Source organism: Massilia sp. BGA-UO-ETr-WB1 (genome assembly GCF_059567845.1).
Genome location: NZ_JCAQOT010000026.1, coordinates 954,504 through 1,007,917, shown reverse-complemented (window position 1 = coordinate 1,007,917; position 53,414 = coordinate 954,504). Strand labels below are relative to the sequence as shown.

The window sequence follows — 53,414 nt, the reverse complement described above, 5'->3', positions numbered from 1 at the left end:
CGCACGCGCTGCTGCACGGCGACGAGATTGCCGCGCTTGGCGACGCGGGCTACCAAGGCGTTGAAAAGCGCGAAGAGAATCAGGGCAAGTCGGTGACTTGGTTTGTCGCCATGAAGCGCGCCGCGCGCAAGGCACTTCCGAACAACAAGCTGGGGCGTCAGCGCGAAAAGCTGGAAGTGCTCAAGGCCAGCGTGCGGGCGAAAGTCGAGCATCCGTTTCATGTGTTGAAGAACCTCTTCCGTCATCGCAAGACGCGCTATCGGGGCTTGGCGAAGAACACCGCTCAGCTGTTCTCGCTGTTCGCCTTCGCCAACTTGGTACTCGCTGGCCGACGCTTCAAATTACCCAACGCCAGAACTCCGTCTTTAGCGTAGTAATGGGCAGGCACTGGGGCGAATTCGCCACTTTTTATACCCTTCTGTGAGTTTTCGAGCCCAGCATTGGAACGCTGAACACATCCAGGGCCGGCGAAAAGCTCAATTGATCAGCGTCTCCCTAGGTCAGAGGTAGGCGAATCATCCTCGAATTCACAATATGGCCGATCCTCGAGGCAGAGATTGGGCCCATGTTTCGATACCTTCAGCGACCATATGCTATTACCGATGCGAATCCTATAGATCGTTTGCATCAATCCTGGACAAGTCAGTATTTGGGCCGCATCGATAGCGGAGGTGACGGCCTCGGACTTTACAAGACTTTGGAGCCTGTGAAGGTTTTCGAAATTGTTTTGACGTACCAAGCTCTCCAACGCCCTCATGTAGCTTACTTGGGTAGTATTAGCGAGGGCCATCGCTTGTTTCTTGAGGCGAGCAAGCAACTCAGAGTGGGGACTGTTTTCCACGTGACTTCTCCAAAACGTGCGCTTCCCGGCGTCCACCTTAACGAGAGCTACGTTGGAAAAGGTAAGTGAGAGAATTCACTGTGTGTTTGCCGTAGGTGGACTGGCGGGCCCATACAAGCCGACCAAAATAATATCACAGTTCTTTAATTACTCGCTCGCTGCACAAAGAAGCAAAAACGTCGGCACTTCGCCAGAGATCCTCTGAAAAGTCTATTTGCATGAACGATGAGATTCTTTGCCGAACGCTGTGGCCACGCATGGGTTTGCCCCATCGAGACAACAAAAAAGGCGACCCGATTTGATGTTCCATACCGGCAGATGACCTGATGATTTCCTCATGAATCCCAGCCGCAAGAGCGCGTGCTTCCTCGATTACGGCAACCTCGCTGCTTGTAGCTAAAATGGTTTTGATATCGGCGTGAGTCGCCTCACATAGGCGTTCAACTCTCTGACCAGATAGCATTGAAAGCAGGAAGATAAAGCAGTCGCGCTGCAATGCAGATCGATGTGATCGACGATTCGTGGCATGTCTACAGGCCTGTTCGATGATGAAGAGAAGCCTTCGAGCTTCTTCAGCGGTAGCTTGCCTACGTTGGCCGATCACGCTGTTTAAAAGTGAGCTTTCTGAGATGTTGAGTGCTCGTCGAATTGCAGACTTTGTTATCGTGCGTCCTTCGGCAGCGATCTTGTCAATGGCCTTATTGATGGACTCATGCGATACCTTATTGCGATCTCGTTTTACAAGACGGCATCGTATCACCTCCTGCACGCAGTCCGGGGCCAAGTGCAAAGTGCCGCTGAAAGCACCTAAAGAAATCTGGCAGGCTGCAGCCGCGGAGAGGAAGTTCGCCGGCCAGTCGTGGAGCAACCAAGCGCTGGCAGTGATGATCGCCTGACGTTGGCCCAGTGGAAGATGCTCTATCGTGCAGGAAGTGACAATCTCGCCATGATCTACATGAGTTCTTTCAAAGATGTATTGCTGAAGACGTCGCGAGCGAGAGCGTAGAAGCAGCTGTGCAAAGTACCAGACACTATCAAGTGATTTTCCTTCGACCTCTATGCTTGAACTGGTGTCTCCTCTTTCTGGTGTAACGCTAAGCGTTGAATGGAAGCCTTGGGCAAGCGACGAACGGCATATGCGACAAGTTGTAAGCGGCAACCACGCGGTCGGTGCATTGACTTGGATAGATGCAGGCCAAATTGGCGAGCCGCATGTTGGACATTTTTCTTGCAGCACACATCGATGTCGCTCGCAGTGCGTGGTAAACCCAAAACGCCAGTTAAGGCGGAAGTATGGAATTGCGTCTTCCAGTAGGCAGAGTGGGCAATACATTGAACGGCCACTACTTCCGACCTGTGATGGATTGAGACGCAGCACCCAGCGCAGCTTTGTGGTCTCCTGAAATGTAATTCCTAACGAGCGCAGCTTGTGATCTAGAGTGAGCGATCTAAGCTCGTCCTCAGCGATACAGAATTCGTTACACAGCCAATGAACCTCTTGATCGTCGCGTAGTCGATCCGGCTCCATGTACCGGGCCGCCCCAGGTGCAGGCGGGTAGCGCCAAAAGCCGTTCATTTCACCCGCACGTTGACGCCATGACGACAACGATTCACCTGGAAGTGGTGGCGGGCGAAGTAGGAACATGATCAGATTTCGCTATACTGAATTGCAAAGTACTCGTTGAATAATCGTATTGACCGGCGTCGGAATGCGCGTCCAAGCGATTAACTCGTCTAGATGTTTGGGATGCTTATTCCGAAACTCATCGGCGATCTGTTCAATTAAGTAGTCTGGCATGTACGCCGTCTGCGCCAACCATGAATGGTGCCGAATCCCCAAGTACGGATACTTGTACCTTGTGCGATCTTTCTCAGGGGCGTGGTCCCATAACAGCAGCCTTGTAATTGCTAAATCGCTGTGGCTCTTTACGCGGCAAAAGCCGAGCTCTTGGCTTGGCGAAAAGCGGCGCCGGAACTCCTTTGCCCATTCCGTCGCTGGCTTAGGTTCGCTTTCACGAAAGTCGCGCCGGCATCTGCCGCATCTCACGCGATGCATTCTTGTGTATAAAATTGGCGCTTCACATCCTTCACATACATCAAGAAGAGCGGTGTCATGAATTGGGCAAATGAGCGACAGCGAATAGTTGAAGTAATGCGGAACAACTATGCCATTCTTCATGCAGACTAAGCAGATCCTTCCTGGCATGCCGAGGCCGAAAGCTTTGAGGTAGGCAACCGACCCCATTCTTCGGCGTCTTAACTCCAGCTTCCCCTCCAAGAACAGTTGGAGTTCATCTTCACTAAGAGCCATAAGGGCCGCAAAGGAAACATTGCAATTTCGAAGAAGATTACGCAGATTGACGAAAGCATTCATCTCGGCTATCTGCATAAGATGATCTTGGCGGCATTGGTAACTTGTTCGCGCAGGGCGTACCAGCAGCCTTGCTGCGTTTGCTCGTTGTCCAACGGGTTCGAGACGAAGCTTACTTCGGACATCAGTCGGAATCACGTCAGTCCTTCCGCTCAGGGTTGTCCCACGTGTCGCACCAGTCGTGATAAGGCTCTCCTTCTTGATCAAGTGGTCGAAACGGCCCGTTGGCCAAGAAGGGGTTTAGCGAGCGTCTGACCGAGTCTCCCATCATCATCTGAAATCCTTTAGCCAGGTCCTCTTGGTTCCATTGGTCCCGTCCTGCGGCCACAGCTATGCCAACGACCCGGCTGAATAAAGAGAACACGTAGTCGAATATCCCGTTGGTTGCGAAGTGAATTCGCTTGGCAATGTCTGATGTCACCTCGGTGGCGCAAGCAAGCGGAAGCTCGGCGTCGAGCCTCTTCAGAAACTCCTGAAAATCAAGAGATGATTTTGGTGTACTGATTTTGAAGTAGTCCATCCTTACCTGCCGAGCAGCTCTCCGTCTCAACTGGGGATTACGTTGAATGATCTCCAAAGCGGAAGGCGCACCCAAGAGCACAACCAGAATCTTGGAGCTATCGATAAGGTCCCTGATCCAGTCTCCAATTTCTTTAATACCTCCAGCCTTACGTCTTGCCGTAATATCGTGCGCGTTATCGATCAGGACGACTCTAGTGCCGATATGGCCAAGCAAGGTCGAAATTCGACTTTCCAAGGACTCATCCTTTTGTCCAAAACCTACCACCGGTTGAATCGACCGTAGTAGTTCCAAAGCGATGCTTCGTTTCGTCATTACCGATGGTAGACTGAAACTCACAACCGGAACTTTTGATTTCCATCCTTCGTGGTCATCCGGCCAAAGCCGCTTCAAGTATCGTGACAAGTGGCTTTTTCCGGAACCAGATGGCGCTAACAGCAACAATCCGGATCCTTTGTTTAATTGTTCGCAGATGCGTACCTGGTCTTTGATTTCCAGCAACGCACGTATGAAGGTAGGATGGTGTACATGCATCTCTTCGGTCATATACTGCAGACGCTCTTCAAGCGGAGCACCATGCCAACGAGACTTAAGCTTTTCAATTTTTTCCATTTTAAAAGTCCTCCGGAATATCCCAATGTTCATCGATCACTTCCAATACAGCCTCGTCGATTTGACTAACCTGATACTCAACATCACTGATCGACTCAACCGTGATCGTGTCAGTTGTAAGGACTGCTGAGAGCTCGTTGTCGCCGAAGGATGCTTTATTTGCCAAGGAACGCTCACGGCGTTTGGCGGATGATCGAGTCTGTCTGATCAGTTGCTGCAGCTCGGCCCGAGCTTTCAACAGGTCGGGCAAAGATGGGTTTTTGATCATGCGATCTCGAGTCATCTTCCTGATGAGCCGATGCTGATATATCGTGATCCGCTCGGTGTACTCTCGCTGGACGCTAGGCACCATGAAATAACGTTTTTCAAAAGGATCGCGAACGAAGATGCGGTCCAAGGTTTCTTCAGAGGGATATTTGAAAAATATTTTCGCGGAGCTTCCCAGCCGGCGCCTCAAATGGATCAACTGATCACTCTGGTAGATGAGCCCAAGAAATCGCACGCCTTCCGGCCTCAGTTGGACCTCGTGAGATAGAGAAAAATAGGCATCAAACTGATCGAGGTTTATCGGAAGGCGGCTTCGGGTATGCCGCATACTGGCATCCCATGCCTGTGTCGGCGTAAGTCCGTTCTCGCGCGGCTTGTTCGCGTGGGTGTTGTATGCCCATTGCATAACGATGGCTTTGAAGGCATTGACGCCCATCGCCGCGGAAGCCAAGCCTTCGCTAAGTTGAGATTTATCTTCTTTTGCCCCACCAAAGCCAGGCAGGTCACTAAGCAGGTATTCCACAAGCTCGCCATTGAAATTCTCCACGACAGATTTCTCTGTCGGCGTGCGGGGCTTTGCCCAAGCACACATGCTGCTACATGCCTCGAGGATTGCAGTCTCCAAAGCAGCTGCGTGAAAGTAGAGTGCGTTGTCGAAGATCGCGATTCCTGGACTACCAAAAGCGTCGGAGACGCTGAGCTGAAGACCCTGTTGACGCATTGCCGGACCTTTGGGCAACATGGCAGATCGGAACGCACCTAGTGCAGAGGCTGTACTACGATGACGGTGGCTGATCGAAAGTCCTAACGGGCGCGTACTAAGTTGGTCCACCGCTGCGGTGATGAAAGCCCGGCCCATTGGTAGATCAGTGAACTCATCGATCAAAAAGGTGCGAGTATCCTTGTCATCGAATTCCACAACCTCTAGGGGGCGCTGTGCTTTGTCTCGTGGATAGTGAGAGCGAAACTGTTTCTTGGCATTCGCTAGCCCTTTATTGCGCAAGCAGATTTCGTAAGCCGAAAATTCGCTTTTGATCATGCGATTGACCGTTGCCCAACTAGGTTGAACGAGGCTGACTTGGTCTGCTGGAAGCGCCTTCTGAAGTTCCGCTCTAACATCGAACAAAACATCGAACGTACGAATTTTTCTTTTCGTATCCGCGGCGATGTCCTGAAACACTTTTCGCGTCGCTTCGGTCACGGCCGGCTCCAACCGTTTTCCGACACCACTTCCACCGCGGTCAGCGAAATTCGGTACAAGTGCGCGATAGTCTCCCTGCAACTTGTCATACTTGAGGGACCACTCATACACGGTACGCAACGACAAATCGATCAGCTCCTTGTTCTCGGATCGCATCCGGGCCTTGCAACGCGCGAAGTCCAGTTCCAGCAGCGGCGTCGACCTTAAGCATCGATAGCCAAGCTGACGTAATTCAGTGATGTATTTGAACAGGCTATATGCGTGCCGCTTGGCAGCTTCGCTTAGATCTGCGCCAAAGATTGCAAAAGAAGTGCGTTCATAAGGGAGTAGTGAGATATCCGCAACTTGTTCTGTCGTGGAGACTGGTACCAGACGTCGCGCGGTGTATTCGTCATAAACTGATGCAGCAGTAGTGAAGCGCTCTTCCATCGTTTCGAGATTGCGCAGGATGATTTGTGCACCTACGACTCGTACAACTTCAAATTTGGTCAGACCATGTTGTAGCTTCTGTCCGGATTCCAACGTAAACATCGTCGGCGTGGGTTCGCGCAGAGGCAGGCCTACGCCTGCTATAGATTTATAGTTGGTCATGGCATCAAACTCGCGGTAGCTGTTCCCACCAGCCGTGGCCGTCGGTAGTTGACCCAAACGCGATCGCCGGAAGATCGATAAGAGGGTGCGATGAGACGGGAGAGTCTGGACCAAATGCCTGATTAGGTGCGAAAAACGCCTCTCCTCGCCAGGCAGCAGCATAGATACAGCCTAGGTCGAAGCCGGCGTCCACGAGCGATGAGAATTTCTTTGCACCGCTAGCCACGACATACGACTTGAGCTCTGATGATTCTTCTGTAGGCACGCACTGTGCAGTGCGGCGCATCTCAATCAAATTATGCCGTAGATGAAGCGAGAGCGGATAGCGATCAGTCCAGCACAAATACTTAATGCCGTATTCCTCGAAACGAGCCTTGTTCCGATCCAAGTTAGCTTGAACGATCGCCGTGATGTAGCGGGAATGCTTTACCTCGATAACGTATATTGTGTTGTCTGCACCTACAGCAAGATAGTCAGGCACGATCTCACAACCAAATTCATCTTCGCTGGTTCTGAATGGCTGTTCTTTGAAATGAGTAATCTGACCGAGCGAGGCAAGGTACTCAAGCAGAATGAGTGCGACGGCCTCGTTGCGCCCTTGGGCGCCCACGAAGCGATTAACGTGGTTTGACCAGAGCTCATGGTATTGCGTTGATTTAGTGCGGCCCTTGAGTTTGCGGACTGGTGGGGCAGAGAGGACGTGGTTGAGCCATTCCCTGGATCCCATGAGGACCGGTATTTCGTTTGACATGATCTCTCCCAATGCTGCTATGGTGCAGCATGAAGTAAATAGGGGATTGACCTTCCAGGCGCAGGTAAGTATCTTTGAGTTTGTGAACTGTTAGGGATACTTAATTCTTGACCTGGAGGGGGCGGATCTACAAGTTGTGGGTTCGTCGCTTTTCGACGATCATTTGTTTCATCTACATAAGATTATTCCTCCTTAATAGAGCCATGATCTCGTTTTGTTCCTTTTTAGGAACATCAATTGCTAAGCCATTCCACAGCACATAGAGCCCTCTGGGCCCGCGCTGAACTTGCTCTGGGTCTCCTGCTGACGCATTCATCCGTTCAATAGCAGCGACTCCCCATAGCAGGCGAAGGTCATCTGGAGACAACGCCATCGACTCAGCAATTCGTCGAACTTTTCCCAGTGGTGGCGGTGGGCGTTTCGAGTTCTCGAGCTGAGAGTAATAGCCGCGCGTTATTCCTGCTGCGTCGGCTACTTGCGCTTGAGTCAGGCCGGCTCTATTTCTCAGTCTGTGTAGCTCCGAGCCAAACGACAATTCATCTTTGAGTGTGGCGCTCATAGGTTTCCGCCGAACCAGACTTCGTCTAGAAGATAGCATGCTAGGGGCGCGGTTTGCAAGATTAAATTCCTTTAAAATCAATGTGTTACGTTGTATGTGCATAAAACGTAACTCGGTGGAAGGAGATGACTCGTGAGGGGATGAGGACGGGCCAAAATCGTCAAAGTTTCGCGCAAACTCTGATGAAATTTCCGTACAACTAAGGTGATGTGCACTGGTAACGCAGGATGACGTCGGGCGGACAGCGGCATTTGCCGCTGGCGTGGCCGTGGTAACCGCAAGGGCAGCCGTTCATGGCGGCCAGCAGCTGGAAGCGGGCCGGAAAATCCGCGCGGTGCGCGGCCCGGGAAATGGTGACCTTGCCGGACTCCATCGGCTCGCGCAGCACTTCCAGCACGCGCCGGTCGAACTCCGGCAGCTCGTCCAGGAACAGCACGCCCTGGTGCGCCATGGAGATTTCGCCCGGATGGGGCACGCTGCCGCCGCCCACCAATGCGACGCCGGAAGAAGTGTGGTGAGGCGAGCGGAACGGCCGCGCCTTCCAGGCGGCGGCATTGAACTGCCCGCTGAGCGACTGCACGGCCGCCGCTTCCAGCGCTTCCTCGTCCGTCATGGCGGGCAGCAGGCCGGGGAAGCGGGCCGCCAGCATGCTCTTGCCGGTGCCGGGCGGCCCCACCAGCAGTACGCTATGGCAGCCGGCGGCCGCCACTTCGAGCGCGCGTTTGACGGATGCCTGTCCTTTGACGTCCGAGAAATCCGGGTAATCGGGTGCCAGGCCGGGCGCCGCCGGCTGATGGCGCTGCAGCGTGTCCGCTGCGGCGCCATCGCCCCGGCAGGCGAAGTGGGCGCACACCTGCGTCAGCGTGGTGGCGGGGTAGATCAGCGCGTCGCGCACCAGCGCGGCTTCGTCGGCATTGGCCAGCGGCAGGATGAAGGCGCGCCTGGTCTTGCCGGCCTTGAGGGCGGCGCGATGCATGGCGTAAGTCATGGCCAGCGCGCCGCGGATCGGCCGCAGTTCGCCGGACAGCGACAGCTCGCCGGCGAATTCATAGTCGCGCAAGGGGGAGGTGGGGATCTGGCCGGAGGCGGCCAGGATGCCGAGTGCGATCGGCAGGTCATCGGCCGGATTCCTTGGGCAGGTCGGCCGGGGCCAGGTTGACGGTGATGCGCTGGGCCGGCATCTCGTAGCCGGCATTCTGGATCGCCGCGCGCACCCGGTCGCGCGCTTCCTTCACTTCGGTTTCCGGCAGGCCCACCATGGCGAAGGCGGGCAGGCCATTGGCCAGGTGCACTTCAACGCTGACTTCGGGCGCTTCCATGCCGGCCAGCGCGCGGCTTCTCAGAACGGCAAGGCTCATGGCGTCCCCTCTGCGGCAAAGCGCGATTGTCCATCTTAGCGCGCGGGCCGCAGGGTGTTTTGACGCCGCTCAAGCCGGCAGTGCTGACGCCAGCCTGCAGAGAGTCCTATTTTGGTGCAGCGGCTTTCGCTTCCAGTTCCGCCAAGCGCGCCTCCAGGGCCTCGAGCTTGGCGCGCGTCTTGGCCAGCACCTGCGCCTGAATGTCGAATTCCTCGCGGGTGACCAGGTCCAGCTTGGCGAAACCCTGGGTCATCATCGATTTCACGTTTTTCTCGATGTCTTTGGCTGGCGAATTCTCGATCGCCTGGTTGATCTTGCCTTGCAAGTCGTTGAAGAAGTTGTTCATGTCCATGGTATTTCCTAGGTTTTTGGCAAGCTCGCACCATTGCGGTGCAATGCCTGCATATTAAGCATTAATATGGTGCGGTATCGCTGCCGCGCCACGCTGCCAAGCTGGCAATTGCCACTAACTATCTTACAAGTTTGCACGAAGTCAGCTGGCACGCATTCTGCTAAAGAGGTATTGAACGCTTAGGCTTAGCCTGGATTTTAAACCGCAACCGCTACAAAAGTTCAAACTAAAGGATATCGCCATGAAATACATGACCAAGCACCTGACTCTTGCAGCTGCAATCACATTCGCGATGGCTAGCCTGGGAGCCGGTGCGGCCCGCGCGGAAGACGCGCCAGCGGCGAAACCGGATAATGAAGTGTCCTTCAACGCGGCGCTGACCACCGACTACCGTTATCGCGGCATTTCGCAGACCCGCCTCAAGCCGGCAGTGCAGGGCGGCGCCGACTGGGTGCACAATCCGAGCGGTTTCTACGCCGGCACCTGGCTGTCGAGCATCAAGTGGATTGAAGACGCGGGCGGCGACGCCAAGGTGGAGTGGGACGTGTACGGCGGCAAGCGCGGGGATCTGGGCAGCGGCTTCAGCTACGACGTGGGCGGCCTGTACTACTTCTACCCGTCCAACGACCTGAACCCGAGCGCCAACACCTTCGAACTGTACGGCGCGGTCAGCTACGGCCCGGCCACGCTGAAATACTCGCACTCGACCACCAACCTGTTCGGCTTTGCCGACAGCAAGAACAGCGGCTACTTCGACGCGTCGGTGAACCAGGAAATCCAGGACGGCTACATTCTGAACTTGCACATCGGCCGTCAGAACGTGAAGAACAATAGCGCTGCCAGCTACACCGACTGGAAGGTGGGCGTGACCAAGGACTACGGCGTGGCTACCGTGTCGCTGGCGGCAGTCAAAGCCAGCACCTCGGCCTACACCTCGCCGCGCAACGGCAAGGACCTGGCCAAGTTGGGCGCCGTGCTGACCGTTTCCAAAATTTTCTAAGCGAGGTTCCCGATGAAACTGATTACCGCCATTATCAAGCCCTTCAAGCTGGATGAGGTCCGCGAGGCCTTATCGGCAATCAATGTGCAAGGCATCACCGTGACCGAGGTGAAGGGCTTCGGCCGCCAGAAGGGCCATACCGAGCTGTACCGTGGCGCCGAGTACGTGGTCGACTTCCTGCCCAAGACCAAGATCGAAGCGGCGGTGGACGATGCCGTGGTCGAGCAGGCCATCGAAGCGATCGAGGGCGCTGCCCGCACCGGCAAGATCGGCGACGGCAAGATTTTTGTCTACAACCTGGAACAGGTTGTCCGTATCCGTACCGGCGAAACCGGCAACGACGCTCTCTAAGCGCTCTCTAAGTCTAAGGGGAACTTTCAAAATGAAGAAAACTATAACAAAACTGCTGGCCGGGGCCGCTGTCCTGTTTGCCTTTAGCGCGGCCCTGCCGGGCTACGCGCAAGACGCCAAGCCTGCCGAAGCGCCGGCCGCCAGCGCGCCGGCCGCCGCCACTGCAGCCCCTGCAGCCGAAGCCGCCGCCCCGGCGGCTGCCCCGGCCGCCGCTGCCGCAGCAGCGCCGGCCGCGCCTGCCGAAGCGCCTGCCGCGCCTGCGCCGGTGGCGAACAAGGGCGACACCGCCTGGATGTTCGTTGCCACGCTGCTGGTGATCCTGATGACCATTCCCGGCCTGGCCCTGTTCTACGGCGGCCTGGTGCGTTCGAAAAACATGCTGTCCGTGCTGCTGCAGGTGTTCATGGTGTTTGCCCTGGTCATCGTGCTGTGGTGCCTCTACGGCTACTCGCTGGCGTTCACCGAAGGCGGTTCCTTCTACGGCAAGTTCGATCGCCTGTTCCTGAACGGCATCTGGGACCCGGTCAAGGGCGCCTTCAGCGTCGCCGCCACCTTCAGCAAGGGCGTGGTGATTCCCGAGTTCATCTTCGTGGCCTTCCAGGGCACCTTCGCGGCCATCACCTGCGGCCTGATCGTCGGCGCCTTCGCCGAACGCGTCAAGTTCAGCGCCGTGCTGGCCTTCATCGTGCTGTGGTTCACCTTCGCCTACGTGCCGGTGGCCCACATGGTCTGGTTCTGGACCGGTCCGGACGCCATCAAGGACGCCGCCACCGCCGCCGTTGAAGGCGCGAAAGCCGGCTTCATCTTCCAGAAAGGCGCGCTGGACTTCGCCGGCGGCACCGTGGTGCACATCAACGCCGCCGTGGCCGGCCTGGTTGGCGCCATCATGATCGGCAAGCGCGTCGGCTACGGCCGCGAATCCATGGCGCCGCACTCGCTGACCATGACCATGATCGGCGCTTCGCTGCTGTGGGTGGGCTGGTTCGGTTTCAACGCCGGTTCGGCCCTGGAAGCGGGCGACATCGCCGCGCTGGCCTTCGTCAACACCCTGCTGGCAACCGCCTGCGCCACCGTGTCGTGGGTCTTCGGCGAGTGGATCGCCAAGGGCAAGCCTTCCATGCTGGGCGCAGCGTCCGGCGCGGTGGCCGGCCTGGTGGCCATCACCCCGGCAGCCGGCTTCGTCGGCCCGATGGGCGCACTGGTGATCGGCCTGCTGGCCGGCATCGTCTGCCTGTGGGGCGTGAACGGCCTGAAACGCCTGATCGGCGCCGACGACTCGCTGGACGTGTTCGGCGTGCACGGCGTGGGCGGCATCCTGGGCGCGGTCCTGACCGGCGTGTTCGCTGCGCCGTCGCTGGGCGGCCAGGGCATCTTCGACTACGTGGCCAACAAAGCCTCGGCCGACTACTCGATCAGCGGCCAGGTGATCACCCAGCTGACCGCGGTCGGCATCACCATCGCCTGGTCGGCCATCGTGTCCGTGATCGCCTACAAGCTGGTCGACATCGCCATCGGCCTGCGCGTGCCGGAAGAGGAAGAGCGCGAAGGCCTGGACATCACCAGCCACGGCGAATCGGCGTATCACGCTTAAACTGCAGCCGATTCTTCGTAAAAAAGCAGCAAAAGGCGCCCTTCGGGGCGCCTTTTTGCGTTTTTATCGGATCATTGGCCTTTAAATTGGCGGTTTTGCCCCGATTTGGTGATCTCGCACGGTAAGATTAGACAGTTTCCCCAGTTGTTAAGGATGTAGCCATGGTTCCCCACCTCGTCACGGCCCTGACCGGACCGCTGCTCGACCTCGAAGAAAAAATCCTGGCCGCCACGCCGGCCATTGAGCGCTGGTTCCGCCTCGAGTGGCAGGAGCATACGCCGCCGTTCTATTGCTCGGTGGACCTGCGCAACGCCGGCTACAAGCTGGCCCCGGTCGACACCAACCTGTTCCCGGGCGGCTTCAACCACCTGGCCAGCGAAATGCTGCCGCTGTCGGTGCAGGCCGCCATGGCCGCGATCGACAAGTACTGTCCGGACGCGCGCAACCTGCTGCTGATTCCGGAAGTGCACGACCGCCACCCGACCTACCTGGAAAACGTGGCGCGCCTGATGCAGATCTTCCGCCAGACCGGCTTGCACGTGCGCCTGGGCTCGCTGTCCCCGGAGATCACCCAGCCGACCCCGTTGGCGCTGCCTGACGGCAACATGCTGGTGATCGAGCCGCTGGTGCGCTCGGCCAACGGGCGCCGCCTGGGGCTGAAGGATTTCGACCCCTGCACCATCCTGGTGAACAACGACCTGTCGGCCGGCATCCCGGACATCCTGCAGAACATCCATGAGCAGAGCCTGCTGCCGCCGCTGCACGCCGGCTGGGCGCTGCGCCGCAAGAGCAACCATTTCACCGCCTACGACGAGGTGGTCAAGAAGTTCGGCAAGCTGATCGGCGTCGACCCGTGGATGCTCAATCCCTTCCACGCCAAGTGCGGCGAGGTGGACTTCCACAGCGGCGAGGGGCTGGACTGCCTGGCCACCAACGTGGACGCGGTGCTGGCCAAGATCCGCAAGAAGTACAAGGAATACGGCATCAAGGACCAGAAGCCGTTCGTCATCATCAAGCCGGACGCGGGCACCTACGGCAAGGGCATCATCTCGATCCGCGACGCGGCCGAGCTGAAGGACCTGTCGGCGGCGCAGCGCGACAAGATGTCCGTCATCAAGGACGGGCGCGTTGTGTCGGACCTGAACATCCAGGAGGGCGTGCCGACCTTCGAGAGCATCAAGGACGCGGTGGCCGAGCCGGTGGTCTACATGATAGACCGCTATGTGGTGGGCGGTTATTACCGCGTGCACGCCGAGCGCGGCGTGGACCAGAACCTGAACGCACCCGGCTCGCAGTATGTGCCGCTGGCGTTCGCGCAGCAGCACGCGGTGCCGGACCTGAGGGCCAAGCCGGGCACGGCGGCGCCGAACCGCTTCTACGTGTACGGCGTGGTGGCGCGCCTGGCGCTGCTGGCCGCGTCGCTGGAGATGGAGCGCACCGATCCGAATCCGGAAGTGTACTAAGGCGCCGTGCCGTGGCCGGTGCGTCCGGCCAAACTCGGCTAAAATCAGGCATTACCTCGACTGGACGCGCCTATGAAAATTGCATTCCTCGCCGATCCGCTGGCAGGCTTCAAAACCTACAAGGATTCGACTTACGCCATGATGGTGGAGGCGGCGCGCCGCGGCCACGCGGTGTATGCCTTTGAACAAAAGGATCTGGCGCTGACCGAAGGCAAGGTCACGGCCCTGGTGTCGCACATCACCATCACCGGCGACGAGCACGACTGGTTCCGCGCCTCGCCGCAGGAGGAAACCGGCCTGGACGCCTTCGACGCCGTGATCCAGCGCAAGGACCCGCCGTTCGACATGGAATACGTGTACGGCACTTATTTGCTGCAGCTGGCAGAGAAGCAGGGCGCGCGCGTGTTCAACCGCCCGTCCGCCATCCGCGACCACAACGAAAAGCTGTCCATCGCCCAGTTCTCGCAATTCACCGCGCCCACCCTGGTCGCCTCCAGCGAAGCGCGCCTGCGCGCCTTCCACAACGAGCACCAGGACATCATCCTGAAACCGCTGGACGGCATGGGCGGCACCGGCGTGTTCCGCATCAAGGCCGACGGCCTGAACCTGGGCGCCATCATCGAAACGCTGACCGACAACGGCAAGCGCACCATCATGGCCCAGCGCTACATTCCCGAGATCGTCAAGGGCGACAAGCGCATCCTGGTAATCGACGGCAAGCCGGTGCCGTACTCGCTGGCGCGCATCCCGCAGGCCGGCGAAGTGCGCGGCAACCTGGCCGCCGGCGGCACCGGCGTGGCCCAGCCATTGACGGCGCGCGACCTGGAAATCGCCGAAACCCTCGGCCCGGTACTGGCGGCGCGTGGACTGTTGCTGGTAGGATTAGACGTCATAGGCGATAACCTGACCGAAGTGAACGTCACCAGCCCGACCTGCTTCCAGGAGATCACCCAGCAGACCGGTTTCCAGGTGGCGGCCATGTTTATCGACGCGGTCGAGGCCCACAGCCAGGCGGCACAGGTATAAGAAGGCGATTATGGTAGGCATACTGCTGATGACACACGCGCCGCTGGGCCAGGCCTTCATCGCCGCGTGCAACCACGTGTTTCGCGGCGTGACGGAACGGCTGGAAGCGATCGACGTGGTGGCGGACCAGGACCTGGAGGAGGTGCAGCAGCTGGCGGCTGCCGCCATCAAGCGCCTGGACGAGGGCGACGGCGTGCTGGTGATTACGGATGTGAAAGGCGGCACGCCCGCCAATTGCTGCAACAAGCTGGCCGACGCGGGCCGGGTCGAGGTGATCGCGGGCATCAGCTTGCCGATGCTGCTGCGCGCCATCACCTACCGCCGCGATACGCTGGACGTGGTAGTGGAAATGGCCCTGGCCGGCGCCCAGAGCGGCGCGGTCAGGGTGGACAACCGGATCAGGGTGGTTTAGCCCTATTTTGAGACGACTATAAAAAATGATTCAACAAGAACTCGAAATTATCAACAAGCTCGGTCTGCATGCGCGCGCTTCCGCCAAATTCACCCAACTGGCAGCAAAGTACAAGAGCGATGTCTGGCTCACCCGCAACGCCCGCCGCATCAACGCCAAGTCCATCATGGGCGTGATGATGCTGGCCGCCGGCAAAGGCGCCAAAGTCACGCTGGAGGCCGACGGCGCCGACGAGGGCGATTGCATCGCCGCCCTGTCCGCGCTGGTCAACGACAAGTTCGGCGAAGGCGAGTAAATGCCGGATGACCGCAGCCATCTCCGCTCTCTGACAGGTCCGCCCATGGCATCGTTCACCCTCCACGGTATTCCTGTTTCACGCGGCATCGCCATTGGCCGCGCGCACATGCTGGCGCCTGCGGCGCTGGACGTCAAGCATTACCTGGTGCCGGAAGAGCATCTGGAGGCCGAGGTGCTGCGCCTGCAGCAGGCGCTGGCCGCCGTGCACCGCGAGCTGCAAACGCTGTGGAACGAACTGCCCAAGGACGCGCCCACCGAACTGGGCGCCTTCATCGACGTGCACGCGCTGATCCTGTCCGATCCGCTGATCTCCGAAGCGCCGCTGGATATCATCCGCACCCGCCACTACAACGCCGAATGGGCGCTGCTGACCCAGATCGACGAGCTGTCGGCGCAGTTCGACGAGATCGAAGACCCCTACCTGCGCGAGCGCAAGGCCGACATCCAGCAAGTGGCCGAGCGCGTGCTGAAGGTGCTGATGGGCAGCGAGCCGCTGCAGGTCCCGGCCGCGGCCGGCGACGACGACTTCCAGGCCCAGATGATCGTGGTGGCGCACGACATCTCGCCGGCCGACATGCTCAAGTTCCGCGACCGTTCCTTCATCGGTTTCGTCACCGACGTGGGCGGCCAGAACTCGCACACCGCCATCGTGGCGCGCAGCCTGGACATCCCGGCGGCGGTCGGCATGTCGCAGGCCTCCATGCTGATCGAGCAGGACGACTGGATCATCATCGACGGCGACGCCGGCGTGGTGATCGCCAATCCGAGCGCGCTGGTGCTGGAGCAGTACCGCGAACGCCAGATGACGCAGGCGCGCGCGCGCAAAAAGCTCAACAAGCTGAAAAAGACGGCGGCCGTCACCAAGGACGGCACCGCCATCACGCTGCTGGCCAATATCGAACTGCCCGAGGACACGGCGGCCGCCATGGAGGCGGGCGCCAACGGCGTGGGCCTGTTCCGCTCCGAGTTCCTGTTCATGGGGCGCGACGCGCGCATCCCGTCCGAGGACGAGCAGTTCGAGCAATACAAGAAAGCCGTGACGGCCATGAAGGGCCGCCCGGTCACCATCCGCACGCTGGACATCGGCGCCGACAAGCCGCTCGACCAGACCGAGCACACCGCGCTCAATCCGGCGCTGGGGCTGCGCGCCATCCGCTACTGCCTGGCCGAGCCGCAGATTTTCCTCAGCCAACTGCGCGCCATCCTGCGCGCCTCCGCCTTCGGCAAGGTGCGCATCCTGATTCCGATGCTGGCGCACGCCTTCGAGATCGACCAGTCGCTGGCCATGATCGAGCAGGCCAAGGGCCAGCTGCGCGAGGCCGGCCAGAAGTTCGACGTCAATGTCGAAGTCGGCGCCATGATCGAAATCCCGGCCGCCGCGCTGGCGCTGCCCATGTTCGTCAAGCGCATGGACTTCCTGTCCATCGGCACCAATGACCTGATCCAATACACACTAGCGATCGACCGGGTTGATTATGAGGTGGCGCACCTTTACAATCCCCTGCATCCCGCAGTGCTGCAGCTGATCGCCATGACCATTTCGGCCGGCCACAAGGCCGGCATCGACGTGGCCGTGTGCGGCGAAATGGCGGGCGACGTCAAGCTCACCCGCCTGCTGCTGGGCATGGGGCTGCGCGAGTTCTCCATGCACCCGGCGCAGCTGCTGTCGGTCAAGCAGGAGATCCTCAACAGCGACCTCGGTCTGATCGTGCCGCAAACCCGCAAGGTGCTGCGCGCGATGGAGCCGGGCGCCATCGCCGACGCCGTGGCCGCACTGCAGGCGATGTAAAAAAGATAAAAAAGCAAGCCTGCGGAACCCATCCTCGCGGTTCCGCATTGATTATTGGCCCGTGGGGCCGCGCAGTATTTATTCTGACCACCCATGCCTTCCATAGGAATCGTCTCGCCGAAAACCATGCATTTCGCGGAGCCGCTGCAGCTGCAAAGCGGCGCACAGCTGCGCGACTATATGCTCATGTATGAAACCTACGGCACCCTGAACGCGGACAAATCGAACGCGGTCCTGGTGTGCCACGCACTGAACGCCTCCCACCACGTGGCCGGCGTGTATGCCGACCAGCCCAAGAACGTGGGCTGGTGGGACAATATGGTGGGGCCGGGCAAGCCGCTCGACACCGACCGCTTCTTCGTCATCGGCGTGAACAACCTGGGCTCCTGCTTCGGTTCCACCGGCCCGATGCACAACAACCCGGCCACCGGCAAGCCTTACGGCGCCGCCTTCCCCGTGGTGACGGTGGAAGACTGGGTGGCCGCGCAGGCGCGCCTGGCCGACCAGCTGGGCATCGTCCAGTTCGCCGCCGTCATGGGCGGCTCGCTGGGCGGCATGCAGGCGCTGGCCTGGTCCATCATGCACCCGGAGCGGCTGCGCCACTGCGTGGTGATCGCCTCCACGCCCAAGCTGTCGGCGCAGAACATCGCCTTCAACGACGTGGCCCGCACCGCCATCCTGACCGACCCGGACTACCACGGCGGCGACTTCTACGAGCACGGCGTGGTGCCGAAGAACGGCCTGAAAGTGGCGCGCATGATAGGCCACATCACCTATCTGTCGGACGACGACATGGCCGAGAAATTCGGCCGCAAGCTGCGCGGCGTGGAGGACTACAAGTTCGGCTTCGGCATCGATTTCGAGATCGAGTCCTACCTGCGCTACCAGGGTGACAAGTTCTCCGAATACTTCGACGCCAACACCTATCTGCTGATTACCAAGGCGCTGGACTATTTCGACCCGGCGCGCCGCCACGGCGGCGACCTGGCCAAGACCCTGGCGGCCACCCGCGCCAAGTTCTTCCTGGCTTCCTTCACCACCGACTGGCGTTTTTCGCCGGAACGCAGCCGTGAAATCGTGCAGGCCCTGATCAGCAACCGGCGCGAAGTGACCTACGCCGAGATCGACGCGCCGCACGGCCACGACGCCTTCCTGCTGGAGGACGAGCGCTACATGAACATGGTGCGCGCCTATTACGAACGGGTTTGGAAGGAACAGGCATGACTTTTAACGATTTGAGCAGCGCGCGCCCGGACCTGGCCTTTATTGCGCACTGGGTGGCGCAGGGCTCGCACGTGCTGGACGTGGGCTGCGGCGACGGCGTGATGATGGACTACCTGCAAAGCGACAAGCGCTGCAGCGGCTACGGCATCGAGATCGCCGACGACAAGGTATTGGAGAGCACCAAACGCGGCGTGCAGGTGGTGCAGCACGACATGGAAAACGGCCTCGGCCTGTTCGGCGACAATTCCTTCGACACCGTGCTGTGCCTGTCCTCGCTGCAGATGATGAAGCACGTCGAGCCGCTGCTGCGCGACATCGTGCGCGTGGGGAAGGAGGCCATCGTGTCCTTCCCCAATTTCGCCTACTGGCCGCACCGCGTGGCGCTGCTGAAGGGCCGCATGCCGGTGTCCGAATCGCTGCCCTACGAGTGGTACGACACGCCCAACGTGCGCTGCGCCACCATCAGCGACTTCCGCGAGCTGGCGGACGAGGTGGGCCTGCAGGTGATGGAGTGCGTGGCGCTGGCCGAAGGCAAGATCGTCACGGTGCTGCCGAATCTGCGCGGCGAGCTGGCGGTGTTTCGCCTGCGCAAGAAGATGTCGCACTAGGGGCGCTTTATTGTATGCTATCGCCGATCAGTCTTTGGAATAGCACAACATCATGAAACCCCTGAATCTGAAAGCCATCACGCTGGCGCTGGCGGTCTGCAGCGCCGGCCTGCCTGCGATGGCGGCCGCCCCGGCCGCCCAGGACGGCATCCCCGTCACCAGCATGTCCAAGCTGCGCGGCCTGGCCAGCGCGGAGGAGTTCGACGCGCAGTCCAGGCAGCAGTATCTGCAGCTGATGAGCGAGGCCCAGAAGAAGGGCGCGCTGGTGCCGGACAGCGATCCGCAAGTGGTGCGCCTGCGCGCCATCGCGCGCCGCATCGTGCCGTTCGCCACGCGCTGGAATCCGGACGCGGCCAACTGGAAATGGCAGGTCAACCTGCTGGACGCGCCCACCGTCAACGCCTTTTGCATGCCGGGCGGCCGTATCGCCTTCTACAGCGGCATCCTCACCAAGCTGAACCTGACCGACGATGAAGTGGCCATGGTGATGGGCCACGAAATCGCCCACGCGCTGCGCGAACATGCGCGCGCGCAGGCCGGCAAGACGGCTGCCACCTCGGTATTTTCGCGCCTGGTGGGCGCGGGCGCTGCGGCCTACTTCGGCGTCGATCCGCGCCTGGGCGAAGTGGGCAGCGAACTGGCCACCAAGGGACTGGCGCTCAAGTATTCGCGCGACGACGAGCGCGAGGCGGACCTGGTCGGCATGGATCTGGCGGCCCGCGCCGGCTACGATCCGCGCGCCGGCGAAGTGCTGTGGCAAAAGATGGGCAAGCAGAGTTCCGGCGCGCCGCCGGTGTTCATGTCCACCCACCCGGCGGGCAAGGAGCGCATCCAGCGCATGAACGAGTCGCTGCCGCTGGTGATGCCGGTGTACGCGCGCGCCAAGGGCGTGCAGCAGGCGGCGCTGCCGCCATACCGCACCACGCCCGCGCCGAACTGACATGCCGTCGCGCGACCAGGGGCAGCGCCAGGCGGCGCTGCCGTTGCCGATACGGGACGGGGTGGCGCCCAGCTATCTGTGGCTGCCGGAAGGCAGCTGGACCAATATGCTGGACTTCCTTGTCGAACGCTATCCCGCCGTCAGCGCGGACGCGTGGCGCGACCGCATGGCGCGCGGCGACGTGGTGGACGGCGAAGGCCGCCCGCTGCAGCCGGCCAGCCGCTACCGGCGCGGCATGCGCATCTTCTATTACCGCGAGCTGGAGCAGGCCGAAACGCCGATTCCGTTCCAGGAAGAGATCCTGTTCCAGGACGAGCACCTGCTGGTGGTGGACAAGCCGCACTTCCTGCCGATGACGCCGGGCGGCCGCTTCCTGCAGGAGACGCTGCTGGTGCGCCTGAAGAAGCGCACCGGCCTGCAGGACCTCACGCCGATCCACCGCCTGGACCGCGAAACGGCCGGCGTGGTGGTGTTTTCGTCCAATATCGCCAGCCGCGGCGCGTTCCAGTCGCTGTTCCAGAAGCGCGAAGTGCAGAAGGAGTACGAGGCGCTGGCGCCGCGCCTGCACGGGCGCGAATTCCCCTTCACCTACCGCAGCCGCATGGTCGATGGCGACAAGTTTTTCGTCATGAAGGAAGCGCAGGGCGAACCGAATTCGGAAACGGTGATCGACGTGATCGAGCACGGTTACGCGGGCGGGGACGCCACCTTGTACAGGCTGTGGCCGCACACCGGACGCAAGCACCAGCTGCGGCTGCACCTGGCCTCGCTCGGCATCCCCATCGTGAACGACGCCTTCTATCCGGTGGCGCTGCCGTGCAAGCAGGATGACGTGTCCCAGCCGCTGAAGCTGCTGGCGCGGTCGATCACCTTCCCCGACCCGGTGGACGGCGGCATCCGCCATTACGAAAGCCGCCGCAGCCTGTAGCGGCATCGCCGCCTGCGGCGGATCAGAGCAGGGCGGCGATGTCGACGCTGGGCACGCCGACCAGCAAGATCAGGTGCGCATCCTGGTTCACGTAGATATCGTGTCCGCCCAGCAGGTCGCTGATGGCGTTGAACCCCAGCGTGATCACGTTGATTATCGTGAGCTCTTGCCAGCCGGTGGCGCCTGCCAGCTCGACGCGGCTGCTTTCCGCGCCTTCCACCGTCAGCAGGTCGAAGCCCGGAATGATGGAGGCGGGCAGGTCCAGCGCGCCCAGTCCCGACAGGTTGCCCAGGCTGAGGGTGACGTTGCTGCCCAGCGAAATGGACTCGAAATTCTTGACGGCGCCGGTGAGGTTGGTCAGATTCAGCGACGTCGACAGCACCAGCGTGTCGGTGCCTGCGCCGCCGTCGAGCATTTTGACGTCCGTGCCGTTCAAGGTGACGGTATCGTTGCCGTCGCCCGCGAACAGCACTGTCTCCGCACTGGCCCTGAGGCTATCGTCGCCGCTGCTGCCGAACAGGACCGGGCTCTTGCCGGCGCCGTACGGATTGTCCGCGATATTGCCGGCGCGGTCGATCACGCGCAGGTCGACGGTGCGGTGGTCCTGGTCCAGCGTCACGCCGCTGGCGCTCCAGCGGTTGCTGTCGGCCGCAGCCCGGCTCCAGTCGCTGCCGTTGACCGAATACTCGATGAACTCGCCTTCCAGCAGCGTGCCGTTGTAGCTGCCGCTGATGGCGGTGGCATTGTGGTTGAAGTTGTCGATGCCGGCGATAGCCGCAGTCGGCGCGCTGCGGTCCAGCGTCAGGTCGAAGTCGAGCGCGCCTGCGCCGCTTTCCTGGCCGGCGGTGTTGTATTGCTTGACCAGGATTTTGCCGGCCAGATAGGTGCCGTCGTTCGGGATAGTGAAGGTGACGGTGCCGCCGTCGGCAAGCTGTTCGGCCGAATAGCTCTCGCCGCCGTCGACCGAATACTTCCAGTGGCTGGCGGTGATGCCGCTCACCGTGATGACGGCGTTGTTGGTGACGCCGTCCCCGGCGGTGCCGGTGTCGGTGAGGGACAGCGTGGGCGGCAGCGGGATGACCTGGCTTTCGCCGTTGATCAGGAAGCCCAGCAGGTCGCCGCTGCCGTTGTACGCGTTATGCGCCAGGTCCCTGATCTCGCCGGTGCTGCGCACGGTGTAGCTCTTGCCGGCGGCCAGCGGATTGAGCAGGTTGATGGTCAGCACGTGCGTTTCGCTGTCATAGGACAGATAGCTGTAGTCCGGCACCTGTTCGCCCATCGGCGGCGGCGTTTCAAAGCTGATTTGGACTACTTCGGTGCCCTCGCCGTCCACGATGGCGATGCCGTCGCCGGCGGACCAGTCGATGTCTTCGCTGAAGGTGAGCGTGATGGTTTTCAGGCCGGGATCGACCGCCGGGCCGTTGTTGACCGGGGCGGTGTGGGTGATCTCCGGGCCGCTCTTGTCGACCACCAGGTCGAGCGCCGTGCCGGTGCCGCTGCCCCGGGTGCCGAGCGGGTCGCTGGCGTACGCCACCAGGTGGTGCGCGCCTTCCGCCAGGGCGTCGACATCAATCTCGATGCTGCCGCCGTAGGCGCTGAAATCATACTCGGTCAGCGTGTGGAAGCCGACCACCTTGTCGCTGGCCTCGTCATAGATCTTGATGGTGTCGCCGGCCATCAGTCCGGCCACGCCGCGGATGTCGAGGTGCACTTCCGGTGTGTCGTCCTTGGTCAGGCCGTCGTCCGATTGCTGGCCGGTATCGCTGTCCACGTCCAGCGTCAGGCTGCGCTCGGCCAGCGAACCGGGCTTGCGCGCGTAGGTGACGGTGTTCCAGTCGCCGCTGCCGTAGTTGCCGGCGCCATCCTTCACCGCGCCCGGGTTGAGCGCCACGTCGCCGCCCGGCAGGCCTTCATTGCCCATGGTGACGATGGCGGTCCAGGTCTTGCCGTCGGCCGAGGCTTCCAGGCTGCTCAGCATGCTGTTGTGCTTGCCGAACGCTTCCAGCGTCAGGCCGGTCACTTTCTCGGAGAACACCACGGTCAGCGTGGCCGATTCGCCCACGCTCAGCGCTTCCTTGTTCAGCGAAATGCTGGAGATGACGGGGCCGGCGGTGTCGTAAGTGTAAGCCTGGCTCAGCGGCTCGGTGCTGGCGCCGGCGCTGTTGCTCACGCGCGCGCGCAGCGTGCCGCTGGCGGCGATGGTGGCGTCGTAGCTCCAGTTGTTGCCGCTGACGGTGGCCGCGTGCCAGGTCTGGCCGTCGATCGATACTTCCACCTTTTCGCCGCTGCGTAGCGCGCCCTGGAAGGTGCCGCTGAAGTGCTGGGCCGCGACATTGGTCACGAACGGGCCTTCGGTGCCCCAGCTGACCATGGACAGCGTGTCCACCACCGCCGTGGGGGCCGGCACCGCAGCCGCGCTGACCGCGAAGTTCAGTTTGCTGGCGTCGGCCAGTCCCGCGTAGGCCAGGCCGGATTCGCCCAGCAGCACGCCGCTGCCCATCTGCACGCTGTAGGTGAGGCCGGCTTTCAGGTCGCTGCTCAGGTTGATGGTGACCTGGCTGCCGTTGATGGTGACCTGGCTGGCGTCGGCGATGCTGATGGTGCGGGTGTCGGTGGCGCCCACCAGGCGCGTGTGCAGCTGGCCGTCGCGGCCCATATACGTCTGCGTGGCGCCGTCGCTGATGGTGATATAGCCGCTGCCCGCGTGCACCGCGCCGCTGAAGTTCAGAACGATGTCGGCGCCGGCACCGACGGAGCCGGTATTGTCGGCGGGCGTGGCGGAAGTCAGGACTGGTGCGGAGACCGTGGGCGTGGCGATGGGCATAGGTTAGGGAAGGGCAGAGGCAGGAGCGCGACCGTATAGTATCAAGAAAGTGGCGCTACGGCATCTAATTTTGCGAATAAGAAATATTAATGTGGATGATAGTCAATGATGAGCGGCGCATGGTCCGAGAAGCGCTCGTCCTTGTAGATGGCCACCTGGTGCGCCTTGCTGGCGATGCCCTTGGTTGCCACGTGGTAGTCGATGCGCCAGCCCACGTTCTTCGCATACGCCTGGCCGCGGTTGCTCCACCAGGTGTATTGTTCTTCGCGCTGGTCCAGGCCGCGGTGCACGTCGACAAAGCCCACTTCGTCGAACACGCGGGTCAGCCAGGCGCGTTCCTCGGGCAGGAAGCCGGAATTCTTCTTGTTGCCTTTCCAGTTCTTCAGGTCGATCTCGTGGTGGGCAATATTCCAGTCGCCGCAGATCACCACTTCGCGGCCTTCCGCGTGCAGGTTTTTCAGGTGCTCGATGAAGGACTCCATGAAGCGGAATTTCGCTTCCTGGCGTTCCGGGCCGGACGAGCCGGACGGGCAGTACACGGAAATCACCGTCAGCGGGCCGAAATCGCAGCGCACATAGCGGCCTTCGGCGTCGAACTCCGGGTTGCCGAAGCCTATCATCACCGCATCGGGCGCGATCTTGCTATAAATGCCAGTGCCGGAATAGCCTTTCTTCTCGGCGTAGTGGAAGTGGCCATGGTAGCCGCCGGGGTTCAGGAACTCGGGCGTCATGTCGGAGGCGACGGCTTTTAGCTCCTGTACGCAGACGAAGTCGGCATCTTGGTTGGCCATCCAGTTGAAGAAGCCCTTGGTGGCGGCGGAACGGATACCGTTCAGATTTGCGGAAATGATTTTTGGCATAGAGGCACAGGGATTAAAATACAGGCACTTACTACTGACGAGGCAATATGAAAAATTTACGGCAAGAGTTTATCGCGTTTTCCGTGGCAACGGGAGTTTTGCGCTTCGGCGAGTTCACCACCAAAGCGGGGCGCCAGTCGCCGTACTTCTTCAACGCCGGCCTGTTCCATGAAGGCGCCACCCTGGCCCAGCTGGCCCAGTTCTACGCGCAGACCCTGCTGGACTCCGGCGTGGAGTTCGACATGCTGTTCGGCCCGGCCTATAAAGGCATCACCCTGGCGTCCGCCACGGCGGTGGCGCTGGCCGGCAAAGGCCGCAACACTTCCTTCGCCTTCAACCGCAAGGAAGCCAAGGACCACGGCGAAGGCGGCACCATCGTCGGCGCCAAGCTGCAGGGCAAGGTCGTCATCATCGACGACGTGATCTCGGCCGGCACCTCGGTGCGCGAGTCGGTGGCCATGATACGCGCCGCCGGCGCCGAGCCGGCCGCCGTGCTGATCGCGCTGGACCGCATGGAGCGCGGCGCCAAGGATGGCGTCATGTCCGAGCTGTCCGCCGTGCAGGAAGTGGCGCAGACCTACGGCATCCCGGTTATTTCCATCGGCAACTTGGACGACCTGTTCACCTATTTGTCCGGCGCGGCAGCCGATCCGGCTTTGCAGCAATATAAGGAGGCAGTGGCGGCATACCGCGCGCAGTACGGCGTGGCGTAAAAGTACGCAGGCGCGGCGCTTTACACCCGGCAAGCGTATGCTAGACTGTATTTTCTTTGCTGTAACATTGACGCTGGAGCAACAATGAACATCGCAACACTGAAGGTATATGGGGACGCCGATGCGCTGGCCGACGTCCGCGACGGTTTGCCTGCCGAGCCGGACAGCGACTGGAAGAAGGGCGATGCGCGGCCGGACGGCCGGATACGCATCGATTCCGGCTTCTACGTCAACCTGGCCACCGACAAGAATCCGCTGGTCCTGCTGAAACAGGTGCATGGCTTCCTGGTGGAATGCCAGGCGCGCGGCGTGTCGTTCGACGCGCCGAATATCGAAGCGGAGCTGCGTATCGCCTATGTCGGCGATCCCGCCCCGGGCTCGCCGACGCTGGACTTCTCATTGGCGGAACTGTCGCTGCTGATAGAAATGGGCATTACGCTCAGCATCACTTCCTAGTGTTTATTTCCTGATGCGCTTTTCGGAAGACAGGCTGGCCCGTTTTAAAGGACGGGGCGGCGCCGAGCGCACCGTGCATATCTGGGAGCCTTCCCAGCCGCGCGCGGTGATTATGGCGCTGCATGGCGCGCTGGCGCATGCCGGCGATTATGTCACCCCGGCGCTATATTTCCGCAGCCATGGCATTGCCACCGCCAGTTTCGATATGTGCGGGCACGACGGCAAGCGCCGCGCGGATGTTCCAGACTTCGAGATTTTCCTTGATGAGACGGAATTATTCCTGCAGTGGGTTAAAAAGCATTATCCCGATCTGCCGGTATTCATCATGGGCCATTCCATGGGGGCGTTGATCGCTACCCGGTTCGGCCTGGAACGCCTGCGCCGTAGCGACGATGTGCAGGGATTTATTTTCTCTTCGCCGTATTATGTGAATGCGGTGAAGATATCGCCGCTGCTGCAGAAAATATCCGGCCTGCTGGCGCGCCTGGTTCCGAAAATGAAAGTGCCGCTGGCGTCTTTTACCGATGTGTTGACCCACGATGCGGCCATTACCGCCCGCCATCATGCGGATGAGAGCGACGCAATCCGGGCCACTGAATTAACCGTGCGTTTCGGCCATGCTTTGAGCGAAAAGCGCAAAAAGGACTGGCGGAGAAAATGCCGGGCTGGCGCTATCCGGTCTTTGCCGTTGTGGCGGGCGACGATAAACTGGCCGATGCCGGGGCGGCGGAGGCCATGCTCAAGTCGATAGACAGCAGCTTGCTGCGCTATAGCTTCCAGCTGAAGAATTACCACGAGAATTTCAACGAAACGAATCGCGAAGAAATCTTCGCCGATATCCTGGGCTGGATGCAGCCGCGCATCGGTTCCTGAACCTTTCCATAGCAGATCGCAGTCTCCCAAGGCGGTTTTCACCTGTTTTATGCCAACTATTGGCGCGATTATGCTCCAAAGTGGCGGGTTATGCGGGCGGCGCGCCCTCCCGCCATTGCCGCGCCAATAAAAAAGGCGCCCGAAGGCGCCTTGCTCTTGCCGCTGAATGAATCAGCCGGCCAGTTTCTTTTTCAGCAGTTCCGTCAGCTGGGCCGGATTGGCTTTGCCCTTGGAAGCTTTCATTGCCTGGCCGATCAGCGAGTTGATTGCCGCTTCCTTACCGGCGCGATATTGTTCCACCGATTTCTCGTTGGCGGCCAATACCTCGTTCACGATGGCTTCCAGCGCGCCGGTATCGGAAATCTGTTTCAAGCCTTTGGCGTCGATAATGGCGTCGACCAGATTCTCATCGGAAGAATTGGCTTCCCACATGGCGCCGAAGATTTCCTTGGCGATCTTGTTGGAAATAGTGCCGTCCGCAATACGCTTCAGCATGGCTGCCAATTGCTCGGGCTTCACCGGCGCTGCGCCGATATCGGTATTCTCGCGGTTCAGCGTGGAGGAAACGTCGCCCATCAGCCAGTTGGCGGCGGCTTTGGCATTTTCCTTTCCGGCCTTGTTTACCACGGCTTCAAAATAAACCGCCATGGCTTTGGACGACGTCAGAATCAGCGCGTCATATTCCGGCAGCGCATATTCTTCGATAAAGCGCGCGCGCATTACGCCCGGCAATTCCGGCATATCCGCTTTTACGCGCGCAATCCAGTCTTCGGAAATAGCCAGCGGCGGCAGATCCGGGTCCGGGAAATAGCGGTAATCCTGCGCGTCTTCCTTGCTGCGCATCTGGCGGGTTTCTTTTTTATCCGGATCGTACAAACGGGTGGCTTGCACCACGGTGCCGCCGTCTTCGATCAATTCAATCTGGCGGCGCACTTCCACGTGAACGGCTTCTTCAATAAAGCGGAAGGAATTCAGGTTTTTGATTTCGCAGCGGGTGCCGAATTCGGTGGCGCCTTTCGGCCGCACGGACACGTTGATATCGCAGCGGAAGGAACCTTCCTGCATATTGCCGTCGCAAACGCCCAGCCACATCACCAGGCCGTGCAGCGCCTTGCAGTAGGCCACGGCTTCGGCCGCGCTGCGGATTTCCGGCTCGGACACGATCTCCAGCAGCGGGGTGCCGGCGCGGTTCAGGTCGATGCCCGACATGCCGTGGTAGTCCTCGTGCAGCGATTTGCCGGCGTCTTCTTCCAGGTGGGCACGGGTCAGGTTGACGGTCTTGGTGACGAACTTGCCATCCTTCTCGTAGCCGAAGGTCAGCGCGCCGCCCTGGACCACCGGGTCTTCGAACTGGCTGATCTGATAGCCTTTTGGCAAGTCGGGGTAGAAGTAGTTCTTGCGCGCAAAGATGGACTGCGGCGCGATCTTGCCGCCCACGGCCAGGCCGAAGCGGATGGCGCGGTCCACCGCCATTTTGTTCATGACCGGCAGCACGCCCGGCAGCGCCAGGTCGACCGGGCTGGCTTGCGTGTTCGGCTCGGCGCCGAACTTGATCGGCGAGCCGCTAAAGATTTTCGATTCGGTAGTGAGCTGCACGTGGTTCTCAATACCGATGACGACTTCCCATTCCATATTTCTGTTCTCTCGTGATGTTGGGTAGATGCCGGATTAGATGCCGCTCGGGGCCAGCTTGTGCCACTCGGTCGCTTGCTGGAACTGGTGTGCCACGTTCAGCAGCTTGGCTTCGGAGAAATAGTTGCCGATGATTTGCAGGCCGACCGGGCGCTTGCCATTCTTGTCGCCCTGGCCGAAGCCGCAAGGGATGGACATGCCGGGCAGGCCGGCCAGGCTGGTGGACAGGGTGTAGATGTCGGCCAGGTAGTTGGCCACCGGGTCGGACTTGGAGCCCAGGTCCCAGGCCACGGTCGGGGCCACCGGGCCCATGATCACGTCGCAGACGGCGTTAGGGCCGTTCAGCACGGCTTCGAAGTCCTGCGCGATCAGGCGGCGGATGCGCTGCGCCTTCAGGTAGTAGGCATCGTAGTAGCCGTGGCACAGCACGTAGGTGCCGACCATGATGCGGCGCTGTACTTCCGGGCCGAAACCTTCGGCGCGGGTCTTCTTGTACATGTCCTGCAGGTCCTTGTAGCCGTCGGCGCGGTGGCCGAAGCGCACGCCGTCGAAGCGCGACAGGTTGGACGAGGCTTCCGCCGGGGCGATCATGTAGTAGGCGGGGATCGACAGCGCGGTGTTCGGCAGCGAAATGTCGACCAGGGTGGCGCCCAGTTCCACGTACTTCGCCAGCGCGGCGCGCACGGCCGCTTCCACGTCGGCCGCCAGGCCTTCGCCGAAGTACTCTTTCGGCACGCCGATGCGCAGGCCGGCCAGCGGCTGGTCCAGGTCGCGCGCGAAATCTTCTTGCACGCCGCCTTGTTCCGGCGTCAGGCTGGTCGAGTCGCGCTCGTCGAAGCCGGCCATGGCGTTCAGCAGCAGGGCGCAGTCTTCGGCGGTCCGGGCCATCGGGCCGCCCTGGTCCAGCGAGGAGGCGAAGGCGATCATGCCGAAGCGCGACACGCGGCCGTAGGTGGGCTTGATGCCGGTGATGCCGCAGAAGGCGGCCGGCTGGCGGATCGAGCCGCCGGTGTCGGTGCCGGTTACGCCCGGCGCCAGGCGTGCGGCCACGGCGGCGGCCGAGCCGCCCGAGGAACCGCCCGGCACGGCCGCGTGGTCCCACGGGTTCTTCACGGGACCGAAGGCCGAGTTTTCATTGGCCGAGCCCATGGCGAATTCATCGCAGTTCAGCTTGCCCAGGGTGACCATGCCGGCCGCGTTGAACTTCTGCACCACGGTGGCGTCGAAGGGGCTGACGTAGTTGGCCAGCATTTTCGAGCCGGCGGTCGAGCGCCAGCCCTGGGTGACGAAGATGTCCTTGTGGGCGATCGGCACGCCAGTCAGCGGGGTGGCGGTGCCGGCGGCGATGCGCGCGTCCGCTTCGGCCGCTTGCGCCAGCGTCAGCGCGCGGTCTACGTGCAGGAAGGCGTTCAGGTCGCTTTTTTCGATGCGGTCCAGGAAATGCGTCGCCAGTTGGGTGGCGGAAATCTCTTTGTTCTGCAGGAGCGCGGACAGCTCTTTGATGGTTTTGGTATGCATGGGCATTATTTCTTAATCAATCACTTTCGGTACCAGGTACAAGCCGTCTTCGGTTTTCGGCGCCACCGTTTGATAGTATTCGCGGCGATTCGGCTCGGTGGCCACGTCTTCGCGCAGGCGCAGGGCGATGTTGTTCATGTGGGCCGCCAGCGGGTGGCTCAGAGGGGCAACGCCGGTGGTGTCCACGGCCTGCATCTGCTCTGCCAGCGCGAAAATACCGTTCAGCTGATCCAGGGCGGTTCCCGCCTGGGTTTCGCTCATTTCCAGTTGTGCCAGGTTGGCGATGCGTTTTACGTCGGATAGTGTCAGGGACATGGCGAGAAGCGCGGCGGACCGCGCGGTTGTAGTATTGATAAAGAACTTGTAAATCCGGCTATTTGGCCTTGAAAATCCGGCAATTACCGCGTAATTTACGCGTTGCGGCGCTGCACTTTAGAGCCGATTAATGGTAAATAACATTCGAATTATAAGGTAGAATGGCGGGTTGATGCGTAGCTGGCGCCGTGCACAATGCCGCACCGGCCGCCGCCGCCTCCACGGATACTCCCTATAACTGCCCGCGCGTGCGGGCAACGCGCCACAGGATACTCATGTTTGGTTTTTTACGCAGGTATATTTCCACCGATCTGGCCATTGACTTGGGCACGGCCAACACCCTGATTTATGTACGCGGTTCCGGCATTGTGCTGGACGAACCGTCGGTAGTAGCGATCCGCCAGGAAGGCGGCCCGAACGGCAAGAAGACGATCCAGGCAGTCGGCAAGGAAGCAAAGCAGATGCTGGGCAAGGTGCCCGGCAACATCGAGGCGATCCGCCCGATGAAGGACGGCGTGATCGCCGACTTCACCGTCACCGAGCAGATGCTGAAGCAATTCATCCGCATGGTGCACGACTCCAAATTCTTCCGCCCGTCGCCGCGCATCATCATTTGCGTGCCGTGCGGCTCGACCCAGGTGGAACGCCGCGCGATCCGCGAATCGGCGCTGGGCGCCGGCGCCTCGCAGGTGTACCTGATTGAAGAACCGATGGCCGCCGCAATCGGCGCCGGCCTGCCGGTCTCCGACGCCACCGGCTCGATGGTGGTCGACATCGGCGGCGGCACCACCGAGGTGGGCATCATCTCGCTGGGCGGCATGGTGTACAAGGGTTCGGTGCGCGTGGGCGGCGACAAATTCGACGAAGCCATCGTCAACTACATCCGCCGCAACTACGGCATGCTGATCGGCGAACAGACCGCCGAGGCGATCAAGAAAGCCATCGGTTCGGCCTTCCCGGGCTCCGAAGTGAAAGAGATGGAAGTCAAGGGCCGCAACCTGTCCGAAGGCATTCCGCGCTCGTTCACCATTTCGTCCAACGAGATCCTGGAAGCGCTGACCGACCCGCTGAACAACATCGTCTCCGCCGTGAAGAACGCGCTGGAGCAGACCCCGCCGGAACTGGGCGCGGACATCGCCGAAAAAGGCATGATGCTGACCGGCGGCGGCGCACTGCTGCGCGACCTGGACCGCCTGCTGATGGAGGAGACCGGCCTGCCGGTGCTGGTGGCCGAAGACCCGCTGACCTGCGTGGTGCGCGGCTCCGGCATGGCGCTGGAGCGGATGGACCAACTGGGTTCCATCTTCTCCTACGAATGATCTGAGTAAGCGGGGCGGCCAGGAGCCGCCCCGCTGCTTTATAAGCTGGTTTTTTAGCTAAGGCCGTTCGGTGGCGCGCGAGCGCCGGGTTTCGGTGGCGCGTGAGCGCCGGATTATTGGAAGTCATGGAATACAGTCCTCCGCCACTCTTCAAACAAGGCGCGCCGGCGCGCGTCAAGATGACGCTGTTCGCCTGCATTTCGATTGCTCTGTTACTGGCCGATGCGCGCATGCACGCGCTGACGACCGTGCGGCAGGTGGTCGGCACCGTGCTCTACCCCCTGCAAATGGCGGCGCTGCTGCCGCGTGACGCGCTGTACGGCGTGGGCGATTACTTCTCTTCGCTGTCGTCGCTGGAAAAGCAGGTGCGCGACTTGCGCCAGCAGCAGATCGTCACCGCGCAGGCTTTGCAGGAGGCGCAACTCCACAGCACCGAAAACGCGCAGTTGCGCAAGCTGCTGGGCGCGCGCGACCACGTGCCGGGCAAATCGATGCTGGCTGAAATCCTGTACGACGCGCGCGACAGCGCCAGCCGCAAGGTGGTGCTGGACCGCGGCGCGCAGGCCGGCGTGCAGCTTGGCCTGCCGGTGATCGACAACCAGGGCGTGGTGGGGCAGGTGACGCGGGTGTTCCCGTTCACCTCCGAAGTCACGCTGCTGACGGACAAGGAGCAGGCCATCCCGGTGCAGCTGCTGCGCAACGGCTTGCGCAGCGTGGCGTACGGACGCGGCCAGTCCGGCCAGCTGGACCTGCGCTTCATGGCGCCCAACGCGGACGTGCAGGTGGGCGATATCCTGATCACCTCCGGCATCGACGGTGTGTATCCGGCCGGCCTGGCCGTGGCGCGCGTGTCGCAAGTGGAAAACAACGGCAACGGCGCCTTCGGGCGCGTGGTGTGCCAGCCGCTGGCCGGCATCCAGAACCACCGCCAGCTGCTGATACTGATGTCGCCGCCGGACCTGCCGCCACGGCCGCCGGAGGAGGAACCCGTCAAGCCGGGCAAGAAGGCCAAGCCGGCCAAGGACGCCAAGGAGGCCGCCGCCGCGCCTGCCGCCGCCACGCCGGCTCCTGCCGCTGCTCCTGCAGCCGCTGCAGCCGCTGCAGCCGCCCCCGCGCCTGCCGCCGCCGAACCCAAGAAAGAACCGCGATGAATCGCCCACACTACATTCTGCTGCCGGTCAGTCCGCTGTTCATCGCGTTCAGCCTGCTGTGCGCTTTCCTGCTTAACCTGCTGCCCTGGGGCCACTTCGTCGGCGCGCCGGACTTCGTGGCGCTGACGCTGGTGTTCTGGGGCGTGCACCAGCCGCGCAAGGTGGGCATCGGCACCGCCTTCTTCCTCGGCCTGCTGATGGACGTGCACGACGCCACGCTGCTGGGCGAGAACGCGCTGGCCTACACGCTGCTGTCCTACTTCGCCATCATGATGCACCGCCGCGTGCTGTGGTTCCCCATGATGACGCAAGCCATCCACGTATTCCCGCTGCTGCTGATGGCGCAGCTGGTGCAGCTGATGGTGCGCTTCTTCGTGTCCGGCAAATTCCCCAGCTTCTGGTACTTCATCGAAAGCCTGGTGGCGGTGGTGCTGTGGCCGGTGATCTCCATGCTGCTGCTGGCGCCGCAGCGCCGCGCGGTGGACAAAGACCACACGCGCCCGATCTAGGGCCTGGATTTACCCTGCAATGACTGAACTTAAGAATACCGAACGCGAGCTGCACCTGTTCCGCCTGCGCCTGTCGGCGCTCGGCCTGCTGGTGTTCGTCTGCTTTGCGCTGCTGCTGGCGCGCTTCGTCTGGCTGCAGGTGCTGCACCACGATCACTACATGACGCAGGCGGAGGAAAACCGCATCGCCTTCGTGCCGGTGGTGCCGAACCGCGGCCTGATCGTGGACCGCAACGGCGTGGTCCTGGCCAGCAACTACTCGGCCTACACGCTGGAGATCACGCCGTCCAAGCTGCGCGTGCCGCTCGAGCAGGTGATCGACGAGCTGTCCAAGCTGGTGTCGGTGGAGGCCAAGGACCGCAAGCGCTTCCGGCGCCTGCTGGAAGAAACCAAGAGCTTCGAAGGCGTGCCGCTGCGCACCCGCCTGACGGACGAGGAAGTGGCGCGCTTCACGGCGCAGCGCTTCCGCTTCCCCGGCGTGGAAATCCAGGCGCGCCTGTTCCGCCAGTATCCGCTGGGCGAAACGGCGTCGCACGTGCTGGGCTACATCGGCCGCATCAACCAGAACGAGGCCAAGGTGATCGAGGCGGGCGACGACGCGCGCAACTACAAGGGCACCGAGCATATCGGCAAGGAAGGCCTGGAGAAGAGCTACGAGAAGCAACTGCACGGCATTACCGGCTACGAGGAAGTGGAAGTGTCGGCCGGCGGGCGCGCGGTGCGCACCTTGTCGCGCACCCCTGCCACGCCGGGCAACAACCTGATCCTGTCGATCGACATCAAGCTGCAGCAGATCGTGGAGGAAGCCTTCGGCGAATGGCGCGGCGCGCTGGTGGCTATCGAGCCGGAAACCGGCGACATCCTGGCTTACGTGTCGCGCCCCGGCTACGACCCCAACCTGTTCGTGGACGGCATCGACACCCAAAGCTGGAACGAGCTGAATACCTCGCTGGACCGGCCCATGGTGAACCGGCCGCTGTCCGGCACCTACGCGCCGGGCTCCACCTTCAAGCCCTTCATGGCGCTGGCCGCGCTGGAGCTGGGCAAGCGCACGCCGAGCCAGGCGATCGGCGATCCGGGCTATTTCTACCTCGGCTCGCACAAGTTCCGCGACGACGTGGTGGGCGGGCACGGCACGGTGGACATGCGCAAGTCCATCGTCGTCTCCTGCAACACCTACTACTATGTGCTCGGCCGCGACATGGGCATCGACATGATCCACGATTTCATGAAGCCGTTCGGCTTCGGCCAGCCGACCGGCATCGACCTGGAAAACGAGAAGACCGGCATCCTGCCGTCGCAGGAATGGAAGCGCAACCGCTTCAAGAAAAATCCGCAGGCCGGCAAGTGGGTGGGCGGCGACACCATCTCCATCGCCAACGGTTCCGGCTACAACTCGTACACGCCGCTGCAGATTGCGCAGGCGGTGTCCATCCTGGCCAACAACGGCGTGGTGATGAAGCCGCACCTGGTGAAGATCGTCGAGGACGGGGCCACCCGCGCGCGCACGCTGACGGTGCCGAAGGAGAGCTACCGCATTCCGCTCAAGCAGGAAAACATCGACCTGATCAAGGACGCCATGGTGGGCGTGACCAGCGAGCCGGGCGGCACGGCATACCGCGCCTTCGCCAACGCCGGCTACACCGTGGGCGGCAAGACCGGCACGGCGCAGGTAGTGGCGATCAAGGCCAACGAGAAGTACAACGCCGCCACGCTGAACGAGCGCCTGCGCGACAACGCGCTGTTCACCGCTTTTGCGCCGGCCGACAAGCCGCGCATCGCGCTGGCCATGGTGGTGGAGAACGCGGGCTTCGGCGGCGCGGCCGCCGCGCCTATCGCGCGCAAGGTGCTGGACTACTACCTGCTGGGCAAGCTGCCGGCAAAGGACACCACCAAGGTGCCGAAGGAGGACGCGGAAGCCTTCGAGCAGGTGCTCGATCCGGTGGACGAGGAAGCGGCAGCCGTTATCAACGAACAGCGCCGCGCCGCCGCGGCACCGGGCGCAGAGCCCGGCGCCGCAGCGCCTGCCGCCGCACCGAAACCGCAGCCGGCGCCGAATCCGCCGCTGATCCAGACCCCGCCGCCGCAACCGCCGGCCGCGCCGCGCAAGCACACCGCCGTGGCGCCGCCGGGCGCCAAGCCTGCCGCGCAGCCGCCTGCGCAAGCGCCTGCCGTGGTGCCGCCCGCCGTAGTGCCGCCTGCGCCGCCCGCGCAGCCGCGCAAGAAAGAATAAGGGACGCCTATGCGTATTAACGAAAGGCGCTCGCTGTGGCGCCGAATGAAACCCTATCTGACCGTGTTCGACGGTCCGCTGATGCTGATCATTACCTTGCTGCTCGCCACCAGCCTGGTCACGCTGGTGTCGGCCAGCATCGGCATCCCGGGAAAGATGGAAGACCAGGTGCGCAACATCTGCATGTCCTTCCTGGTGATGTGGATGGTGGCCAACGTGTCGCCGCAGATGATGATGCGCATCGCGCTGCCGGCCTATGTGGTCACGGTGGGGCTGCTGGTTGCGGTGGCGCTGTTCGGCACCATCAAGCTCGGTGCGCGGCGCTGGCTGCACATCGGCGTGATCGACATCCAGCCGTCCGAATTCGCCAAGATCGCGGTGCCGCTGATGCTGGCCTGGTTCTTCCAGCAGCGCCAGGGTACGCTGCGCTGGCATTCCTACGCCATCGCGGCGGTGCTGCTGCTGATACCGGTGTTCCTGATCGCGCGCCAGCCGGACCTGGGCACCTCGCTGCTCGTGGTCATGGCCGGTTTCTGCGTGATCTTCCTGGCCGGCCTGTCCTGGAAGGCCATCCTGGCCCTGGCCCTCGCCGCCGGCGCCAGCCTGCCAGTGGCATGGTCGCTGCTGCACGATTACCAGCGCGAGCGGGTGATGACGCTGATCGATCCAACCACCGACCCGCTGGGCAAAGGCTTCCACATTATCCAGTCCACTATCGCGATCGGCTCCGGCGGCTTGATGGGCAAGGGCTGGAAAGAGGGTACCCAGGCCCACCTGGAGTTCATCCCCGAGCGCACCACCGACTTTATCTTCTCGGTCTATTCGGAGGAGTTCGGCCTGGTGGGGAATCTGTTTCTGATGCTGCTGTACCTGCTGCTGATCGGGCGCGGCCTGATGATCGCCGGGAATGCGCCCAACTTCTTCACGCGCCTGCTGGCGGGAGCGGTCACCATGATTTTCTTCACCTACGCATTCGTCAACATGGGCATGGTCAGCGGCATCCTGCCGGTGGTGGGCGTGCCGCTGCCGTTCATGAGCTACGGCGGCACCGCGCTGCTCACGCTGGGTCTCGCATCGGGCATCCTGATGAGCATCCAGCGCCACCGCAAGCTGGTGCAGACATGATGCGCCGCCTGAGTATGAAGCTAAGCTCCTGCACCGTGCTGGCCGCGCTGCTGGCGCTGGCCGGCTGCGGCAGCGCGCCGCAGCAGCCAACGCCTGCGTCCCGTCCGGCGCCTGCCGCCAAGCCGCAGGCCAAGCCGCAACAGGAGCCCGGCGTGCCGGTGCTGCCGCCCGCGAACTCGGGGCGCGGCGGCTATTACCAGGACGACGGGCCGGGCGAGAATCCGCCGTCCAACCTGATGGCGACGCCGGACGCGGAGGTGCGCAACGAGCCGCCCAATCCGCGCAACAGCAAGCCCTATGTCGTTTTCGGCAAGACCTACACGCCCATCACGGACCTGAACAAACCCTTCGTGCAGCGCGGCCTGGGGACCTGGTATGGCAAGAAGTTCCATGGCCAGCGCACCTCGTCCGGCGAGATCTACGATATGTACAAGATGTCCGCCGCCCATCCGACGCTGCCGATTCCGTCCTACGCCAAGGTGACCAATCTGGACAACGGCAACCAGGTGGTGGTGCGCGTGAACGACCGTGGACCGTTCCATTCGACGCGCGTGATCGATGTGTCCTACACGGCGGCCTTGAAGCTGGGGTTGCTGGGCAAGGGCAGCCACCAGCTGGAGGTGGAGCGCATTCTGCCGGCGGAGGTGGACCGCATCAATTCGGCGCGAGCCAAGGATGGCGGCAAGGACAAGGCCGCCGTGGCGGCGCCTGCGCCTGCGGCGGCACCTGCACCTCCCAAGCCGCGCGCTCCGGCGGAGATGGCCGCCATGCTGTATCCGGCGCCGCCGCCGGCCGCTGCCGCTGTTGCTCCTGCGGCCGCCAGCGCTGCCGAGTCCAATGCGGTCCTGCAGCCCTTGCAGGCGATGCCGCGCGCTGCGCCGCTGATCCTGACGCCGGTGAGCGGCGCCGAAACCAGCGTGTCCGCAGCGGCGTTGTCGATGCCGGCCGGCGGCACCGGCGCGGCCGCTACCGCCGCCAGCGCGGGCACAAGCGGCTTCTATCTTCAACTGGGTGCTTATGGCCGCAAGGAGAACGCCGAAGCGGTGCGGGCCAAGCTGGCCATGGACGGCGCCCTGAGTGGTCTGGAGATTGTGCCGTCGGGCGAGGTGCACCGCCTGTACGCTGGACCGTATGCCACCCGGCAGGACGCCGCGCAAGCCATTCCCGGCTTGCCGTCCTCGATGGGCCTGAAACCCCTGATTATCCAGCGCTAACCGAGGCTACTTGCAGCTGCGGCCTTCCTGGTTAGGGAACGCTTTCAGCTTGTCCTCCAGCTGCGCCTTGACCTCGCCGCTGATATCGCGGAACTGGAAGGCCAGCAGCTTGCTGCCGCTCATGCGCGGCGCCACGCGGGCGCTGTGCACGCCTTGCTTCTGCAGCATGGCCAGCTGGCTTTGCGCCGCCGCCTCGGTCTTGAACACGCCCAGCGAAACGGCCCAGCGCATGGCCGGGTTGTCGGCCATGACGAAGTAATTGGTCACGCCCAGCGCGCGCAGCTCGGCCGTTTTCTTGTCGGCGGCTTCCTTGCTGCCTTGCGACGGGATGTGCACGATGTAGCTGGAGATCTCGGTGCCAGGCATGTTGCGGCGCGCCTGGCGGTCGCCCAGGTCCAGCGGCGCCACGGCCGCCTCGAAACGGCGCGCGTCGGCCAGCATGAAATTGCCCACTTCAAAGCAGGCCACGGTTTCGGCTTTCTTCTGTTCCGGCGCCCCGGCCGTGGCGGGACTGGGCGCGGCCACGGCGGCGTTTGCACGGGCGGGTGGAATCACCACCAGCTTGTCCGCGTTCTGCTGGTTCTTCAGGCGCGCCGGTTCGCGCTCGTTGCCGCTGAAATGGCCGAGATAGCCCTGCCCGTAGGCGTACAGCACGCCGTTCACGGCAAGTAGCAACCAGAAGATAAGTTTCAGCACGGGCGTTCCTGCATGGTGATTAAGGCCGGGCGCTGCCGGCGGCAGCCTGCAATCCGATCAGCACGATATTGTCCACTAGGCGGTGCGGAATCTGCGCAGGCAGGGCCGGTGCGATATAGGCCGCCGCGCCGCCCGAGATCAGGCAGGCCTCGGCCCGGTGCAGCGCGCAGGCGTGCTCGATGGCGCCGGCCTGCGCCGCCAGCAGGCCGCTCAGGATGGCGTCGTCGGTGTTGTCGGCGAATCCAGTCGGCAGCTTACCGCCTTGCGCTATCTGCGGCAACTGCGCCGTGTTGCGCGCCAGCGAAGTGGCCATCAGGCCCAGGCCGGGCAAGATCATCCCGCCCAGGAAGACGCCGTCGGCCGTTACCGCGTCGATGGTGGTGGCGGTGCCGCAGTTGGCCACGATGACGGCCTGGCCGGGCGCCAGCGCATGGGCGCCGATGGCGGCGGCAAAGCGGTCGCAGCCCAGCTGGGCCGGGTTGCGGTAACCGTTCTTCACGCCCGCGCGCTCGGGCACGGAGGCGAACCATTCGATGGCGCCGGGCGCGATGAGCAGGGCGCCGGTGGTGAGCATGCCGGCGAGGCGGTCGCGCAGGGCGTCGCCGGCGACGTTGGCGGCCAGCACGCGGCTGGCGGGCGCGTGGCCGGCCGCCACCAGCGCGGCGTGCGCGGCGTGCCAGGCGGCCGGCAGCTGGGCGGCGTCGGCGTGCATCACGGCGCCGTAGTCCAGCCAGGTGCCGGGGGCGGCGTCCGGCTCGGCCAGCGCCCATTTGATGCGGGTATTGCCCGCGTCGATCAGCAGGATCATGGCGCCAGCCTCAGCGACACGTCGCCCGACAGCACGGCCACCCGGCCCTGGGCGGTGTCCAGCAGCAGGCGCCCGGAGCCGTCCACGCCGGCGCTCAGCCCTTCGTGCAGCGTGTCGCCGTGGTCGAGGATGCGCACGCTCTGGCCGCGCCATGCCTGCAGGCGGTTCCAGCGTTCGGTGAAGGCAGCAAAGCCGGTGTCGTCGAACTCGGCCAGCACCGAGGCCAGCCGGTTGAGCAGCGCGGCCATCAGTTCGTTGCGGTCCATCTGCGCCAGCCAGGGCGCGGACGCCACCTCGCGGCCGATGTCCGCTTCCAGCTGGTCCGGCATCAGCAGGTTGATGCCGGCGCCGATGACGGCCCAGATGGCGCCGTCCTGCGCTGCCTGCGTTTCCACCAGGATGCCGGCCAGCTTGGCGCCGTCCTTCAGCAAATCGTTCGGCCACTTCAGCTGCACCGGCACGCCCAGCGCGGTCATGGTTTCCGCCAGCGCCACGCCCACCGCCAGCGGCAGCCCCACCAGGTTCTGCAGCGGTCCCTTGAAGCGCCAGGCCAGCGAGAAGGTGAGCGTGGAGCCGGGCTGGGACAGCCACGGGCGGCCGGCCCGGCCGCGGCCGGCGGTCTGGCGTTCGGCGATCAGCAGCACCGGGCCGCTCATGGCGTTTACGCGCTGCAGCAGGTCGAGATTGGTGGAACCGGTTTCGGGCACCACTTCGATCGCCACGTGGTTGGCGCATTCGGCGCAGTGGCGCGCAATGGCGGCCGGGTTGAGTTGCGGATTCATGGTGCTTTGTTGTTGAGCCGGGCCTTGTGCGGCGCCTTGGCGAAGGCGAAATCGTAGACCGCGTTGGGCAGCGCGCGCAGCACCTTGGCCACCACGCCCATCTGCCAGGGAATGACGGCGTAGCTGTTGCCGCGTTCGATGACGCGCATGGCCGCCGCCGCGAATTTTTCCGGCGCCATCAGGAAGGGCATGGGATAGGCGTTGCGCTGCGTCATCGGGGTATCGATGTAGCCGGGCGAAATCGTCACCACGCCGATGCCGTGCGGTTTCATCTCCAGCCGCAGCGATTCGCAGTAGCTGATCACCGCCGCCTTCGAGGCGCTGTAGGCCGCCGCGCCGGGCAGGCCGCGTATGCCCGCCACGCTGCCGATGCCCACCAGCCGGGTTGGCGTCTTCTGCAGCTTCATGGCCGCGATGAACGGCGCGAAGGTGGCCACCGTGGCGTTCAGGTTGGTGGCGATAATGGATTCGAACACCGGCAGGTCTTCCGCGTATTCGGTGAGCGTGCCGTGCGAGATGCCGGCGTTGGCGATGACGATGTCGGCGCCGCCGGTGTATTCGATGAAGTCCATGGCGGCCGCGCGGATGGCCGCATGGTCGCGCACGTCCACCGCGTAGGCGCGGTGTTTTTCAGGGTAGGGCAGGGTGGCGATCAGCGCCTGCAGCGATTCGCCGCGCCGGGCCAGCAGGCCGAGAGTGGCGCCGTGCTGCGCGTAACGCAGCGCCAGCGCGGCGCCGATGCCGCTGGACGCGCCGGTGATGAATACGCGTTTCAACGGCGGCCCATGTTTATTTCTTTTCCGCTTTGGCCTTGGCGACCAGGAAGTCCATCACCTGCAGCGCGGCCGCCTGCAGCTCCGCTTCGGTCGGGTTGCCCTGCATGCCGGCGGCGGCCAGGTGCGGCGAAGCCTGGAAGCGGCCGTCGACGATCAGCGTCGGCCAGGAGTCGATCTTGTAGGAGTCCATCATGCCGCCGGCGCGCTTGATCTTGGCCTGCACGCCGAAGGAGCGGTAGGTGTCGATGAACTTCTGGCGGTCGATGCCGTTGGCGGCCGCCCAGTCGAACACCTGCTCGTCGCGGTTCAGGCGGTTGCGTTCCACGTGCATCGCGTGGAACGCCTTCTTGTGGTACTGCGGCAGCAGGCCCATGGCTTCCAGCGTGTAGAACAGCTTCTGCTGCGGCAGCACGCTTTCGTCGCGCGGCACGTGCACGCGCTTGAAGACAATGTTGTCGCCCTGCTTCTTGACCCAGGCTTCCAGCAGCGGCTCGAGGTTGTTGCAGTGCGGGCAGTAGTAAGCGAAGAACTCGATGACCTCGATCTTCTTGCCGGTGTCGGTCGGCTGCGCGGTTGCCAGGGTCTGGTATTCCACGCCGCTGATCGGCGCGGCCGGGGACGCGGTGGCGGCAAAGGCCACGCTGCACAATGCGACAACGCTCAGGAGCTGTTTCAGGATACGCATGCGGATTTCCTTATTTCTGCTTGTTTTTGCTTATTTTTGATTACGCACCACTGCCACGTCGATGCCGTTTTCGGACAGTTTGCTGCGCACCTTGTTCATCGTTTCCACCTGATTGTACGGGCCCATGCGCACGCGGTGCAGCACGCCGGTATCGGTGGTGCGGTCGGACACGGTCGCCTCGAAGCCCAGCAGGGCCAGTTTGGCGCGCGTGTTTTCGGCGTCCGCCACTTCGCGGAAAGCGCCTGCCTGCAGATAATATACAAACTTCTCTTCGCCTGCTGCGGCCGGGGCGGCGGCAGCGCCGGCGGCCGGGCCGGTCGGCGTCGGCTGCACGTTGGTGGCGCCCGGCTTGGCCTTGCTGGCCGCTTCGATCTTGTCCACCACCTGCTGCAGTTCGTCCACCGCCGGCTTGGACGGCGCGGCCGGAGCCGCCGGCGCCGCCGGAGCTGCAGCCGGCGCCGCGGGCGCCGCTGCGGAATCGCGCGAGAAGTCGCGCGCAGCTTCGCGCGCGGCTTCCTTGTTGCCGTACATCGGCTTGTTGGGGTCCGAGATCTGTCCCGCCGTCGGCTCCGCCGACTTGCCCACCTTGCCGGACTTGTCGGTGAACGGCGTGGCGCCCTTGGTGATCACCAGTGCCACGATGACCGCGATAACCAGGCCGATCACCAGGCCGATGATGATGCCCACCAGCGTGTTGCCCTGCTGGCGGTCCAAAGAGATGGGGCGGGAACGGAAACTCATTGTGCGGGATATCCTTCGCAATTACATTTTGTTTGGAGCGGAAACGCCGATCAGCGCCAGGCCGTTGCGCAGCACCTGGCGGGTCGCCACCATCAGCGCCAGGCGCGCCAGCTTGGTCGCCTCGTCGTCCACCAGTACTTTTTCGGCGAAGTAGAAGCTGTGCAGCGCGGCGGCCAGATCGCGCAGGTAGAACGCCACCTGGTGCGGGCCCAGTTCGGCCTGGGCGCGCGCCAGCGCTTCAGGGTAGGCCGCCAGCGCGGCCAGCAGCGTCGCCTCCGACGGCGCGGTCAGCGGCGACAGGTCGACGCCGGCCAGCGAGGCTTCGTCGCCGTTCCACAGTTCCAGCATGCGGCAGATGCGCGCATGGGCGTACTGCACGTAATAGACCGGGTTTTCGTCCGAGGTTTTCAGCGCCACGTCCACGTCGAACACGAACTCGGTGTCGGCCTTGCGCGAGATGAGGAAGAAGCGCACCGCGTCGCGGCCCTTGGTGATGTCGCCGCCGCCCGACCATTCGATCAGGTCGCGCACGGTGACGTAGGAGCCGGCGCGCTTGGAGATTTTCACCTCGGCGCCGTCCTTCATCACGGTGACCATCTTGTGCAGCACGTAGTCGGGGTAGCCCTGCGGGATGCCCAGGTTCACCGCCTGCAGGCCGGCGCGCACGCGCGCGATGGTGCCGTGGTGGTCCGAACCCTGGATGTTGATGGCCTGGTCGAAGCCGCGCTGGAACTTGACGATATGGTAAGCCACGTCCGGCACGAAGTAGGTGTAGGTGCCGTCGCTCTTGCGCATCACGCGGTCTTTGTCGTCGCCGTAGTCGGTGGTTTTCAGCCACAGCGCGCCTTCCTGTTCATAGGTGACGCCGGCTTTCACCAGCGCTTCCACTGCGGCGTTCACCTTGCCGTCCTTGTACAGCGACGATTCCAGGTAGTAGTTGTCGAACTTCACGCCGAAGGCTTGCAGGTCGATGTCCTGCTCGTTGCGCAGGTAGGTCACGGCGAAGGCGCGGATCGACTCGATGTCGTCCACGTCGCCCGAGGCGGTGGCCGGCGCGCCGTCCGAGGCGGACACGGTTTTCCTGGCCAGGAAGTCGTCGGCGATGTCCTGGATGTAGTCGCCGTTGTAGGCCGACTCGGGCCATTCGGCGTCGCCCGGCTTGAAGCCGCGCGCGCGCGCCTGCACCGAGGTGGCCAGGGTCTGGATCTGCACGCCGGCGTCGTTGTAGTAGAACTCGCGGGTGACCTTGTAGCCCTGGGAGCCGAACAGCGACGACAGCGCGTCGCCCAGCGCCGCCTGGCGGCCGTGGCCCACGTGCAGCGGGCCGGTCGGGTTGGCCGACACGAATTCGATGATCACCTGCTTGCCCGAGCCGGCGTCGCTATTGCCGAACTGCGCGCCTTGCGCCAGCACGGACTTGACCACGGCCTGCTTGGCCGCGTCGGTCACGCGCAGGTTGATGAAGCCGGGGCCGGCGATCTCGGCGGCAGCGACGATGTGCTTGCCGGCCGGGTTCTCCAGCAGCGCGGCGACCAGCTTGGTGGCCAGTTCGCGCGGGTTCATTTTCAGCTGTTTGGCCAGCTGCATGGCGATGTTGCAGGCGACGTCGCCGTGCGAAGCGTCGCGCGGGCGTTCCAGCACGACGTTGGCGTTGACGCCGGAACCGTCGAGGATGGGCGCCAGGGCGGCGTTGAACAGTGCGGTGATCTCTTGTTTCTGTTGGGCGAGCATGTGCGTGTGGGCGGCTGGACCGCGCTAAATAATCTGCTGAAAGCGAAACGGCCGGCAGCTTTGCCCCGGCCAAACAGCGGTAATTATACTGGTTTGCCAGAGTGATGAAACGTTTGCCCGGCGCGCGCCCGGCGACAGGGCGTGTACTTTGCTGCAGGAGTTGTCCACAACCCGGTTACAATCTCACCTTTATAAAATTTCCGCGATTTTTGCGGCCCGGCGGGCCGCTCGGCCCTGCCATGGGCGGACGCGAGCCATTACGGATATAACAAGATGACCAAAGAGCGCCCTGTCCTGAAACTGAAAACCCCTGCCGCGCCGGCTAAATCCGCCGCGGGCAAGGCGCCTTACAAGGGCGCTCCGGGCAAGGGGGCAGCAGGCAATCCGGCAGCAGGCAGGCCGGCGTACGCCAAGCCGGCCGGCGCAGGCCCGGCGGCCGGCAAGCCGCGCGGCCCAGCCGGCGGCCAGGCCGGCAACCCGGCATCGGCGCCGCGCCCGGCGCAGGAGCGCCGCCCGGCCCCGGCGGCTGGCGGGGAGGCGGTAACGGCCGCGTCCGTCTGGGCCAAGGCTGCGCCGAAGCAGCGCAAGGCGCCGCCCGAGCCCAAGTTCGCGCCGCCGCGCCCGAAGCCGGAGTTCCGCGAGAGCCACCACCGCGACCTGAAACCGGCGCTGCAAGTCAATTTCCAGACCGATCTGCGCCACGATTCGCTGGCCTTCGCGCTGCTGGGCGCGGCCACCGCCGTGGCCCAGGTGCGCACCGGCATGGCGCTGCCGCAGGCGCTGGCCGGCGTGTTCGCCAGCACCAACGCCACCCCGCAGGCGCGCGGCGCGATGCAGGACATCGCCTACCGCGCCATGCGCGCGCTGGGCCACAGCGACGCGCTGATCGCCATGATGGCGCCGAAGGCGCCGGAGCCGCTGGTGTCGGCCCTGCTGGCCTGCGCGCTGCCGCTGATGCAGAAGGACGCCGACGGCACGTCCGCCTATGAACAGTTCACCGTGGTCGACCAGACCGTCAGCGCCGCCTGGGCCCACCCGGACACCGAACGCGCCAAGCCCATGGTGAACGCGGTGCTGCGCCGCTTCCAGCGCGAGCGCAAGGAGCTGCTGGAGGCGGCCGCGCTGCAGCCGGTGGCCAAGTGGAATTACCCGCAATGGTGGATTGACGCCGTGCGCGCGGCCTACCCGGACGACTGGCAGGCCGTGCTGAGCACCGGCAACCAGCCGCCGCCGCTGACCCTGCGCGTGAACCCGCGCCGCAGCTCGGTGGCCGACTACCTGGCCACGCTGGAGCAGGCCGGCATCGCCGCCGCCCAGATCGGCCCGCAGGCGGTGCGCCTGGCCAAGCCGGTCGGCGTGCACCTGATACCCGGCTTCGACGCCGGCGTGGTGTCGGTGCAGGACGCGGCGGCCCAGCTGGCCGCGCAGCTGCTCGACGTCCGGGACGGCATGCGCGTGCTGGACGCGTGCGCCGCACCGGGTGGTAAAACTTGCAACATCCTGGAGCTGGCCGACGCCGATGTGACTGCGCTGGACGCGGACGCCAAGCGCCTGGCGCGCGTGGGCGAGAACCTGGAGCGCCTGGGCCTGAGCGCCACCATGAAGGCGGCCGACGCCCAGCACCCGGACTGGTGGGACGGCCAGGCCTATGACCGCATCCTGGCCGACGTGCCGTGCACCGCCTCCGGCATCGTGCGCCGCCACCCGGATATCCGCTGGCTGCGCCGCAAGGGCGACACGCTCCAACTTGCAACACTTTCAGGCAAAATACTCGACAACCTTTGGCAGATGCTCGCCCCCAATGGTAAATTGCTGTTCGTGACATGTTCGTTGTGGCCGCAAGAATCCGAGGCGCAGGCGGCCGCTTTCGCGGTGCGCCATGGCGCCACCCGTCTCGATGCGCCCGGTCAGTTGCTGCCCACCGGCAGTGCCGAACAGGATCACGATGGATTGTTTTACGCGTTATTCCAGAAAAATGCGTAATCGATGTGTAAAAACCCCATGCGTGCAAACTAGTACCGGCCCACTCGTGACGCTACGTTTTTTTCGACTCCTCGCCTGCCAGTTGCTGCTGATGTTCGCGTGCGTGCTGCCGCCGGCGCACGCTTCGGACGAGATCGTTGAAATCACCCGCGCCACCATCGAAGCGGCCGAAGAGGGCTACCGCCTGTCGGCCGCCTATTCCTTCGAGCTGAGCCACGGCCTGGAAGACGCGCTGCAGTTCGGCGTGACCCTGTATTTCACCACCGAAGTCGAATTCACCCGTCCGCGCTGGTACTGGGTGGACGAGAAGGCCGTCAAGGTCAAGCGCACCTTCAGCATCAATTACAACGTGCTCACGCGGCAGTACCACGTGGGCCCGGTGAGCGGCGTGCGCCAGAGTTTCTCCACGCTGGAGGACGCGCTGTTCCTGCTGCGCCGCCCCAGCCGCTGGGTGGTGGCGCCGCGCGGCGCGCTGAAGGTGGGCGAGGTCTACAACGTCACCCTGCGCATGGGCATGGACCGCGACTACCTGCCCAAGCCGATCCAGGTCAACGCTTTCAACAACAGCGAATGGCGCCTGGCGTCGAACAAGAAAACTTTCCTGTACAGGGCTGAATAAAGTGACGCCGGCCTTGCGGTACCTGTTTGTCGTTGCCGGCGCCACAGTCAGCATCTTGCTGTTCCTGCTCGCCTCCGCCTCCGACAATTCCGGCCTGTTCGACCGCTATTACGGCTGGCTGCTGGGCCTGAACGCGGCCGTGGCGCTGGCGCTGCTGATCCTGGTCGGCGTGTCGCTGTTCCGCCTGTATTCGCGCTACCGGGCCGGCAAGTTCGGCTCCAAGCTGATGACGCGGCTGGTGCTGCTGTTTGCCGCCATCGGCGTGCTGCCCGGCCTGGTGATTTTCCTGGTCTCGGTGCAGTTCGTTTCCCATTCCATCGATTCCTGGTTCAACGTGCGCATCGAGGAAGCGCTGGACGCCGGCCTGAACCTGGGCCGCGACGCGCTCGACAAGGCGGTGGCCGACCTCAACGGGCAAGCCAAAAAAACCGCCAGCCTGCTGGCCGAAGAACAGTTCTACGCCGCGCCGGCCATCCTGGCGCGCTTCGTCAAGAACCATCCCGGCACGCAAAGCGCCATCATCGTCGACGCCGAGGGCGGGCTGATCGTCTCGGCCACCGGGCCGCAGCGCATCAACCTGTCGGCCGACCTGCCCAACGCGCCCATGCTGGCGGTGGCCAAGAGCGAGGAATCGTACGCCCAGGCAGAGGGCGGCAGCGAGCTGCGCGACGACCGCGTGGGCGCGCCGCCGCCGCCGCTGCCGGACGCCTCCAACGTGCTGCGGGTGCGCGTGCTGATGGCGATCCCGGACCCGGTGCAGCCCAGCGGCGCCCACCTGGCGCCGCGCTTCCTGCAGATTATCCAGGCGGTGCCGCCCAAGCTGGCCGCCAACGGCGAAATGCTGCGCACCGCCTATAGCGAATACAAGGAGCGCTTCGTGGCCCGGGTCGGCCTGCGCAAGATGTACATCGAAACGCTGACGCTGACCCTGCTGCTGGCCGTGTTCGGCGCCATCGCGGCCGCCTTCCTGATCGCCAACGACCTGGCCCAGCCGCTGCTGCTGCTGGCCGAGGGCACGCGCGCGGTGGCCGGCGGCGACCTGTCGCCGCGCCCCATCGTGGCCAGCTCGGACGAACTGGGCACCTTGACGCAATCGTTCAACACCATGACGCGCCAGCTGTCGGACGCGCGCATCGCGGTCGACAAGAACCGCGCCGCGCTGCAGAACGCCAAGGCCCACCTGGAGTCGGTGCTGGCCAATATGTCGGCCGGCGTGATGGTGCTGGACGGCGAATTCCGCCTGGTCAGCTGCAACGATTCGGTCGAGCGCATCCTGCAGCACGCCGGCGTCACCATGATAGGCCAGCAGCTCACCGAGATCGAAGGCTTGCAGGAGTTCGCCAACGCCATCGTGGCCGCGTTCTCGGCGCAGAGCGCGCACTCGGCCGCCGGCCGCAACGTGCAGCGCCTGCACTGGCAGCGCCAGATCGAGATTCCGCGCCCGGCCCAGAGCGTCAATCCGGACGACCACGACCTGACCCTGCTCACGCGCGGCTCGCGTCTGCCGGTGGAAAACGGCAGCGGCTACATCGTGGTGTTCGATGACATCACCGACGTGATCTCGGCCCAGCGCTCGATCGCCTGGGGCGAGGTGGCGCGCCGCCTGGCGCACGAAATCAAGAACCCGCTGACGCCGATCCAGCTGTCGGCGGAGCGGCTGCAGATGAAGCTTGAATCCAAGCTCGAACAGCAGAACGACGTGGACTTGCTGAACAAGGCCACCGCCACCATCGTCAACCAGGTGGCGGCCATGAAGCGCATGGTGGACGATTTCCGCGACTACGCGCGCACCCCGCCGGCCGTGCTCGAGCCGCTGGACGTGAACGCGCTGGTGGAGGAAATCCTGAACCTATACCTGACCGGCGAGGGCAGCGACATCATCCACCTGGCGCTGGCGCCGCAGCTGCCGCTGGTGATGGGCGACGCCACCCAGCTGCGCCAGGTGATCCACAATCTGCTGCAGAACGCGCAGGACGCGCTGCTGGACCAGCCGCCGGCCGGCGCGGCGCCGCGCATCGACGTGGTCACCGAGGCCATCCATTACCAGAGCGCGGACGGCGGCACCCGCGTCGCGGTGCGCCTGGCGATCTCGGACAACGGCCCCGGCTTTGCACCCAAAATCCTGGCGCGCGCCTTCGAACCCTACGTGACGTCGAAGGCGCGCGGCACCGGGTTGGGGCTGGCGATGGTGAAAAAGATTATCGACGAACATGGGGGACGGATCGATATCCAGAACCATGTCGATAGAAGTGGCGCTTCGGTACTGATTTTGCTGTTAAAGTTGGCACCGGTGCAGTTGGCATAACATTGGAAGACTAATAAAATAATTGCTAGCATGCAGGCTTACAATGTCAGCATGACCGGCGAATGAAAAAAGGCAGGGATAGATGGCAAACATTCTGGTAGTGGATGATGAAATGGGTATCCGCGAGTTGCTCTCGGAAATTTTGAGCGACGAGGGACACGCAATACAGCTTGCCGAAAACGCGCAGCAGGCGCGCGAGGCGCGTGCGCAAGGCGCGCCGGATCTGGTCCTGCTCGACATTTGGATGCCGGACACGGACGGCGTTACGCTGCTGAAGGAATGGCAGCGCGACGGCTTGCTGACCATGCCCGTCATTATGATGTCCGGTCACGCCACCATCGACACGGCGGTGGAGGCCACGCGCATCGGCGCGCTGAATTTCCTGGAGAAGCCGATTGCCATGCAGAAACTGCTGAAGGCAGTGCAGGCAGGCCTGACGCGCGCCCAGGAAACCGTGCGGTCGCCGGCCCTGGCGCCGCGCCCGGCCGTGGCGCCGCCGCCGGAAGACGGCGCGGTGGCCGCCGGCGCGCCGTTCAGCCCGGCCATGCCGCAAGCCCACGCCTCGGTGCGCGGCGGCGGCGCCACGGCGGGCGAAGGCCATATGTTCAACCTGTCGTTCGACCTGCCGCTGCGCGAAGCGCGCGACGCCTTCGAGCGCATGTACTTCGAACACCACCTGGGCCGCGAAGGCGGTAGCATGACGCGGGTGGCCGAGAAGACCGGCCTGGAACGCACCCACTTGTACCGCAAGCTCAAGCAGCTGGGCGTGGAGCCGGGCAAGCTGGCCAAGAAGAACCAATAATGGCCAGCGCCGCAGGTGCCGCTCCCGGCGCGCCCGGGACCGGCGCCGGCGGCGTTTCCATGACCGCCCCCATCCGTACCCGCACCACGCTGGTCACCGGCCCGCGCGCCGCCGTGCGCGAAGCGGCCATTGCCGCTGCGCTGGCCGTTGCTGATGCGCCTGCCGCGCGGCCGGCCGCCGTCATCCTCGAAGGCCTGGCGGACGCCAATTCCCCCCTCGAAAACGCACCCGAAACGGGCTTGCAAGTGCTGCGGATTGCCCCCGGTTGCCTGTGCTGCGCAGGAAATCTCGTTTTGCGAGTAACATTGAACCGTCTGCTGCGCCGTCCGCCAGCGCAGCTGTTCATCAGCCTGGCAAACGCGGAGCACGTGGACCAGTTGCGCAGCATGCTGCTCGCGGCTCCGTATGGCGACTTGCTGGACCTGGCTGCCGATTTGCAAGCCGAGGCTTGAAAAGCGGCGCCCGGTCCCCACTTCAATATGGACCGGCGGAACAATCCCAGCTTCCGCCCCAAGCGTGAAGGAAGCAAAATGAACCTTATCTACAACAGCGAGCAGTACAGCGTGGTTGAATTCGGTGCGGACCGCGACCTGGAAGCGTTGCGCTTTGGCGGCTATGAAATCGTGGATAAAGGCTGCAAGCGCGAGATCTTCATCGCGGGCGTGCTGGCGCAAAGCTTCCGGCGCGACGTCAACCAGCTGATCGCCAGCGAGCCGACGATGGAGGAAATCGACGAATTCCTCGGCAGCTACGAGTCCCTGATGAGCCAGCCCGTGCTGCTGCATTAAAGGCTGCAGGCATGGTAAGGTGGGAGTCTGTTGCAGATTCTCCCTTACTATGTGCCAATTACTAGCCATGAACTGCAATGTCCCGACCGACATTGTGTTCAGCTTCACCGGCTTCGCCATGCGCGGCGGCCGCACCGACACCCACCATGACGGCTGGGGCATTGCCTTTTTCGAGGGCGCCGGCGTGCGCCTTTTCGTCGACCACCAGGCCGCCGTCGAATCGCCGATCGCCGAGCTGATCAAGCGCTATCCGATCAAGTCGCGCAACGTCATCGCCCACATCCGCAAGGCCACGCAAGGCCGGGTGGCGCTGGAAAACTGCCACCCCTTCGTGCGCGAGCTGTGGGGGCGCTACTGGGTGTTCGCGCACAACGGCGACCTGAAGGAATTCCACCCGCTGCTGGACGGCGCCTTCCGCCCGGTGGGCAACACCGACAGCGAACGCGCCTTCTGCTACATCCTGCAAACCCTGCGCGCGCGCTTCGGCGACGCGCATCCCGAGCGGGACGCGCTGCGCGCCGTGCTGCAGGAACTGGTGCGGGAAATCGCCGCGCACGGCACCTTCAACATGATGCTCTCCAGCGGCAACGAGCTGTACGCGCACTGTTCCACCAATCTGTACTACCTGGTGCGCCAGTATCCCTTCGTGACGGCCGAGCTGTCCGACGAGGACATGAGCGTGGACTTTTCCGAGGTCACCACGCCGGACGACCGGGTCGCCATCATCGTCACCCAGCCGCTCACCACCAATGAACAATGGACCGCGTTTGCACCCGGAGAGCTGAAAGTATTTCTGGATGGCATACCTGATGCCCAGGGTTCACTAAAATTGTCCGAGACAAGCCGTGCAAATGATGCCAAAATATCAGGTAAAATCGCGTAAAACCGCGTAAAACAGCGGGTTAGTTGCCCTTCGGCACCACGAACAGAGATGAATCCCCCATGATCGACCTTTCGACCAACGATACAACTTCCAAGAGCTTGCGCGTGCGCGAGTTCTACCTTGGCCGTCAGCCGATGCTGGACCGCAACCAGGCACTGTTCGGGTATGAGCTGCTGTTCCGCAACGCGCCCGTGGGGCCGGCCAACATCACCAGCGACATCGGCGCCACCGCCGCCGTCATCGCCCACGCTTCGCAGCTGGGCATGGAAAAGGTGATCGGCGACGCGCTCGGCTTCGTCAACGTCGATGCCGACGTCATCATGAGCGACATCTTCGGCTTCCTGCCGCGTGAAAAAGTGGTGCTGGAAATCGTCGAGACGATGGAAGCGACGCCGCCGGTGCTGAGCCGCATGGCCGATCTGGTGAGCCACGGCTTCAGCTTCGCGCTGGACGACGTGACCGCCGAAACCGGCAACGTGCAGACGCTGCTGCCGATGATCGAATACGTGAAGATGAGCATGCGCAGCACGCCGCTGCCCACCCTGATGAAGCTGGCGCCGCGCTTCAAGCAGGACGGCAAGAAGCTGGTGGCCGAGAAGGTGGAAACGCGCGACGAATTCAAGAACTGCCTGGACCTGGGCTTCGACTATTTCCAGGGCTATTATTTCGCCAAGCCGGTCATCATGAGCGGCAAGAAGCTGTCGCCGTCGCAGCTGGCCGTGATGGAGCTGATGACGCTGGTCACCTCCGAGGCGGACAACCTGGAAGTCGAGCGCGCCATCAAGCGCGACGTGTCGCTGGCGCTGAACCTGCTGCGCCTGGTGAACACGCCGGCCGTGGGCGCCCGCCAGCGCATCGATTCGCTGAGCCAGGCCGTCACCATCCTGGGCCGCCGCCAGCTGCAGCGCTGGCTGCAGATCATGCTGTACGCCGAGCCGAGCAAGCGCGGCCACAGCATGACGCCGCTGCTGATGCTGGCCACCACCCGCGGCCGCCTGCTGGAGCTGCTGGCGCACAAGCTGCGCCCCAGCCAGCACCATGCGGCCGACATCGCTTTCACGGTCGGCATCATGTCGCTGATGGATACGCTGTTCGGCATTCCGATGTCCGAAATCCTGGCGCAGATCCCCGTCAGCGATGAAGTGCAGGACGCGCTGATGTTCCGCGGCGGCTTCTTCGGCGACCTGCTGAAGCTGGCCGAATGCATCGAGCAGATTGAGGACATGGAGCACAAGATCGTGCCCACGCTGCGCGACCTGGCCGTGTCCACCGATGAACTGGTGGAGCTGGAAATGGCCGCCTTCGAGTGGAGCGACAACGTCGTCCGCTACGCGCTGTAACAGGCTGGCGGGTGACGCGCCTGCGCGCTCACCCGTCCTGCAGCCAGCCCCCCATGTCCGCCGCAATTACGGGTGCGCCGCGCCCGGCCAGTGCGTGCGCAGTTCGGGATCGGTGCGCATCTCCCACAGCGCCAGCACGGCAACCGCAGCGCCGACGATCAGGTTGTTCCACATCGCCGTCTGCGGCACCACCAGCTGTTCGGCCCGCGCCAGCACCCAGGGCGATACCGCCACCCAGATGCCAACCAGCAGGTTCAGCACCACTGCCCAGAAATACGTCTTGTACAGGTCAAACGCCGCCAGCGCCGCCATGACCGCGCCGGTGACGAAGGCATTCCACGCCAGCTGCGACGGGATGCCGTAGTCGAGCACCCAGGGCGTAATGAACTGCCACAAGCCGAGCAGCAGGATCAGCTGATCCTGCCAGCGTTTGATAGCAACCTTGTTTTCCATATGGCCTCCGTTGAAGTGGACTACTCCAGCTTAGGCCATCGCTGCGCGCAAAGGTTCCCGGTTTTTTACAGGTTGGGCGCCAGGTAGCGTTCCAGCTCACCCTTGTCGATGCCGCGGCGGAGCGCCATGTCTTCGAACTGGTCGCTGCCGATCTTGCCGACCGTGAAGTACTTCGACTGCGGATGCGCGAAGTAGAAGCCGGACACGGCCGCGCCGGGGAACATCGCG

At 63.1% G+C, this 53,414-nt stretch carries 52 protein-coding genes and 1 pseudogene (1 of these 53 only partly in view); 31 read left to right on the top strand and 22 right to left on the bottom strand.

What is annotated here, in order from left to right; translation table 11 throughout:
- A partial coding sequence (locus tag AC56DV_RS26940; protein WP_496317270.1) for a transposase occupies window positions 1–374 on the top strand: 374 nt, incomplete at its 5' end.
- A 600-nt stretch (window positions 375–974) separates the two neighbouring features.
- On the opposite strand, the gene AC56DV_RS26935 is transcribed toward AC56DV_RS26940, so the two are convergent.
- The 8 genes and pseudogenes from AC56DV_RS26935 to AC56DV_RS26900 form a co-directional block, all read right to left on the bottom strand.
- Window positions 975–2,486, bottom strand: a complete 1,512-nt coding sequence (locus tag AC56DV_RS26935) for a TniQ family protein (RefSeq protein ID WP_496317269.1) — start codon at window positions 2,484–2,486, stop codon at window positions 975–977.
- Window positions 2,487–2,498: 12 nt separating this feature from the next.
- Window positions 2,499–3,230 carry a hypothetical protein gene (locus tag AC56DV_RS26930; RefSeq protein WP_496317268.1) on the bottom strand — a complete coding sequence of 244 codons (732 nt, stop codon included), beginning with the start codon at window positions 3,228–3,230 and terminating at the stop codon, window positions 2,499–2,501.
- Window positions 3,231–3,351: 121 nt separating this feature from the next.
- Window positions 3,352–4,344, bottom strand: a complete 993-nt coding sequence (locus AC56DV_RS26925; protein WP_496317267.1) for a TniB family NTP-binding protein — start codon at window positions 4,342–4,344, stop codon at window positions 3,352–3,354.
- 1 nt (window position 4,345) lies between these two features.
- A complete protein-coding gene (locus tag AC56DV_RS26920; RefSeq protein WP_496317266.1) occupies window positions 4,346–6,403 on the bottom strand; it encodes a TnsB C-terminal domain-containing protein in 2,058 nt (685 codons plus the stop codon).
- 4 nt (window positions 6,404–6,407) lie between these two features.
- Window positions 6,408–7,154, bottom strand: a complete 747-nt coding sequence (locus AC56DV_RS26915; protein ID WP_496317265.1) for a hypothetical protein — start codon at window positions 7,152–7,154, stop codon at window positions 6,408–6,410.
- A 172-nt stretch (window positions 7,155–7,326) separates the two neighbouring features.
- A complete protein-coding gene (locus AC56DV_RS26910; RefSeq protein ID WP_496317264.1) occupies window positions 7,327–7,713 on the bottom strand; it encodes a helix-turn-helix domain-containing protein in 387 nt (128 codons plus the stop codon).
- Window positions 7,714–7,927: 214 nt separating this feature from the next.
- Window positions 7,928–9,071, bottom strand: a pseudogene (locus tag AC56DV_RS26905) (YifB family Mg chelatase-like AAA ATPase); the annotation flags it as partial.
- 106 nt (window positions 9,072–9,177) lie between these two features.
- Window positions 9,178–9,423 carry an accessory factor UbiK family protein gene (locus AC56DV_RS26900; protein WP_132136015.1) on the bottom strand — a complete coding sequence of 82 codons (246 nt, stop codon included), beginning with the start codon at window positions 9,421–9,423 and terminating at the stop codon, window positions 9,178–9,180.
- 241 nt (window positions 9,424–9,664) lie between these two features.
- On the opposite strand from AC56DV_RS26900, the gene AC56DV_RS26895 reads away from it, so the two are divergent.
- The 12 genes from AC56DV_RS26895 (at window position 9,665) to AC56DV_RS26840 (ending at window position 21,052) form a co-directional block, all read left to right on the top strand.
- Complete coding sequence (locus tag AC56DV_RS26895; protein WP_496317263.1) at window positions 9,665–10,423, top strand: TorF family putative porin; 759 nt, start codon at window positions 9,665–9,667, stop codon at window positions 10,421–10,423.
- 12 nt (window positions 10,424–10,435) lie between these two features.
- On the top strand, window positions 10,436–10,774 hold the full coding sequence (locus AC56DV_RS26890) for a P-II family nitrogen regulator (RefSeq protein ID WP_056398174.1): 339 nt from the start codon (window positions 10,436–10,438) through the stop codon (window positions 10,772–10,774).
- Between the two features lie 31 nt (window positions 10,775–10,805).
- On the top strand, window positions 10,806–12,365 hold the full coding sequence (locus AC56DV_RS26885; protein ID WP_496317262.1) for an ammonium transporter: 1,560 nt from the start codon (window positions 10,806–10,808) through the stop codon (window positions 12,363–12,365).
- 161 nt (window positions 12,366–12,526) lie between these two features.
- Window positions 12,527–13,828 (top strand): glutamate--cysteine ligase, encoded by a 1,302-nt coding sequence (gene gshA / locus AC56DV_RS26880; protein WP_496317261.1) that lies wholly within the window; start codon window positions 12,527–12,529, stop codon window positions 13,826–13,828.
- Window positions 13,829–13,900: 72 nt separating this feature from the next.
- The gene (gshB, locus tag AC56DV_RS26875; protein ID WP_496317260.1) at window positions 13,901–14,854 is read left to right on the top strand and encodes a glutathione synthase; all 954 of its coding nucleotides are present in this window, start codon (window positions 13,901–13,903) and stop codon (window positions 14,852–14,854) included.
- A 10-nt stretch (window positions 14,855–14,864) separates the two neighbouring features.
- A complete protein-coding gene (locus tag AC56DV_RS26870) occupies window positions 14,865–15,266 on the top strand; it encodes a PTS sugar transporter subunit IIA (protein ID WP_496317259.1) in 402 nt (133 codons plus the stop codon).
- Window positions 15,267–15,291: 25 nt separating this feature from the next.
- Entirely contained in the window at window positions 15,292–15,561 is a 270-nt protein-coding gene (locus AC56DV_RS26865; RefSeq protein ID WP_057154347.1) for an HPr family phosphocarrier protein, read from the top strand.
- A 45-nt stretch (window positions 15,562–15,606) separates the two neighbouring features.
- The gene (gene ptsP / locus AC56DV_RS26860; RefSeq protein ID WP_496317258.1) at window positions 15,607–17,352 is read left to right on the top strand and encodes a phosphoenolpyruvate--protein phosphotransferase; all 1,746 of its coding nucleotides are present in this window, start codon (window positions 15,607–15,609) and stop codon (window positions 17,350–17,352) included.
- A 126-nt stretch (window positions 17,353–17,478) separates the two neighbouring features.
- Window positions 17,479–18,576: a homoserine O-succinyltransferase MetX gene (metX, locus tag AC56DV_RS26855; protein ID WP_496317293.1), complete on the top strand. Its 1,098-nt coding sequence runs from the start codon at window positions 17,479–17,481 to the stop codon at window positions 18,574–18,576.
- Complete coding sequence (metW, locus tag AC56DV_RS26850) at window positions 18,573–19,184, top strand: methionine biosynthesis protein MetW (protein WP_496317257.1); 612 nt, start codon at window positions 18,573–18,575, stop codon at window positions 19,182–19,184. The genes metX and metW overlap by 4 nt, the downstream gene beginning before the upstream one ends.
- A 52-nt stretch (window positions 19,185–19,236) precedes the next feature.
- Window positions 19,237–20,124, top strand: coding sequence for a M48 family metallopeptidase (locus AC56DV_RS26845; protein WP_496317256.1), 888 nt, complete (start codon window positions 19,237–19,239; stop codon window positions 20,122–20,124).
- A 1-nt stretch (window position 20,125) separates the two neighbouring features.
- On the top strand, window positions 20,126–21,052 hold the full coding sequence (locus AC56DV_RS26840) for a pseudouridine synthase (RefSeq protein WP_496317255.1): 927 nt from the start codon (window positions 20,126–20,128) through the stop codon (window positions 21,050–21,052).
- Between the two features lie 22 nt (window positions 21,053–21,074).
- On the opposite strand, the gene AC56DV_RS26835 is transcribed toward AC56DV_RS26840, so the two are convergent.
- Both AC56DV_RS26835 and AC56DV_RS26830 read right to left on the bottom strand, forming a co-directional pair.
- Entirely contained in the window at window positions 21,075–23,876 is a 2,802-nt protein-coding gene (locus tag AC56DV_RS26835) for an Ig-like domain-containing protein (RefSeq protein WP_496317254.1), read from the bottom strand.
- Between the two features lie 86 nt (window positions 23,877–23,962).
- A complete protein-coding gene (locus AC56DV_RS26830; protein WP_496317253.1) occupies window positions 23,963–24,736 on the bottom strand; it encodes an exodeoxyribonuclease III in 774 nt (257 codons plus the stop codon).
- A 47-nt stretch (window positions 24,737–24,783) separates the two neighbouring features.
- On the opposite strand from AC56DV_RS26830, the gene pyrE reads away from it, so the two are divergent.
- The 4 genes from pyrE to AC56DV_RS26810 all read left to right on the top strand — a co-directional run bounded on the left by pyrE (window position 24,784) and on the right by AC56DV_RS26810 (window position 26,778).
- Window positions 24,784–25,449 carry an orotate phosphoribosyltransferase gene (gene pyrE, locus AC56DV_RS26825; RefSeq protein ID WP_496317252.1) on the top strand — a complete coding sequence of 222 codons (666 nt, stop codon included), beginning with the start codon at window positions 24,784–24,786 and terminating at the stop codon, window positions 25,447–25,449.
- A gap of 84 nt (window positions 25,450–25,533) precedes the next feature.
- Window positions 25,534–25,905, top strand: coding sequence for a hypothetical protein (locus AC56DV_RS26820; protein WP_496317251.1), 372 nt, complete (start codon window positions 25,534–25,536; stop codon window positions 25,903–25,905).
- A 13-nt stretch (window positions 25,906–25,918) separates the two neighbouring features.
- Window positions 25,919–26,656, top strand: coding sequence for an alpha/beta fold hydrolase (locus tag AC56DV_RS26815; protein WP_496317250.1), 738 nt, complete (start codon window positions 25,919–25,921; stop codon window positions 26,654–26,656).
- Entirely contained in the window at window positions 26,641–26,778 is a 138-nt protein-coding gene (locus tag AC56DV_RS26810; protein ID WP_496317249.1) for a hypothetical protein, read from the top strand. Before AC56DV_RS26815 ends, AC56DV_RS26810 begins: the two co-directional genes overlap by 16 nt.
- A gap of 171 nt (window positions 26,779–26,949) precedes the next feature.
- Here the strand turns inward: AC56DV_RS26810 and gatB are convergent, their stop codons facing one another.
- From gatB to gatC, 3 genes are read right to left on the bottom strand one after another with little or no spacing between them, the layout of a single operon-like run.
- Window positions 26,950–28,410: an Asp-tRNA(Asn)/Glu-tRNA(Gln) amidotransferase subunit GatB gene (gene gatB / locus AC56DV_RS26805; protein ID WP_496317248.1), complete on the bottom strand. Its 1,461-nt coding sequence runs from the start codon at window positions 28,408–28,410 to the stop codon at window positions 26,950–26,952.
- Window positions 28,411–28,446: 36 nt separating this feature from the next.
- The gene (gatA, locus tag AC56DV_RS26800; RefSeq protein ID WP_496317247.1) at window positions 28,447–29,928 is read right to left on the bottom strand and encodes an Asp-tRNA(Asn)/Glu-tRNA(Gln) amidotransferase subunit GatA; all 1,482 of its coding nucleotides are present in this window, start codon (window positions 29,926–29,928) and stop codon (window positions 28,447–28,449) included.
- Window positions 29,929–29,940: 12 nt separating this feature from the next.
- Window positions 29,941–30,243 carry an Asp-tRNA(Asn)/Glu-tRNA(Gln) amidotransferase subunit GatC gene (gatC, locus tag AC56DV_RS26795; RefSeq protein WP_496317246.1) on the bottom strand — a complete coding sequence of 101 codons (303 nt, stop codon included), beginning with the start codon at window positions 30,241–30,243 and terminating at the stop codon, window positions 29,941–29,943.
- Window positions 30,244–30,518: 275 nt separating this feature from the next.
- On the opposite strand from gatC, the gene AC56DV_RS26790 reads away from it, so the two are divergent.
- The 6 genes from AC56DV_RS26790 to AC56DV_RS26765 all read left to right on the top strand — a co-directional run bounded on the left by AC56DV_RS26790 (window position 30,519) and on the right by AC56DV_RS26765 (window position 37,794).
- Window positions 30,519–31,562: a rod shape-determining protein gene (locus AC56DV_RS26790; protein WP_056398240.1), complete on the top strand. Its 1,044-nt coding sequence runs from the start codon at window positions 30,519–30,521 to the stop codon at window positions 31,560–31,562.
- Between the two features lie 125 nt (window positions 31,563–31,687).
- A complete protein-coding gene (gene mreC, locus AC56DV_RS26785) occupies window positions 31,688–32,713 on the top strand; it encodes a rod shape-determining protein MreC (protein WP_496317245.1) in 1,026 nt (341 codons plus the stop codon).
- Window positions 32,710–33,222, top strand: a complete 513-nt coding sequence (mreD, locus tag AC56DV_RS26780) for a rod shape-determining protein MreD (RefSeq protein WP_496317244.1) — start codon at window positions 32,710–32,712, stop codon at window positions 33,220–33,222. Before mreC ends, mreD begins: the two co-directional genes overlap by 4 nt.
- A gap of 19 nt (window positions 33,223–33,241) precedes the next feature.
- Complete coding sequence (gene mrdA, locus AC56DV_RS26775) at window positions 33,242–35,455, top strand: penicillin-binding protein 2 (RefSeq protein ID WP_496317243.1); 2,214 nt, start codon at window positions 33,242–33,244, stop codon at window positions 35,453–35,455.
- Window positions 35,456–35,464: 9 nt separating this feature from the next.
- Window positions 35,465–36,580 (top strand): rod shape-determining protein RodA, encoded by a 1,116-nt coding sequence (gene rodA / locus AC56DV_RS26770; RefSeq protein ID WP_496317242.1) that lies wholly within the window; start codon window positions 35,465–35,467, stop codon window positions 36,578–36,580.
- Between the two features lie 14 nt (window positions 36,581–36,594).
- The gene (locus AC56DV_RS26765) at window positions 36,595–37,794 is read left to right on the top strand and encodes a septal ring lytic transglycosylase RlpA family protein (RefSeq protein WP_496317241.1); all 1,200 of its coding nucleotides are present in this window, start codon (window positions 36,595–36,597) and stop codon (window positions 37,792–37,794) included.
- Window positions 37,795–37,800: 6 nt separating this feature from the next.
- Here AC56DV_RS26765 and AC56DV_RS26760 read toward each other — a convergent pair whose 3' ends face one another.
- The 7 genes from AC56DV_RS26760 to argS are packed head-to-tail and all read right to left on the bottom strand — an operon-like array spanning window position 37,801 to window position 44,013.
- The gene (locus AC56DV_RS26760; RefSeq protein WP_496317240.1) at window positions 37,801–38,490 is read right to left on the bottom strand and encodes an SPOR domain-containing protein; all 690 of its coding nucleotides are present in this window, start codon (window positions 38,488–38,490) and stop codon (window positions 37,801–37,803) included.
- Between the two features lie 19 nt (window positions 38,491–38,509).
- Window positions 38,510–39,298, bottom strand: coding sequence for a type III pantothenate kinase (locus AC56DV_RS26755; protein WP_496317239.1), 789 nt, complete (start codon window positions 39,296–39,298; stop codon window positions 38,510–38,512).
- Entirely contained in the window at window positions 39,295–40,080 is a 786-nt protein-coding gene (locus AC56DV_RS26750; RefSeq protein ID WP_496317238.1) for a biotin--[acetyl-CoA-carboxylase] ligase, read from the bottom strand. Before AC56DV_RS26750 ends, AC56DV_RS26755 begins: the two co-directional genes overlap by 4 nt.
- A complete protein-coding gene (locus tag AC56DV_RS26745; protein ID WP_496317237.1) occupies window positions 40,077–40,856 on the bottom strand; it encodes an SDR family oxidoreductase in 780 nt (259 codons plus the stop codon). The genes AC56DV_RS26750 and AC56DV_RS26745 overlap by 4 nt, the downstream gene beginning before the upstream one ends.
- Window positions 40,857–40,869: 13 nt before the next feature.
- Window positions 40,870–41,541: a thiol:disulfide interchange protein DsbA/DsbL gene (locus AC56DV_RS26740; RefSeq protein ID WP_496317236.1), complete on the bottom strand. Its 672-nt coding sequence runs from the start codon at window positions 41,539–41,541 to the stop codon at window positions 40,870–40,872.
- A gap of 30 nt (window positions 41,542–41,571) precedes the next feature.
- Window positions 41,572–42,282 (bottom strand): SPOR domain-containing protein, encoded by a 711-nt coding sequence (locus tag AC56DV_RS26735; protein ID WP_496317235.1) that lies wholly within the window; start codon window positions 42,280–42,282, stop codon window positions 41,572–41,574.
- A gap of 21 nt (window positions 42,283–42,303) precedes the next feature.
- Window positions 42,304–44,013 carry an arginine--tRNA ligase gene (gene argS, locus AC56DV_RS26730; RefSeq protein WP_496317234.1) on the bottom strand — a complete coding sequence of 570 codons (1,710 nt, stop codon included), beginning with the start codon at window positions 44,011–44,013 and terminating at the stop codon, window positions 42,304–42,306.
- A 657-nt stretch (window positions 44,014–44,670) separates the two neighbouring features.
- Between argS and rsmB the strand changes: the two genes are divergently transcribed.
- The 8 genes from rsmB (at window position 44,671) to AC56DV_RS26690 (ending at window position 52,733) form a co-directional block, all read left to right on the top strand.
- Window positions 44,671–45,996: a 16S rRNA (cytosine(967)-C(5))-methyltransferase RsmB gene (rsmB, locus tag AC56DV_RS26725; protein ID WP_496317292.1), complete on the top strand. Its 1,326-nt coding sequence runs from the start codon at window positions 44,671–44,673 to the stop codon at window positions 45,994–45,996.
- A gap of 46 nt (window positions 45,997–46,042) precedes the next feature.
- Complete coding sequence (locus tag AC56DV_RS26720; RefSeq protein ID WP_496317233.1) at window positions 46,043–46,615, top strand: DUF4390 domain-containing protein; 573 nt, start codon at window positions 46,043–46,045, stop codon at window positions 46,613–46,615.
- A 1-nt stretch (window position 46,616) separates the two neighbouring features.
- The gene (locus tag AC56DV_RS26715; RefSeq protein WP_496317232.1) at window positions 46,617–48,920 is read left to right on the top strand and encodes a sensor histidine kinase; all 2,304 of its coding nucleotides are present in this window, start codon (window positions 46,617–46,619) and stop codon (window positions 48,918–48,920) included.
- 82 nt (window positions 48,921–49,002) lie between these two features.
- Window positions 49,003–49,722 carry a response regulator gene (locus AC56DV_RS26710; protein ID WP_496317231.1) on the top strand — a complete coding sequence of 240 codons (720 nt, stop codon included), beginning with the start codon at window positions 49,003–49,005 and terminating at the stop codon, window positions 49,720–49,722.
- A complete protein-coding gene (locus tag AC56DV_RS26705; protein WP_496317230.1) occupies window positions 49,722–50,174 on the top strand; it encodes a GTPase in 453 nt (150 codons plus the stop codon). Before AC56DV_RS26710 ends, AC56DV_RS26705 begins: the two co-directional genes overlap by 1 nt.
- A 78-nt stretch (window positions 50,175–50,252) precedes the next feature.
- Window positions 50,253–50,510, top strand: a complete 258-nt coding sequence (locus tag AC56DV_RS26700) for a BTH_I0359 family protein (protein ID WP_056398284.1) — start codon at window positions 50,253–50,255, stop codon at window positions 50,508–50,510.
- Between the two features lie 49 nt (window positions 50,511–50,559).
- Entirely contained in the window at window positions 50,560–51,393 is an 834-nt protein-coding gene (locus AC56DV_RS26695; RefSeq protein WP_496317229.1) for a class II glutamine amidotransferase, read from the top strand.
- Between the two features lie 59 nt (window positions 51,394–51,452).
- The gene (locus AC56DV_RS26690; protein WP_496317228.1) at window positions 51,453–52,733 is read left to right on the top strand and encodes an EAL and HDOD domain-containing protein; all 1,281 of its coding nucleotides are present in this window, start codon (window positions 51,453–51,455) and stop codon (window positions 52,731–52,733) included.
- 66 nt (window positions 52,734–52,799) lie between these two features.
- Here AC56DV_RS26690 and AC56DV_RS26685 read toward each other — a convergent pair whose 3' ends face one another.
- Together AC56DV_RS26685 and metH are read right to left on the bottom strand one after the other, a co-directional pair.
- A complete protein-coding gene (locus AC56DV_RS26685; protein ID WP_496317227.1) occupies window positions 52,800–53,186 on the bottom strand; it encodes an SPW repeat protein in 387 nt (128 codons plus the stop codon).
- A gap of 65 nt (window positions 53,187–53,251) precedes the next feature.
- On the bottom strand, window positions 53,252–53,414 hold the final stretch of the coding sequence (metH, locus tag AC56DV_RS26680; RefSeq protein ID WP_496317226.1) for a methionine synthase. The gene runs 3,620 nt beyond the window's last position; only the last 163 of its 3,783 coding nucleotides appear in the window; its start codon lies off the right edge, out of view; it ends in the stop codon at window positions 53,252–53,254.

Coding starts and splice junctions, on each gene's coding strand:
- AC56DV_RS26920 (WP_496317266.1), bottom strand. CDS start 6,403: ATGACCAACTATAAATCTATAGCAGGCGTAGGCCTGCCTCTGCGCGAA.
- gshA (WP_496317261.1), top strand. CDS start 12,527: ATGGTTCCCCACCTCGTCACGGCCCTGACCGGACCGCTGCTCGACCTC.
- AC56DV_RS26935 (WP_496317269.1), bottom strand. CDS start 2,486: ATGTTCCTACTTCGCCCGCCACCACTTCCAGGTGAATCGTTGTCGTCA.
- rodA (WP_496317242.1), top strand. CDS start 35,465: ATGCGTATTAACGAAAGGCGCTCGCTGTGGCGCCGAATGAAACCCTAT.
- AC56DV_RS26830 (WP_496317253.1), bottom strand. CDS start 24,736: ATGCCAAAAATCATTTCCGCAAATCTGAACGGTATCCGTTCCGCCGCC.
- AC56DV_RS26710 (WP_496317231.1), top strand. CDS start 49,003: ATGGCAAACATTCTGGTAGTGGATGATGAAATGGGTATCCGCGAGTTG.
- ptsP (WP_496317258.1), top strand. CDS start 15,607: ATGGCATCGTTCACCCTCCACGGTATTCCTGTTTCACGCGGCATCGCC.
- pyrE (WP_496317252.1), top strand. CDS start 24,784: ATGAAAAATTTACGGCAAGAGTTTATCGCGTTTTCCGTGGCAACGGGA.
- gatB (WP_496317248.1), bottom strand. CDS start 28,410: ATGGAATGGGAAGTCGTCATCGGTATTGAGAACCACGTGCAGCTCACT.
- AC56DV_RS26765 (WP_496317241.1), top strand. CDS start 36,595: ATGAAGCTAAGCTCCTGCACCGTGCTGGCCGCGCTGCTGGCGCTGGCC.
- AC56DV_RS26755 (WP_496317239.1), bottom strand. CDS start 39,298: ATGATCCTGCTGATCGACGCGGGCAATACCCGCATCAAATGGGCGCTG.
- AC56DV_RS26840 (WP_496317255.1), top strand. CDS start 20,126: ATGCCGTCGCGCGACCAGGGGCAGCGCCAGGCGGCGCTGCCGTTGCCG.
- AC56DV_RS26690 (WP_496317228.1), top strand. CDS start 51,453: ATGATCGACCTTTCGACCAACGATACAACTTCCAAGAGCTTGCGCGTG.
- AC56DV_RS26885 (WP_496317262.1), top strand. CDS start 10,806: ATGAAGAAAACTATAACAAAACTGCTGGCCGGGGCCGCTGTCCTGTTT.
- AC56DV_RS26925 (WP_496317267.1), bottom strand. CDS start 4,344: ATGGAAAAAATTGAAAAGCTTAAGTCTCGTTGGCATGGTGCTCCGCTT.
- AC56DV_RS26865 (WP_057154347.1), top strand. CDS start 15,292: ATGATTCAACAAGAACTCGAAATTATCAACAAGCTCGGTCTGCATGCG.
- mreD (WP_496317244.1), top strand. CDS start 32,710: ATGAATCGCCCACACTACATTCTGCTGCCGGTCAGTCCGCTGTTCATC.
- gatA (WP_496317247.1), bottom strand. CDS start 29,928: ATGCATACCAAAACCATCAAAGAGCTGTCCGCGCTCCTGCAGAACAAA.
- AC56DV_RS26740 (WP_496317236.1), bottom strand. CDS start 41,541: ATGCGTATCCTGAAACAGCTCCTGAGCGTTGTCGCATTGTGCAGCGTG.
- AC56DV_RS26820 (WP_496317251.1), top strand. CDS start 25,534: ATGAACATCGCAACACTGAAGGTATATGGGGACGCCGATGCGCTGGCC.
- AC56DV_RS26915 (WP_496317265.1), bottom strand. CDS start 7,154: ATGTCAAACGAAATACCGGTCCTCATGGGATCCAGGGAATGGCTCAAC.
- AC56DV_RS26790 (WP_056398240.1), top strand. CDS start 30,519: ATGTTTGGTTTTTTACGCAGGTATATTTCCACCGATCTGGCCATTGAC.
- AC56DV_RS26700 (WP_056398284.1), top strand. CDS start 50,253: ATGAACCTTATCTACAACAGCGAGCAGTACAGCGTGGTTGAATTCGGT.
- AC56DV_RS26735 (WP_496317235.1), bottom strand. CDS start 42,282: ATGAGTTTCCGTTCCCGCCCCATCTCTTTGGACCGCCAGCAGGGCAAC.
- argS (WP_496317234.1), bottom strand. CDS start 44,013: ATGCTCGCCCAACAGAAACAAGAGATCACCGCACTGTTCAACGCCGCC.
- mreC (WP_496317245.1), top strand. CDS start 31,688: ATGGAATACAGTCCTCCGCCACTCTTCAAACAAGGCGCGCCGGCGCGC.
- AC56DV_RS26705 (WP_496317230.1), top strand. CDS start 49,722: ATGGCCAGCGCCGCAGGTGCCGCTCCCGGCGCGCCCGGGACCGGCGCC.
- gatC (WP_496317246.1), bottom strand. CDS start 30,243: ATGTCCCTGACACTATCCGACGTAAAACGCATCGCCAACCTGGCACAA.
- AC56DV_RS26895 (WP_496317263.1), top strand. CDS start 9,665: ATGAAATACATGACCAAGCACCTGACTCTTGCAGCTGCAATCACATTC.
- metW (WP_496317257.1), top strand. CDS start 18,573: ATGACTTTTAACGATTTGAGCAGCGCGCGCCCGGACCTGGCCTTTATT.
- gshB (WP_496317260.1), top strand. CDS start 13,901: ATGAAAATTGCATTCCTCGCCGATCCGCTGGCAGGCTTCAAAACCTAC.
- AC56DV_RS26890 (WP_056398174.1), top strand. CDS start 10,436: ATGAAACTGATTACCGCCATTATCAAGCCCTTCAAGCTGGATGAGGTC.
- AC56DV_RS26835 (WP_496317254.1), bottom strand. CDS start 23,876: ATGCCCATCGCCACGCCCACGGTCTCCGCACCAGTCCTGACTTCCGCC.
- AC56DV_RS26685 (WP_496317227.1), bottom strand. CDS start 53,186: ATGGAAAACAAGGTTGCTATCAAACGCTGGCAGGATCAGCTGATCCTG.
- AC56DV_RS26815 (WP_496317250.1), top strand. CDS start 25,919: ATGCGCTTTTCGGAAGACAGGCTGGCCCGTTTTAAAGGACGGGGCGGC.
- AC56DV_RS26810 (WP_496317249.1), top strand. CDS start 26,641: ATGCTCAAGTCGATAGACAGCAGCTTGCTGCGCTATAGCTTCCAGCTG.
- AC56DV_RS26845 (WP_496317256.1), top strand. CDS start 19,237: ATGAAACCCCTGAATCTGAAAGCCATCACGCTGGCGCTGGCGGTCTGC.
- AC56DV_RS26930 (WP_496317268.1), bottom strand. CDS start 3,230: ATGCAGATAGCCGAGATGAATGCTTTCGTCAATCTGCGTAATCTTCTT.
- AC56DV_RS26910 (WP_496317264.1), bottom strand. CDS start 7,713: ATGAGCGCCACACTCAAAGATGAATTGTCGTTTGGCTCGGAGCTACAC.
- AC56DV_RS26900 (WP_132136015.1), bottom strand. CDS start 9,423: ATGGACATGAACAACTTCTTCAACGACTTGCAAGGCAAGATCAACCAG.
- metX (WP_496317293.1), top strand. CDS start 17,479: ATGCATTTCGCGGAGCCGCTGCAGCTGCAAAGCGGCGCACAGCTGCGC.
- AC56DV_RS26695 (WP_496317229.1), top strand. CDS start 50,560: ATGTGCCAATTACTAGCCATGAACTGCAATGTCCCGACCGACATTGTG.
- mrdA (WP_496317243.1), top strand. CDS start 33,242: ATGACTGAACTTAAGAATACCGAACGCGAGCTGCACCTGTTCCGCCTG.
- AC56DV_RS26750 (WP_496317238.1), bottom strand. CDS start 40,080: ATGAATCCGCAACTCAACCCGGCCGCCATTGCGCGCCACTGCGCCGAA.
- AC56DV_RS26870 (WP_496317259.1), top strand. CDS start 14,865: ATGGTAGGCATACTGCTGATGACACACGCGCCGCTGGGCCAGGCCTTC.